We start from the raw sequence: 53,593 nt of genomic DNA on the forward strand, positions 1-53,593 counted from the left end.
GCCATGACTTCGTTTTCGAAGGCCCCGCCGAGCACAATGATGCAGGAAAGCGCTGTCGGCGGCGTCGGGCGCACAAATCGATCCTCAAGCGCTTGCAGGGCATAGGGGCCAGCGGTGGTGAACAGGCTGATGAAAAGAACCAGCGCGCCCAGGCTGCCGAGAACGGCGCCGATGCGTCGCCAGCCGATGGCCGTCGCAAGCAGCCCGGCGATGACGGCGAGCAGCGAGAACGACAGCGGCTGCACAATGAGCCAGAAGATTTTCGAGATCAGAAACATGGCATCAGCTTCTGCGTTCCGCTGCTTAACAAATCATGAATGCATGGCGCGCGGCCGGATGTTGCGCGCGAAACGGCTGTTCGCGTTCGCGCAAGGTAACGCATGCATCATGTTCATCCGAACGTTGCGTGGGCGGCCCCGGCCACCACTTTCATTTGAAGCCGAAAGGAGTATCATCCGCGAGATGACCACGATAGCCGGCTTCCGATCGCAGCTGTTTCGTGCCGCCAACGAGGTCCATGACCTCACCCCGGTGCAGGCACAGCGTTTGCTTGAAGGCGCAGTGGCGCTGATCCGCTGCATGCGCGAGCAGACGGGCATGGAACCGAACACCGAAGCGCCGGACGTGACCAACATCCTGCTGGACATTGCCGGGTCCATACCCAAACGGTCCGAGCGCGAAATCCGCAATGCTCTGCTCGAATCCGCCGACATCATCCGGTTGCTGACGATGATCCTGGATTCGCTGGACGAAATGGCCGCGAACGAAGGTCCCTGAGGACTGGGTACTGATCAATCGAAGGAAAGTTTTGGTGGAGCTAAGCGGGATCGAACCGCTGACCTCTTGCATGCCATGCAAGCGCTCTCCCAGCTGAGCTATAGCCCCATATCGGGTTCCGGCTAGGCCGGTCCGGGAAGTTCGTCGAGCTGTTGTGCTCGGCGAGTGGCGGCTTATTACTTCCCCTTTTTGAGGATGGCAAGCCGAAAAATGCGTGGCCTGTGGATTTATTTTTTGTCCGGGCCGTTTTTCTCCCGTCCGGGCCACTTTGGCCGAGGACGGGAGCATTTCTTTGTCATTTGAAGCGCTTAGACGTCTTCTTCGTCGTCCGACACGCCGATGAGGTCGCTCATGTCGTCGTCATCGTCTTCGTCGTCGGTCTGCAGGAAGGTGTCGTCATCGTCGTCGCCGTCGATTTCGACGTCGTCGTCGCCGAGATCCGGCAGGTCGTCGCCGCCCGCTGCCTCATCATCGGCATCCTCGAGCGAAACGAGTTCGACTTCGGTGTTCTCTGCGTCGACTTCCGTTACCTCTTCTTCTTCTTCCTTCTCGAGCACCTTGGCGACCGAGGTTTCTTCGAAGAAGGACAGCGGATAGGACTTGCCGGTGTAAGGCGAAACGATCGGATCACTGTTCAGATCGTAGAATTTGCGCCCCGTTTCCGGGTCGATGCGCTTTGTTCCAAGTTCCGGTTTTGCCACAGTCAAAGCCTCTTGAATGGCCGGTCGAGCCGGCGCTTGCCGGAAAGCCGGCGGGTGGAAAGGGTATCAAGCTTATGATGATTAGCCGGTCCCCATAATCGTCTTGGCCGCATCTGTCAAAGACAAATCGCCAAAGCCCCGGCGTTGCTGGCTTTCCGGCTCTTGCCCGCCCCTTGTGGCGCTCCGCGAGCGGCCGCAATTTATGGAAACACGCAGCGAGGGTGTGATAGGAGTGCCGCGGTGCGGGCGCGGTTGTGCCCTTCGGTAAGAACGCCCTTTCGGGCCAGAGGATGCCGCATGTCTCATGGATCGGGCCCGAGACCCGCCACTGCCCGAAAGTCCGCCGATCTGCGCGGCTCGATCCGCATCCCCGGCGACAAGTCGATCTCGCACCGGGCGCTGATGCTGGGCGGGCTTGCTAGCGGCGAGACGCGCATTACCGGCCTGCTACAAGGCGCGGACGTGCTGGCCACCGGCCGCGCGATGCAGGCGATGGGGGCCCGCATTCGTAAGGAGGCCGATACCTTTATCGTCGATGGTGTCGGCAACGGTGCACTGCTTGCGCCGGAAGCGCCGCTCGATTTCGGCAATGCTGGCACAGGCTGCCGTCTGGCGATGGGGTTGGCGGGCGTCTACGACTTCGAAACGACATTCCTTGGCGATGCTTCGCTCAGCCGCCGGCCGATGGCGCGGGTTCTCGAGCCCTTGCGCGAAATGGGCGCGCAGGTGAGGGCCGCCGCAGGCGATCGCCTGCCTGTGACCCTACGCGGACCGAAGACGCCTGCCCCGATCACCTATCGCGTGCCCGTCGCCTCCGCACAGGTGAAGTCGGCGGTGCTGCTTGCCGGTCTCAACGCGCCCGGGATCACCACTGTCATCGAACCGGTCATGACGCGCGATCATACGGAACGGATGCTGGAGGCATTTGGCGCCGCGCTCACTGTCGAGACCGACGTCAGCGGCGTCCGTACGATCCGCCTTGATGGTCGCGGCAAGCTTACCGGCCAGGAGATCGACGTGCCCGGCGATCCCTCGTCCGCGGCTTTCCCGCTGGTCGCAGCCCTGATCGTCCCAGGCTCCGACATCACGATCACCAACGTGCTGATGAACCCGACGCGCACGGGCCTGATCCTGACGCTTAAGGAGATGGGAGGGGATATCGAGGTGATCGGCAGCAGACAGGTTGGCGGGGAGGACGTGGGGGATCTGCGCGTACGGCACTCGGAACTCAGCGGTGTCACCGTTCCCGAAGAGCGCGCCGCCTCGATGATCGACGAGTACCCGGCTCTCGCCATCGCCGCCGCCTTCGCCGAGGGGAATACCGTCATGGCCGGGCTCGACGAACTGCGTGTGAAGGAGTCCGATCGCTTCGCCGCCATCGCCGGGGGCCTGAAGCGCAATGGCGTCGATTGCGAGGAGGGCGCCTCGTCGCTGGTCGTGCGCGGCCGTCGCGACGGTAAGGGGCTCGGAAGCGCTGCCGGCGCGACCGTAAACACCCATCTCGATCACCGCATCGCCATGAGCTTCCTTATTTTCGGGCTTGCATCCGAACACCCGGTCACCGTCGACGACGTGTCGATGGTCGCGACAAGCTTTCCTGAATTCATGGACCTCATGACCAGCCTCGGCGCGAGGATCGCGTGAGACCCACGATTCCGGCGGTAACAATGAGATGGCTGCTGACACTCGCGGTCGTGGTTCTTCTGACGTTGCTGACGCAGATCGGTGGCGCCGTCTGGATCGTCACTCTTGGGCTCCTGCGTCGAAGGAGAGCCGGCGTTGCCGTATTTCTGGCGCTCTTTCTCGGCCTCTATGCGGCAGGGACCGCGCTCAGCTATGCCATTGCGCCGATCTTCGGCCGCGTTCCTCTGCCCTGTTTCGACGACGGCACGTCGCGGCTGAAAATGCAGTCGCCGCTCTTCTGTGTCCTGAACCGCCAATATGTCGTTCCGGAACTGAAGGAAGCGGCCGCTGCCCTGTCACGCCATGTGGATCAGGTATTCCCCGGAACGACCACCTTGGCGCTCGACGCCAACTTTCCGTTCTTCGACGGTTTTCCGCTCTTCCCGCATTTGTCCCATTCGGACGGTCGGAAGCTCGATGTCGCGTTCTTCTATCAGGATGCCGAGGGCGATTATGAGGATCAGGCGACCCGCTCGCCGATCGGCTATTTTGCCTTCGAGCAGCCGGGACCGGACAGCATTCTCCCATGCCGGGATCGCGAAGACCTCTTGACCTTGCGCTGGGACTTGGACTTCTTGCAATCGCTGTGGCGGCCCTTGCCGCTGGAAGAAGGCCGGACCGCAGAGGCGCTCCGCTGGCTCTCGGCCGAGGGGGGCGGTTTCGGCATCGAGAAGATTTTCGTGGAGCCGCATCTGGCGCAGAGACTTGGCGTCGAAGCGGGGTCCATTCGGTTTCAGGGTTGCCGGGCCGCCAGGCACGACGACCACATACATATGCAGGTTGGAAAATGACGTTCACCATCGCTATCGACGGACCGGCCGCAGCCGGCAAGGGCACGCTCTCGCGCCGCATCGCCGAGGAATACGGCTTCCATCATCTCGATACCGGCCTCACCTACCGCGCCACCGCCAAGGCGCTGCTCGATGGCGGCTTGCCGCTCGACGACGAGGCGGTCGCCGAGAAGGTGGCGCGCGAGGTTGAACTGGCCGGGCTCGATCGCTCGGTGCTTTCCGCCCACGCGATCGGCGAGGCCGCCTCGAAGATCGCGGTCATGCCGGCCGTGCGCCGGGCGCTGGTCGAGGCGCAGCAGGTTTTTTCGCTGCGCGAGCCCGGCACGGTGCTCGACGGCCGCGACATCGGCACGGTCGTATGCCCGGATGCTCCGGTGAAGCTCTATGTCACAGCATCGCCGGAAGTGCGGGCGCAGCGCCGCTATGACGAGATCATCGGCAATGGTCAGCCGGCCGACTACCAGACGATTTTCGAGGATGTGAAGAAGCGCGACGAGCGTGATATGGGCCGCGCCGACAGTCCTTTGCGCCCGGCCGACGACGCGCACTTGCTTGATACGTCTGAAATGAGTATAGAGGCGGCGTTTCAGGCCGCGAAGTCTTTGATCGATGCGGCCCTGATCAAGAAGATCTGAAGAAGGGCCCATCCCGGACACTGTCAGGATCGCTCTTCTTGCATAAGCCTGAAATTCCGTCCACGCGCCGGATTGTCCCTTCGATGGGGCGGACTGGGTTCAGGCCTGTTCAACACCAGCCCCCGGCGCATATGCGTCTCCCCCGTGAGATGCATGCAGGAGATTCCATGTCTGCTACCAACCCAACCCGTGACGATTTCGCAGCGCTTCTCGAAGAATCCTTCGCGAAGACCGATCTCGCCGAAGGCTATGTTGCCAAGGGCATTGTCACGGCCATCGAAAAGGACGTCGCCGTTGTCGACGTCGGTCTGAAGGTCGAAGGCCGCATCGCTCTGAAGGAATTCGGCGCGAAGGCGAAGGACGGCTCGCTCAAGGTCGGCGACGAAGTCGAAGTCTACGTTGAGCGCATCGAAAACGCGCTCGGCGAAGCTGTTCTGTCGCGCGAAAAGGCTCGCCGCGAAGAAAGCTGGATGCGCCTGGAAGTGAAGTTCGAAGCCGGCGAACGCGTCGAAGGCATCATCTTCAACCAGGTCAAGGGTGGCTTCACCGTCGATCTCGACGGCGCCGTTGCCTTCCTTCCGCGCTCGCAGGTCGACATCCGTCCGATCCGCGACGTCACCCCGCTGATGCACAACCCGCAGCCCTTCGAAATCCTCAAGATGGACAAGCGCCGCGGCAACATCGTCGTATCGCGTCGTACGGTTCTCGAAGAGTCCCGTGCCGAGCAGCGTTCTGAAATCGTTCAGAACCTTGAAGAAGGCCAGGTTGTCGAAGGTGTCGTCAAGAACATCACCGACTACGGTGCGTTCGTCGACCTCGGCGGCATCGACGGTCTGCTCCATGTCACCGACATGGCATGGCGCCGTGTGAACCATCCGTCGGAGATCCTGAACATCGGCCAGCAGGTCAAGGTTCAGATCATCCGCATCAACCAGGAAACCCACCGCATCTCGCTCGGCATGAAGCAGCTCGAGTCGGATCCGTGGGATGGCATCGGTGCGAAGTACCCGGTCGGCAAGAAGATCTCCGGTACCGTCACGAACATCACCGACTACGGTGCGTTCGTCGAGCTGGAGCCGGGCATCGAAGGCCTGATCCACATCTCCGAAATGTCCTGGACCAAGAAGAACGTACACCCCGGCAAGATCCTGTCCACGAGCCAGGAAGTCGACGTTGTCGTTCTCGAAGTCGATCCGACCAAGCGTCGTATCTCGCTCGGCCTCAAGCAGACGCTCGAGAACCCGTGGCAGGCATTCGCGCATAGCCATCCGGCTGGCACCGAAGTCGAAGGCGAAGTCAAGAACAAGACCGAATTCGGCCTGTTCATCGGCCTCGACGGCGACGTTGACGGCATGGTTCACCTTTCCGACCTCGACTGGAACCGTCCGGGCGAGCAGGTCATCGAAGAGTTCAACAAGGGCGACGTCGTTCGCGCTGTTGTTCTTGACGTCGACGTCGAGAAGGAGCGCATCTCGCTCGGCATCAAGCAGCTCGGCAAGGATGCAGTCGGCGACGCCGCTGCTTCGGGCGAACTGCGCAAGAACGCCGTTGTTTCGGCCGAGATCATCGCGATCAACGATGGCGGCATCGAAGTGAAGCTCGTCAACCACGAAGACATCACCTCGTTCATCCGCCGCGCTGACCTGTCGCGTGATCGTGACGAACAGCGTCCGGAGCGTTTCTCGGTTGGTCAGGTTGTCGACGCTCGCGTCACCAACTTCTCCAAGAAGGACCGAAAGATCCAGCTGTCGATCAAGGCTCTGGAAATCGCTGAAGAGAAGGAAGCCGTTGCTCAGTTCGGTTCGTCCGACTCGGGCGCTTCGCTCGGCGACATCCTCGGCGCCGCTCTGAAGAACCGCCAGAACAACGAGTAATCGTTGCCTGGCGTTTGAATTGGAAAACCCGCGGAGAGCGATCTCCGCGGGTTTTTCTTTCCAACCAAGTCCGAATTGTGAAATCGGCCCCCAGCCCTGGATGGGGCTAGGCCCGAGCTTAAGGCTGAACCGGCGTCTTAGCCGAGACCGCCGAGCCTGCGGTAAAGATCGTAGGCGTCGGGCGGTTCCGGTGCCTCGCCCTCCGGCATGGCTTCGCCGGTCGGCTCTCCGTCTTCCGGATTTCCGTCGCTTCCCTCTTGTGTCGTTTCGTCCTCACCCGCTGCATCTTCGCCCGAGCCTCCGGGCATGCCGCGCGAATGGTCTTCGCCTTCCACCTCGCCGGCGGCCACTGGATAGGGGATCATCGCGAAGGGGATGGCCTCGCGCGGCAGGCCGTTTTCCACCAGTCTGGCGATCATCTGCTGCACCGTCTGCTCGTCCGTGGCGCGTTGCGGGCGAATGTCCGCGGGTCCGCGCGGTGGTGCAGCGGTCTCCTCGGAGCGATCGTCGAGCAGCGACGGCAAGGTCGTGCCGGCGTCCGTTACGGCGCGCTGGCGGGCGGCGGCATCAGCGACGCGCATGCCAGCTTCCTTGGCGGCGGGCTGGGGCTGCGTAGCCGGCTCGTCCGTCTGCTGCGCCGCCGATCCCGGATCGCCATCGGCCGCGCCCGCAGGCAAGGCCACGCTGTCGCGGATGAGCGTCTTGATGGGCTCGGAGAGCACGCGTGCCGAGCGCACCTCCGGATCGTTGCGACCGGCAGCGGTGGTCCTGTGGCCGTCTTCTTCGTCGGCATCGGGCAGCGGGCCGTAGGTGCCGTCGGGATCCTCGCCTTCGATCGTGTCGGCAGCCTCCATTTCATCGGCGCCATGCGCTTCAAGCGGTGTTGCGGCACTTTCTCTGGCGGGCGCTTCCGTCTCGCCGTGTCCGACTTCGCCGGATTGCAGGTCCTGCTCGGCCTCGGCGATGGGGCCAGACAGCGATGCCGGTTCCGCGATCTCGCCTTCGCCCGCAAGCAGCGAGGCAGCGCTCCCGATCGGCGTGTCGCCCGATGAAGCGCTCTTCGCGGCGTTCGCGCGCGCCTCACCCCGCTCTGTGGGCTTTTCGCTTCCGCTCTTTGATGGCGCTTCGGTTCCGGCCGCGTCCAGATCCTCGCCCTGCGGCTCGGTCACATCGTTGCCGACGCCAAAGGTCTTGCGCAGCACAGCCTGTAGAAGTGCGACTTCACCACCGAGCGGCGTGCGTGCCGCGGTCTGGCTGAACGGCAGCGCAGGCTGGAGCGAGGGGTTGCGCAGGATGAGGTCGCGCGCCTGCGCCGGCATGGGTGTCGCGGTGCCGCCCGGCGCGCTCGTGCCGTTGCGGATCGCCGGCAGGTCCGCTAGCAGGCCGACGCGGATTGAAAGATTGCGCCCGCCAAGCTGACGCTCCAGAAGCAGCCGGTCGGACGTCGGCATCGATTCGAGGAAGGCCACCAACCGCCGGACGAAATCGCGCCCCCCCTCCTGCGGGAGTGGCGGGAACTTCAGGATGCGCGCGAGATCCTCCATCAGCCGCACCAGCGCGTCCTTCGAAAGGATCTCACGACCGGAAAGATGCCGCGTCAGCGCATCGAGGATCTTCTGTATGGCTTCGCCACGCTGGCTGGCGGTCAATGGTGCTGCAGGCTGCAGCGTCCTTGCGCTCGTCTCTTCCGTGGGGGCCGCGGTTCGAGCCTGGATGGGTATCAGCATTCTGGTCTCCATCTCGCTTGACCTCGGTTTGACCATTCGTCGTGGAACGACGAAACGCGCTCGGGCGCGGTCCGATTTTTCGGCTTGCGCGCGACTTTCTGTTCATGACTTGCGGGTTGGCGCCTCATGCGCGTCGTGGCGAATGGCCAGACAGCCGCGGCTCGGCCGCGGATAGGAGAATCGGCATGATGGTTTGAGGTTAGGGCAAAGAGGTTTATGAATTCTTAACCATGTTTCGGCTTCCGGCATGTCGCGACCCAGCTTGCGGACGGGTCTGCAAGGCCTATCTTTAAGGGAGCCGCTCTGCAGGCTCGAATGGTGTCTGTGCCAGGAGTTTCGGATGACAGTCCGTCCCCCAAAAGCCCTAAGCCCGAACTTCTCGACGGCCGGCGCCTTCAACGTGCTCGAATACGAATTGATGTCCGAGCGCGCCGATGCGCTTGGCCGGCATGGCCTCAAGGTCGAAAAGGCGCTTGCAGCGCTTGCGGCATTGAAGGGAGATGTGGCGAGGGATCTACGCGAGCGGGTGCTCGACGAGGCGGCCGATGCCGTATGGGCCTTCCTCATTCAGCGGGAGATTTGCGGCCTGCGTGACAGCCGCGATGTGGTTCGCCGCTATGGCATACCCAAGGAGGTCATGGCGCGGCTCGGCATCGTGCGCCGAAAGCCGTCAGAGGCTTAGCGCAGCGAGCCTATAGAGGCCGTTGTCGTCGAAGCGCAGAAAGGGGCCGGCTGCCGTGCGTTGGTCGGCGATATCTTCCATCTCGTCCTTGAGCTGGAGCGCCCGCAGATGCTGCTCCTCTTCGTCGAGCGACAGCTTGTCGGTTCTGCGCGTCGGGTCACCGCGCAGGCTGTTGAGCTGGGCTTCCTCGGTCGACGCAGGCTCCGTCGCGCTCTTCAGGCGGTCGACGGCATTTGCGGCTTGTGCAACGCTTTGAGGTCCCTTGTCGCTCGTTTCGCCGAGCGCAACCTTCAGTGCGTCGTTTTCCGGGCCGCCGGGGTTCTTGAGCGCCTCGACCAGCTCCGTAAGCGATAGTCCGAGCTTGTCGAGCCCCAGTTCTTCCTCGATTTTCGCAATGGCGGGCGATTCCAGCTGCTTCAGCTGGTTCTCGATTTCCCTTGCAAAGGCGGAATCGGACTTGAACGTTTCGCGCTCGATGTCGAAAAATTTTCCGACCTCACGGATGAGCACGGCGCGGTTGTTGTTGGCGTCGTTGCGAGCATGATCGAAGAAGTAGCCGTTGATCTTCTCGTTGGCGGCCTTTTGAGCGCCATCGGGCTCGACCTGCGCCCTAAGGAGCCGGTCGTCCTTTGTGCTCTTGGCCTTTTCTTCTTCCTCCGTCTGCCGCTTTTCGATGTCCTTGAGGATCGAGCCGACCAGATTGGTCGTCGCGGTGGCGGCAGATTGCTGGGTCGGAAGCAGCATGATTCATCCTGGCAGCACAGTGGATCGTTTTGAAACGGTAGGCTCTTGCAGTTAATGCCGGTTTAACTGGCGCTGCCGAGATGTTGGGGCACGCAAGCGCCGGTGATGGCGCGCAAAACTTCCAACTCCCGCTAATGCGGGGCGGAGAGAAGGTGCGCAGGCGGTACGGCCAGGCCGCGCCCCAATCAGGGCGCTAGAGCGTTTCTCGTGCGTTCATGCGGACGCGCCGCGCTCTAGCGATAGGGCGAATAGCAGACCTTGTAAGCGCCGCCGTAGCTCAAGAACCGGTTGGTTGCCGGATTGTAGGAACGGTAGCGCGACAGGCACCAGCTGACATGGGCGTTGCCGCCACCGACATACCGATCGCGATAGTAGTAGTTGCCGCCGTAGTAACGGCGGGGATAATAGCCGCGATTGTAGCCGTAGCGGGGATAGTAGCCGTAGCGGGGGTAGTATCCGCCGCCATAGTAACCGCCGCCGTAGTATCCGCCCGAGCCGAAGTAGAGGGTCAGGCCGGAGCCGCCATAGTAGGGGCTACCCCATCCGCGTCTGTAATAGGGGCCTCCCCAACCGCCTCGCCAGCCGTATCCGCCATATCCGCCGTAACGGCGGTGGTAATACTGCACATTCTGGACGTCGCCTTGTGCCTTGATCTGAAGGTCGGGCGCCTGAAGCGGCATCGCCTGCACAGGTCCGACGGGGGTGATCAGGGAGGCGGCGGCCAAGCTGCAGCCGATAACGAAATTGCGAAATCCCGTCATTTTGTCCTCGCTTTCGGAAAGCACTGCCTTCCGGTTGTGTCCCTGCCTGTATTACGTTTGCATTTCTTGGTTTATTCATGGCAATGGGCAGGGAGCGTGCAGAAGGGAGCCTCGGAGCTCCGGCCTTTGGCCAACTTGCCCGGAAAGCGCTTGTCCCGCGTGCGCGCCGTTTTGTTTTTGTCCCTTTTTCGCCCGGCAACGGGCAGCGGAGAATGCGATGCAGTTGAAGTTTGGTACCAGCGGCCTGCGTGGCCTTTCAGAGGAACTGAAGGGTGAGCCTTCGGCCCGCTACGCGACCGCGTTTGCGCGCTATCTTCTGACGTCCGGGCGCAGCCAGCCGGGTGACCCGATCGTGATCGCCCGCGACTTTCGCGATTCGAGCCCGGAAATCGCGGCAGTCTGTGCCTCGGCACTCGCGCGCGAAGGACTGCGCGTCTTCGATTGCGGCACGGTGCCGACGCCGGCGCTTGCGCTTTATGGCCGCGAATGCGGAGCGGCCGGTCTGATGATCACCGGCTCCCATATCCCGGCTGATCGGAACGGCATCAAGTTTTATCGGCCGGATGGCGAAATCGACAAGGAAGATGAAGTCGCCATCAGCCGGATTGCCGATGAAATCGCCGGGCAGATCGAGCCGGTCGCCAATCAGGGCATTGGTGAGGACCATGCGTCCCGCGCATCCTCGCTCTTCATCGAGCGAAACCGGCAGTTGTTGCCCGCCGGCGCGCTCGCCGGCCTCAAGGTCGGCGTCTACCAGCACAGCACCGCCGCGCGGGATCTTCTCGCCGATCTGATCGCCTTCTTTGGCGCCGAGGTCGTCGCCCTCGGACGTTCGGAACACTTTATCCCCGTCGATACCGAAGCGGTGTCCACCGACACGATCGAACGCCTTCAGGAATGGGCCCGCGAACACCGGTTCGATGCGATTGTATCGGCGGACGGCGACGGCGACCGGCCGCTGGTCGCGGACGAGAACGGCTTGCCGCTGCGCGGCGATCTCCTCGGGCTGATTGCCTGCGGCTTCCTCGGTGCTACGCTTGTCGTCACGCCGGTCACCTCGAATTCGGGCCTGGAGCGCAGGGAAGGGCTCTCCGTGCTGCGCACCCGCGTCGGGTCGCCCTTCGTGATCGCCGGAATGCAGGAGGCCCTGGACGAGGGGTCGACCAAGGTCGCCGGCTTCGAGGCCAATGGCGGCACGCTGACGGCCAGCCCCTTCGTCGTCAACGACGCAACCCTCCAGCCGCTGCCCACCCGCGACTGCGTCCTGCCGATCGTCGCCGCACTGGCTGCGGCGGCAGAGGCCAAACTCTCGCTGTCGGTGCTGGCCGCCTCCTATCGGCTTCCTGTGGCGCTCAGCGACCGGCTCGAAAATTTCCCGGTCGAAACCAGCGCCCGGCTGATGGCCTATTTGCGCGGCGGCAACGAAAATCTCGCGGCATTCCTGGCGCCGATCGGCCGGCCGGTCGCCGTCAGCGATATCGACGGGCTGCGGGTGACGCTTGACGACGGTCGCATCGTTCACTTCCGCCCCTCCGGAAATGCACCGGAGATGCGTTGCTATGTCGAGGCGGACACGGCCGAGGCGGCCGAGGGACTGCTGTCGAGCGGCCTATCCACAATCCGGCATTGGGCAAAAACCGCCTCGAACTGAGTTTTTTGTCCTCCGACACGAAAACTTCAAAAAGCCTGTTGACACTTCGACTCGAGCCTTTTACACACCCGCTCGTCGCCCAGATGGCGGAATTGGTAGACGCGCCAGCTTCAGGTGCTGGTACTCGAAAGGGTGTGGAGGTTCGAGTCCTCTTCTGGGCACCAAATTCCCAAACCAAATCTTTGATTTGGTTTTGAAAAACCCCGGTTCGCCGGGGTTTTTTCGTTTCTGGCGTTTGGCCGGATTCCGTGGCGATTTCCTGCCTTCCGACCCTCGCTCTTCGACCAGGATGGTTGCATGCCCAGGATATTTTCGCGTGGTGCGCCTTGAAGCTTGGGCCGGCAGCATTGATATTCTATCGGCTATGAAGGGCAGGCTTTCCGCGTGAGGGCGGTCCCATGTTATCGTCCGCCGGGGCGGCGGCTTTGAGAAGGACGAAGCGATGTCTGAGACACGTCGCAAGCTGACGACCATATTCTCTGCGGACGTCCAGGACTACACGCGGCTGATGCGCGCCGACGAGGAGGGCACGCTCGCCACGTTGAAGCGCCATCGCGATGCCATGGGAAGGCTCATCGAGGCGCATGAGGGCCGTGTCGTCAACACCTGGGGTGATGGACTGATCGCCGAGTTTCCGAGCGTCGTGGAAGCGCTGCGCACCGCGATCGACGTGCAGAACGAACTCGCCGGCTGCAACGAGAAATGCGCGGCCGACGAGCAGATGCTGTTTCGCATCGGCATCAATCTCGGCGACGTGATCGCCGAGGGCGACGATCTCTACGGCGACGGCGTCAATGTTGCAGCCAGGCTGCAGGCGTCCGCGCCGGCTGGCGGCATCGTCATCTCCAATACCGTGTACGACCAGGTGCGCAACAAGGTCGCCGTCGGTTTCGATTTTCTGGGGCCTCTTGAGGTCAAGAACATCGATGGCGGTGTGCCGAGCTATGCCGTGCGCATCGGCGCGGACGATCCCCGTCCGACCTTTGCCGCAGAGACCTTCGGCCGCCGTGCTGAAGCAGCCGCTGCCGAGGCGGCCAAGCCGCGTCCGGAGCCGGTGGGCGTGATTGCGGCAATCAGGAGCGGATCGCTCCCGGTTCTCTACATCGTTGCCGCTGGCTTGGTCGCTCTCAACCTGTTGACCTGGAACGGAACCTTCTGGTCCGTCTGGCCGCTGCTTGGCCTCGCCATCCTTGCCGGCCTTGCCTGGATCAAGACCAACCCGTGGGTGGACCGCAGCATCGGCATACTGGTGCTCTCGGGATTGGTGCTTCTCACCATCAATCTCTTGACCTGGCGCGGCGTCTTCTGGGCCGTCTGGCCACTGCTCGCCTTCGCCGTGGTCGGCGGCATTCGCTGGGTCACCCGGCAGAACCGCCGCCTCGGCTCCTGACGTCTATTCGCGGCTTTCGGAGCCGGCCGACAAGTTGTCGTGTGTCTTCGGGCCGTCATCGAGGGCTTCCGGCTCTTTCGGCTCCGCGCCCAGCACTTCGTAAATCTCCAGGGTCGAGGCCCGGCCCTTGGCCTGCGCTGTGCCGAGCGGCCGGAAGTGGATCGTGCCACCCGTATGGGCAACGACCGCGCCGCTCGCCATGATCATCGTGCCGTAGTTCTTGTTCATGCCCTCGAGGCGCGAGGCGACGTTCACCGTGTCGCCCATGGCGGTATATTGCAGCCGCTCCTTGGCGCCGACATTGCCGACGACGGCGGTGCCGGTGTGAATGCCGAAGCGTGTGCGGAACTCCGGCAGTCCTTTCTTGCGCTGTGCTTCGTTGAAGATGCTGAGGCGCTGCTGGACCGCGAGCGCGCACCGACAGGCATTCTCGGCGTGTTTGTCGTCCGGTGCCGGGGCGTTCCACATGGCAAAGACCGAATCGCCGAGGAACTGGATGATCGTGCCGTCGTGCTCGCCGACCGTCTCGCTGAAGATATCGAAATACTCCGACAGCATCGCCACCACCTCCTCGGGCGAATGCCGTTCGCTGAGCGTGGTGAAATCGTAGATGTCGGTGAAGAGCGCGGTGACTTCCTGACGCCAGGCGGAGCGGCCGCTGAAATGGCCGGATTCGATGCCCTTGCGCACCAGTTCCTTCGGCACATAGAGCGCAAAGGTGAAGATTGCATCGCGGGCCCGGTTCATGGCGCCGCCGAGGGTCGAGATTTCGCTGACATGCGAGGAAACATCGATCGGGGTGGTGAAGTCGAGGTCCTGCAGCCGGTTGGCGCTGGCGGTCAGCTGGTTGAGCCCCTTGGTAATCAGATGCGCCAGCACCAGCGAGGCGAGTACCGCCAAGGCTACCACGGCCCCGGAAATCGCCAGCCCCTGAACGAGCGTCTTGTTGGCGTCCGCCATCAATTCGTCGAGCGGTGCGGCCACCACGGCGCGGTTGCCGGAGAGAAGCAGCGCGGATTCGAGCGGCGTTACCATGACGAGGTAGGTGCGGTCCCCGACTTGGACGAAGTCGGCCTTGCCGGGCGCTGGTGGATGTTGGCGGATGCTCTGGATCAGCGGGTCGCTGTCGGCCTGCACGATCGGGGCGTCCTTATCCTTGGCAGCCATGATGCGTCGCATCATCACCCGGTCGGAATGGATGATCGGCCGGCCGACGGCATCGAGGATGAAGGACACCGAACCAGCAGTCAGCCGTTCGCGGGCGAGGAAGTCGGTGATCGTATCGAGCACGACATCGGCGCCGATGACGATCTGCGGATTGCCGCGATGCGCCTGCGAGATGGTCATGCCCAGTGTTTCGGTGGTGGCGCTTTCATAGGGTCCAGTCGAGACCGCGGCCTTGCCGTTGACGGCCGCGCGATACCAGGGTCGCGTGCGCGGGTCGAAGCTCGATGGCGGTAGCCGCCGTTCGGAGAATTGCGTGCCGTCCTTGTCGACGAAGAGAACGCGCTGGAGCGGCTTGCCGTTTGAGTCCCTTTCCATCGAGCGCACCGCAATGGCGGCGCCACGGGGCGCGTCGAGCGCCATGCGCCAGGCAACCTGCTTGAGGTCGACGACCTGAAAGAAGGCGCCGTTGGGGTAGCCGACATAGACCCCATCGATGTGCGGCGAGCGGGTGATGCCTTCACGAAGCACCGCCACCTTGTCGTTCATGCGCTCAGGCGGGGGCACGAGGAAGGAATTGGCGACGGAGGAGACGAGATTGACGAGGGCGGAAGTGTCGCCCGAGAGCACGCCCAGCCGGTCGACAAGGCGGTTCATGAAGCCGCGCATGTTGGCCTCGGCATCAGCGATCGCGGCGTTGCGCGAGCGATGGTAGTCGAGCCCGACAAGCGTCGCGGAAACGACGATCAGCATGGCGACCATGACGAGGCTGAACAGCGATCGCAGCGAACTGTTCCAGCCATCGCGTGCTTTGCCTTGTCGAGCGCCGGGCGCCGTGTCTACCATCGCGTTTCTCTGATTCCGTAACGATGCCTCGGCGACGACCTTAACGTGCAAGGTTGATCGCATGTGCAAGAAAAGTTAAATGCGAATCCCATAAAACACGTTAATCGGCGGGATGCACGATCCCGCCGAGATCCGCAGCGAAAAATGTCTCAGTTCACCGTTACCGGCTTCGAGCGCATGCGCGCGACGGTTTCGCGCTCGGCACGCTTGCAGCGCATCGGTGGCAGGCCGCGATCCATCAGGTCCATGTCTTCGAGCACCATGTCGCCCATCTTCTTGAAGGCGCTGTCGAGCGCGCCGGCGCGGTGCGCCGAACGCAGGAAGCCCGGCATGCGGCGAACGGGATGGTCGAGCGGCAGGGGCTCCTCCGGAAAGACGTCGCTCGCCGCCACGATATGGCCGCTTGCGACCGCGGCCATCAGCGCCTCGAAATCGACGACGCCGGCGCGACTGAGGAGAATGAAGGCGGCACCCGGACGCATGCGGGCAAACGCCTTCTCGCCAAGGAAGCCTTCGTTCTCGCTGGTAACGGAAGCAACGACGAAGACGAAGTCGCTTTCGCCCAGCACGGTCTCGAGCGAAGCCGGTTCAACGCCATTGTCCCGCAGGATCGAGGCCGGCATCCAGGGGTCGAAGACGCGGATTTTCGCCCGGAAGCCGGAGAGCAAGCGGTTCAGGGCCTTGCCGAGATCGCCGAAGCCGATGATGCCGATCTCGGAGCCGGAAAGCAGGCGCGCCGAACGGTTGCCATCGCCACCCCAGAGTTCGCGGCCTTCACGGAAGGAAAGGTCGGCGTCGACGACGCCGCGGGCGATGTTGAGCGCCATGGCGAGGCCGAGTTCCGCCACCGGCTCGGCAAAGACCTGCCCGGTGGTCACCACATGGATGCCGCGCTCGAACAGCACCTCATAGGGCATGTTGTTGATCAGGTTGCTTTCGACGTTGAGGATCGCTTTCAGCTGGCTCATGCGCCTGAGGGTGGCGTGGTCGAGCGGGGGCTGGCCGATGATGTAGTGGGCGTTGCCGAGCACGTCGTCGCCAAGGCCGGCGATATCCTCCGGGTCCGCTTCGACGATGCGGTAGCGGCGATGCAGGTCCTTGAGGGTTTCCGGTGTGAAGATGAGATCGAGCGTGCGTGGTGCGGGTGCACTGATGGCAAGCGGCCGGTTGTCGGGCATGGTTCCTCCCACTGCAGGTTTCCTTTGATCGGGTCGATCGAAGGATAAAAACATGCAGCACCTCAAAGCGCTACCGTGACCTTTGCGCGGCGCTGAGACGGAGGACGCCCATGCTCTGGCCGTGAGGCTAGGAACCGTTCCGCCGCTTGCCAAGCGGCGTGGCGGTCCCGATGCTGTCTTCGCACGAGGATTGCTTGTCGTGTTTTTGCTTAGTAGCCGAGACCACGCTTCTGCCGATAGAGCGAAGGCGGCAGGTCGCTGCCCTGGAAGACCGGCCCGTCGCCACGGCGGCAGTTGTAGATCGTGTCGTAGATGGGGCCGCCGCGGGCCGACGATTCGAACGGATAGTTTCGGTCGACAAAGGTCTGCTCGCATACGGTTTGGTCGCCACCACCATTCAACGGATCCATCTGGCGCACGCCCGGCAGGTCCCGATAGGTCTGCGCCGGTGCCGGCATGGCCGTCAGCCCGATCGCCAGCGCGAGCGTGGAGAGAGCGAGGGCGGGTTGAAAAGACGTCATCGTCAGGACTTTCAAAGGGCAGCCGGCGGGCGGAACGTGACTACGGTATCGCCGACGCCAAACTTGCGCTATAGGCCACACCACTTCGTTTGATCTGGGGATTTTCGATGGCGAATGCAATACGGTTCCATGAAGGCGATATCTCCGCAACCGACGCCGACCGTTATCGAGGCGCAATCGCGATCGACACGGAAACGCTCGGCCTCATCCCCCGCCGTGATCGCCTTTGCGTGGTGCAGCTGTCTCCGGGCGACGGTACGGCCGACGTGATCCGCATCGCAGCCGGCCAGAAGCAAGCGCCGAACCTCGTCGCCATGCTTGCCGATCCGGCCCGCCAGAAGATCTTCCATTTCGGCCGCTTCGATATCGCCGTCCTCTTCCATACCTTCGGGGTGACGACGACGCCGGTCTTCTGCACCAAGATCGCCTCGCGGCTGACCCGCACTTACACCGATCGCCACGGCCTCAAGGACAACCTCAAGGAAATGCTCGACGTCGACATTTCCAAGCAGCAGCAGTCGTCCGACTGGGCAGCAGAGACCCTGTCGCAGGCGCAGCTCGAATATGCCGCCTCCGACGTGCTGCACCTGCATGCGCTGCGCGACAAGCTGACGGCGCGCCTCATCCGCGATGGTCGCATCGAGCATGCCGAAGCCTGCTTCGCCTTCCTGCCGACGCGCTCCAAGCTTGACCTGCTTGGCTGGGACGAGACGGATATCTTCGCGCACAGCTGAGTTGTGCGGGGCTGTTATGGCGTCAGGTAAAGGACGACCGCATAACGTGCGGCCTTGCCGATGGTGACGAACAGCAGGAACAGCAGCAGCTTCATGCGCAGCAATCCGGCGACCAGCGTCAGTGGGTCGCCGATGACCGGCAGCCAGGAAAGAAGCAGCACCGGCTGGCCGTAGCGGGCAAAGAGCGCCTCTGCCTTTTGCCGATTGGTGGGCGAAACTGGAAACCACCGGCGCCCCTCGAAGCGGATCAGAAAACGCCCGAGCGCAAAATTGACGACGGCGCCGAGCACGTTGCCTGATGTCGCGGCGATGAAGAGGGCAGGGCGGCTCGTTTCGCCGTGCAGGGCGGCGGCCACGATCGCAGCTTCCGACATGCCGAAAAGCAACGTCGCCGACAGGAAGGCCGCGGAAAAGACGCCGGCAAGAATTCCGAAATCCAGGATCAGCTCCTGTCCGTATGACCGAGATCGCGCTCCGGCTCGATGATGTCGCGGATGCGCTGCTTCAGTTCCTTCGGCCCGGGGAAACCGCCGTCCCGCTTGCGCTCCCAGATGAGCGCGTCATCGACGCGGATCTCGAAATTGCCGCCGGTGCCGGGAATGAGCGCCACTTCGCCGAGCGACTGCCCGAACGTCTGCAGCAGTTCCTGCGCCATCCAGCCGGCGCGAAGCAGCCAGCTGCACTGGGTGCAGTAAAGGATGGTGATGCGCGGCTTCTGGTCCATCGGGTGTCTCGGATGTGCTTCGGGCGGCGACCATAGCGGTCGCCTCAGTTGGAAACAACTGCGTTCCGGGGCTCATGCTCACGCTGCGCTCACACGATTGTCAACCAATTTAGTCATGTTTTTATCGGCGGATAGCTTGCTTTGCGCTGTCGTCGCGGCGAGACAATGCGGCATTGCACAAATTGTCGCACCCAACCGCCGGAGAGGCCCCTTAATGACCGACGTCACCGTTTCCAGTTCCCGCCCGCGCGCCATCCTGCCGGCGCTGGAAAAGATCTATCTGCCGCTCAATACATCCGCCGAAACGCTGTTGCGTGTGCTCGCCGGCGCTCTGCTTGCGGTTCACGGTTTTGGCAAGATCACCAATCCCTTCGGCGCGATCGGCATGGTCGAGGGCCTCGGCTTCTATCCCGGCGTCTTCTGGTCGCCGCTGCTCGCCGCGACCGAATTCTTCGGCGGCATTTTGATCGCGATCGGTTTGTTGACGCGCCCGGCTGCCTTTGCCGGCATGATCGTTCTGCTCGTCACCGTCTACTTCCATGGCATCGTGCAGGGTGAGGGCCTCTTCGGCGCGGAGAAGTCGATCCTCTGGGCAGCGATCCTGTTCTTCTTCGCCATCCGCGGCGCCAACAGCCAGTCTGTCGACGCCAAGCTCGGCAAGCAGTTCTGATCGAATGAACGACGCTTAGAAGAACGGGGAGGCGGTGAAAACCGGCCTCCCCGTTTTCGTCTTGCAGCTGGTGAGGCTTTCGCCGTCGCGACCTCTCAGGCGCTTTCCTTCGCCGTCACGCTGCGAATGGTCATCCGGTGGACCTTGCCCGACCGGTCCTGCCAGTCGATCGACTGGCCGACGGAGAGCCCGATCAGCGCCGCGCCGACAGGGGTCAGCACAGAGATGCGGCCGGCCTCGATATCGGCCTCGCCGGGATAGACGAGCGTCACCTGCTTGGCAAAACCATTGTCGGCCTCGAAGGCGACGGTGGAGCCCATCTGCACGCTGTTGGCGGGCAGCGCGTCGGGCGCGCCGACCCGGGCGCGGTCGAGTTCAAAGAGCAGTGCCTCGGCCACATCAGGCACGCGCTCGAGCGCGGAGGAGGCGAGCGCCGTCAGCCGCTTGTGGTCTTCGGCATTGATGATGATCGGGGGAAGTTTCTTGCGGGTTGCCGCCATGATGGGACCTGACACGTTCAATCGAAGCGCACGACAGGGCGCAATCGAATAGGTTTTCTGGAGATTAGGCGCTCGTTCAGCCGCGCTCGGAAATTTCTTCTGCCGACGCGAAAGGCTCCCCTGACCCGGAGAGCGCAAGCGTCCGGGCTGGGGTCAGGTTCCTGCGATCGGGCACACCCGGAAGCAGCAATGAGAAGAAATCGTCGGCATCATCATGCCCCAAGGGTCGGAAAGTTCGCTCACGAAGTCAAGGCCCGCATGAACCCGTCCGCATCATCGCATCGCTATGTGACCTCTTGAACAGTGGCCGCGCTCGTGGTCAATCTCCACGGTCGATGCGAAGGGAATGCGATGATGCGGGTGCTGGTGGTTGAAAACATGGCGAAGACCGAGCTCGGCCAGGTCGGCACGGCGCTTCGCGAGGCAAAGGCCGAGATCGAGATCCGCCGCGCCTATCTCGGCGAGGCCGTTCCTGAAACACCGGAAGGATACGACGCACTGGTGGTGCTTGGCGGCGAGCAGAGCGCGCTCGACGATGCCGCCTATCCCTATCTGCCTGATCTTGTCGCGCTGATGCGCCGCTTCGGTGACAGCGGCCGTTCCGTGCTCGGCATCTGCCTCGGCAGCCAGCTTCTCGCCCGCGCCTATGGGGGCCGGAACCTGCTGGGCGAGGCCAAGGAGTTCGGTTGGTGCGAGGTGCAGGTGCGCGGCGAAGGCGCCGAGGACCCGGTCCTTTCCAGCGTCGGTGAGAGCTTCCCGATCTTCCAGTGGCACGGAGACACTTTCACGCTGCCTGAGGGGGCTGTCCATCTCGCCGAAAACGCCGTCACCCGACATCAGGCCTTCCGCGTCGGCCGCGCCGCCTACGGCACCCAATTCCACTTCGAGGCCGACACACACCTGGTCGAAGACTGGAACCGCGCTTTCCCGGACACCATCAAGCGGCTCGATCCCACTTGGCTTGCGCGCTATCGCGAACACGCCGCGCGCCACGGCCGCCAGGCGGATGCCGCGGGCCTGTCTCTTGCTCGCGCCTGGGTCGCGACGATCGTTCGCCATCAGGGCGGCGCGGTGAATGAGGAACCGGCGTTGGAGGAGGTTACCGGATGAGCGAGGCATTAAACGGCGGCTGCTTCTGCGGCAGGATCCGCTATCGGCTGAAGGCGGCGCCGATGTTCGTCAACTGCTGCCATTGCAGCGATTGCCAGCGCCAGGTCGGTAGCGCCTTCGTCGTCAACGGCGTGATCGAGCGCGACAATATCGAACTCATTGAGGGCGAGCCGGTCGTCGTGACGCTTCCGACGGACAGCGGCCGTTCGCATGATGTCTACCGCTGTGCCGAATGCCAGACGGCCCTCTGGAGCGACTACGGCCGGCGCGGCTGGCTTTCCTTCGTCCGGATCGCAAGCCTTGACCGCCCGTCGGACTTCCCGCCGGATGCGCATATCTTCACCCGCTCCAAGGTTGCTTGGCTGTCGCTCGAGGGCGGCGCACCGGCTTTCGAGATTTATTACGACATGAAGACGATGTGGCCGCCGGAAAGCCTGGCACGGCGCGAAGCCGCGGAAGCGAAAGCAAAAGCGTGACAGCCAGCGAACGCGACAAGATGGCAGCCGGAGAATGGTACTCCTGCCTCGTCGACGAACTCGAGGCACTTCGGATGACGGCACGCGTTGCTGTCCATCAGCACAACACCATGGCGCCGATCGAGCGTGGAAACATGGCGTCGGCGCTGCGGGTGCTGTTCGGTGCGGTCGCTGACGACGTCTTCATCGAGGCGCCGTTCCATTGCTCCTACGGCATCAACATCCACCTTGGCGCCCGCGTCTATCTCAATGCCAGCTGCACGATCCTCGACAGCGGCCGCGTGGCGATCGGGGCGGGGACGATGCTGGGGCCGAACGTGCAGATCTATTGCGCCGAGCACCACAGGGATGCCGTGCTTCGCGGCCAAGGCCTCGAAGTCGCCAAGCCGGTGACGATTGGTGCCGATGTCTGGATCGGCGGCGGCGCGATCATTCTCGGCGGTGTCACGATCGGGGATGGCGCGATCGTCGGTGCGGGCTCGGTGGTGACGAAGGACGTGGCGGCCGGCGCCGTGGTCGCCGGCAACCCGGCGCGGCCGCTCCGCCGCGCGTCGACGTAAGACGATTGGAGAAGGACGATTTTTGATGACGATTGAGATGAAGACGATCCACGTGCGCCCGGCGCGGCCAGAAGATGCACCTGCGTTGTGCGCTTTCCTCAACGAGATCATCGCGATCGGTGGCACCACGGCCCATCAGACGCCGTTCACGCCTGAGAGCTTCGTGGCGCACTATCTCGCCGGCCCGGGCTTCGTCAGCTGCTTCGTCGCCGAGGACGATGCGGGTGAGCCTTGCGCCTTCCAGGCGCTCGACCAGTGGGACGGCATACCGCAGGATTGGGCCGACATCGGCACGTTCTCGCGCCCCGACAACAAGGTGCCCGGCGCCGGCACGGCGCTCTTTAATGCCACTTGCGACTTCGCCCGCTCGATCGGCCTGAAAGCCCTCAACGCCACCATCCGTGCGGACAATGTCAGCGGGCTCAGCTATTACGGCAAGATGGGTTTCGTCGACTACAAGGTCGACAAGGCGGTGCCGCTGAAGGACGGGCAGTTGGTGGATCGCATTTCGAAGCGGTACGTGCTTGAGGACGGATGAGGCGAGCACTGCCGCTCTGGCAGCGCCACCCTCCCGGTCTTCATCCCCGGGCCCGAAGTTCAGTCCCGGGAGGCAGCTGACACCATAGGCTGGATCGGTCTTGCGGAGATCGGCCCCACGCCTTGGCGAGAGGCGTCGGCGATAAAAGAGCGCCGACGCTCGCAAAGGGCATCTCTTGAAAGCGTGCCGCTCTAACGGCCGCTTCTGTTCACCATGGCAATGATCGTCTCGTAAAGCTCGTCCTGAGCCTCGTCGGCGGTGATTTCGCCCGTCGCTGCAGCGTGGGACAAGCCATCGGCTGCGCCGAGCATTGCCCAGAAACCGGCCTGTGCGATGCCCCTCTGCCCGATGAACGGGCCCAGCACCTTTCGGCACTTTTCGATATAGACCAGCTGATAGTCCCGTTTGACGGCCGCAAGCTCGGGCGAGCCGGCGAGAGCCGCCAGCACGCCGGGCATCTCGCGACCCTGCGTGAGCACGCAGTCGACATAGGAGGCGGCAATCGTCCTGACTGTCGCTTCCAGCGTTGGGTCGCTCGCGGCGATGGCAGCGTCCATCACCACCGTCTGGCGCACATCAAAATCCTGGTAGAGCGCGGCGAGCAGTCCGTTGCGTGTTCCGAAATGATCATAGACGACCGGCTTGGCGACGGCCGCTTCCTCGGCCAGGCGCGGCAGCGTCAGCACATCGGTCCCTTCCTCGCGAACGAGCCTCCATGCGACGTCCAGCAGCTGGCGTAGCCGCTGCTCGCGGGTGAGGCGAACGCGTTTTGCGGTGACCGTGTCTCTTTCCATGGTGCTTGACATCACTATATACCAAAAGTAACTTACCTTAAGTATATAGAAGATATCACCCAACCGCAACCACCCGCCTGCCTGACGGCCGGCGGCCGAAGCGGCATGCCGACGCATGCCGTTTGCAAAGGATCCGTGCCCAATGACTGACGTCTCACTCCCTCACTCCCAAGGCCGAAGCGCATGGCTCGGCCTCATCGCCGTGCTGCCACTGGTCCTCATCGTGGCCATGGATGGCTCCATCCTCTATCTCGCCATGCCGCGCGTGACCTCGGCTCTCTTGCCCACCGCCGACCAGGCGCTCTGGATCCTCGATATCTACGGTTTCGTCGTCGGTTCGCTGCTGATTGCCTTCGGCAATATCGGCGATCGCTACGGGCGGTTGAAGCTGATCATGATCGGCGCGGTGATCTTCGGTGCAGGATCGCTCGGTGCGGCCTATGCGCAGTCGCCCATGGCGTTGATTGCTTCCCGGGCGCTGATGGGGCTCGGCGGCGCGACATTGCTGCCCTCGGGGCTGGCAATCGTCAGCGCGCTGTTTCCGGATCCGCGACTGCGGGCGCAGGCGATCGGCATCTTCGCCGCCACCTTTGCAGCCGGTTTCGCCATCGGTCCGGTTATCGGCGGCATCCTGTTGCAGCGGCTCGAGTGGGGCGTGGTGTTCCTGATCAACGTTCCCGTCGTGCTTGGCTTCCTGGTCGCTGCACCCATTCTGCTTCGCGAGGTGCGCTCCACGACCTATGGCCGCATTGACCTGCCAAGCCTTGTCCTGTCCTTTGCCGGTATCCTGCTCACCACCTATTCGCTGAAGACCGCGGCCGCCTACGGCTTCACGCCGCTGCAGACGCTCTCCGGGATCGTCGGCGTCCTCGCCATCGCGTTGTTTCTTCGCAGGCAAACGCGGATCGCCTATCCGCTGCTCGACCTCGGCCTGTTCCGGGACCGCATCTTTTCCATCGCCATTCTCACCGGCCTCCTGCCGCTGGTCGTCTGGTCCGCCGTCGGTTACCTCTCGGGCATCTATCTGCAATCGGTCCTCGGCTTCGATGTTTTTACCGCAGCACTTTTGACCTTGCCCGGCGCCGTCGTGCTGATGGCGACTTGTGTCGGGACAGCGCGCATCGTCGATGTGGTCGGCCGCAAGACGGCGCTTGTTGCGACGCATTTCCTGATCGCAGCCGGCCTCTTTCTGCTGCTCCTCACGAGCACCGAGGCGGGCGTGGCAGCGCTCATCGCCTCGACTGTGGTTGCGGGCATCGGCTACGGCCTCTCCTTCAGCCTCGTCGCCGAGATCGCCGTGTCGGCGGTGCCTGCCGAACGCGCCGGTGCCGCGGGCTCGATCGCCGAGACCAGCAACGAACTCGGAAATGCGCTCGGTATCACGCTTCTGGGTTCACTGGCGGCACTCAGCTTCCGGCTGCTCGGCCCCGGCGTGGCCGGCACGCTGAACGAAACCCTCGATCAGCCGGGCCTTGCTTCTGAAACGGTGCTGCAGGCCAAGGACGCCTTCCTCACCGGTCTTCACATCGCGGCCGGCGTCGGCGCACTGTCGCTGCTCGCATTGGGTATCATGGCCTGGCTCTGGCTGCCGAAGAAGCTGCCGGAGTAACCGTCGTGAGAGGTCACTGTGAGACGCCGTGGCCCAGAATAACGGAGTAGCTAGTCCGGGAAACCACGCCTGCGTGCGACCAATCTTGCTGCTCCAGCATCGCCTCACCTTCACAAACCAAAAAGGGCGACCCGAGGGCCGCCCTTTACAAACGTTGAAACATGCGGCGCTGCCGCTTACTCGTCGCCCATCTTGAGGGCGGCGATGAAGGCTTCCTGCGGGATCTCCACCTTGCCGAACTGGCGCATGCGCTTCTTGCCGGCCTTCTGCTTTTCGAGCAGCTTGCGCTTGCGGGTGGCGTCGCCGCCGTAGCACTTGGCGGTCACGTCCTTGCGCAGCGCCGAGATGGTTTCGCGGGCAATCACGTTGCCGCCGATGGCCGCCTGGATCGGGATCTTGAACATGTGCTTCGGGATCAGCTCCTTGAGCTTTTCGCACATTTCGCGGCCGCGCTTTTCGGCTGCCATCCGGTGCACCATCATCGACAGCGCATCGACCGGCTCGCCGTTGACGAGGATCGACATCTTCACAAGGTTGCCTTCCTTGTGCTCGGTGATCTGGTAGTCGAACGAGGCATAACCCTTGGAGATCGACTTCAGGCGGTCGTAGAAATCGAACACGACTTCGTTGAGCGGCAGGTCGTAGGTCAGCATCGCGCGGGTGCCGACATAGGTCAGCTCGATCTGGATGCCGCGGCGGTCCTGGCAGAGTTTGAGGATGCCGCCGAGATAGTCGTCGGGCGTCAGGATCGTCGCGCGGATCCACGGCTCGTGGATTTCTGCGATCTTGACGACGTCGGGCATGTCGGCCGGGTTGTGCAACTCGCGTTCCGAGCCGTCCGTCATGAACAGCTTGTAGACGACCGACGGGGCCGTCGCGATCAGGTCGAGGTCGAACTCGCGCTCGAGACGCTCCTGGATGATTTCGAGGTGCAGCAGACCGAGGAAGCCGCAACGGAAGCCGAAGCCGAGTGCTGCCGAGGATTCCATTTCGAACGAGAACGAGGCGTCGTTGAGGCGCAGCTTGCCCATCGCCGAGCGCAGGTCCTCGAAGTCGGCAGCATCGACCGGGAACAGGCCGCAGAAGACCACCGGCTGTGCCGGCTTGAAGCCCGGCAGCGCGGTTGCGGTCGGGCGCTTGTCCTCGGTGATGGTATCGCCGACGCGGGTGTCGGCCACTTCCTTGATCGAGGCGGTGATGAAACCGATCTCGCCGGGGCCGAGCGCATCCATCGCCACCATCTTCGGGGTCAGCACGCCGACACGTTCGATCGTGTACTTGGCGTCGGTGCCCATCATGCGGATGGTCATGCCCTTCTTGAGCGTGCCGTCGATGATGCGCACGAGAACCATGACGCCGAGATAGGTGTCGTACCAGCTGTCGACGAGCAGGGCCTTCAAGGGCGCCGCATCGCCGCCGTCGCTCTTCGGCGCCGGCAGCTTGGTGACGATCGCTTCGAGGACATCAGGGATGCCGAGGCCGGTCTTCGCCGAGATCAGCACGGCGTCGGACGCGTCGATGCCGATCACTTCCTCGATCTGCTCCTTGATGCGGTCCGGTTCGGCCGCCGGCAGGTCGATCTTGTTGAGCACGGTGACGAGTTCGTGGTTGTTGTCGATCGCCTGGTAGACGTTGGCGAGCGTCTGGGCTTCCACGCCCTGCGACGCGTCGACGACAAGCAGCGAGCCTTCGCAGGCCGAAAGCGAGCGCGAGACTTCGTAGGCGAAGTCGACGTGGCCGGGGGTGTCGATCAGGTTCAGCACATAGGTTTCGCCATCATTGGCCTTGTAGTGCAGGCGCACCGTCTGGGCCTTGATGGTGATGCCGCGCTCACGCTCGATATCCATGCTGTCGAGCACCTGCTCGGACATCTCGCGCTCGGCGAGGCCACCGGTGGACTGGATCAGCCGGTCAGCAAGCGTCGACTTGCCGTGGTCGATGTGGGCCACGATCGAGAAGTTGCGGATATGCGAAAGGGGCGTCTTCGAAGATGTTGTGCTCATGGGCCGCATATAGCAGTGCCTTCAACCGCCGCAAAGCGGGAAATGAAGGCTTCGTTCACTATAAATCGGCCTATTCGGCCCCCGCTTCCGCATCGACGAGCGCGCCGGCATTGGGCACCTGCGCGCTCCTGATCTCGAAGCTCTCGCGCTCGGCCGCCGGCACCTCATCACGTTTGCGCAACCTGAGCAGCACGAAGAAGGCATAAAGCGCGGCAACGGCCATCGCCGCATAGATGAACGTGCGCTGCCCGAACACCGGTGTCAGCAGCGTCACCAGCATCGGCACGACGGTCGCAGCAATCGACCAGGCGACCAGCATGGTGCTGGCAAGCGGTACGAAATCGGCGGGATCCGTGCGGTCGTTGGCATGCGCATTGGCGATCGAATAGACGGTCTCGACAGCACCTGCAAAGAGCGCGAAGACCAGCATCAGAAGGAGCAGATTGCTGAACGACGCCGAAAGCGCGAAGAAGCCGGCAGCAAGGATCAACAGGCACGTGCCGATCAACACCAGGCGCCGGTCGATCCGGTCCGACAATGTTCCCATCGGATACTGGATGGCGATGAGGCCGAATTGCATGACGAACATCAGATTGGCGACGTCGCTTTGACTGACATTGTTGGCGGCCGCATAGATCGGCGTGAAGCCCTGCACCACCATCGAAAGGCCGCCGGCGGCAAGCACGCCGATGAAGGCGACGGGGGAATTGCGCCAGACCATCGGGATGTCGATGCTCACTTTGGCCGGCGGCGGTGGCGTCGGCAGCCGCGTCAGCCCGATCGGCAAGAGCGCGAGCGCTGTGAAGAAGATGGTGACGAGCGGCGGCAGGTTGCCGTCGGCCGGGATCTGTCCGAACAGCCAGGCGCCGGTGCCGAGCCCGATGACATAGGCCATGTAGAACAGCGCCATCGCCTTGCCGCGCCAGTGGTTTTCGCTCGCATGGTTGAGCCAGCTTTGGGCGATGATGAAATTGGTGTTGCCGGATGCGCCATAAAGCCCGCGGGCCAGTACCCACAAGAGCGGATGCATGCCGAGCGCGATCGTCAGCGCCGAGAGGATGACGAGCGCCATCGAGCAGGAGAAGGCGCGCGCATGGCCGACACGACGGATCATCGGTCCGGCGATGACGCAGCCGATCAGCCCGCCGAAGGCGATCATCGTGACCGCAGCCCCTGGCACCCAGTCCGGCGCGTCCGAGCGCGTCAGCGCGAAGGGCACATAGGCGAGCATCATGCCGTTGCCGATCGCCACCGCCGTCATCGAGGCGACGATACTGGCGATCGAGGTCAGCGAGGAGGGCTGCTTTGTCATGTCCAACCTGTCGATGAGGCCGCCCGTGCGGGTGCGCTGGCGTGATGGATGAGGGCTGTCTAAAGTATTGAAGTGAAAGCTTTTCTCGTTTCTGTGTCCGAAGCTGCCACCTTAGCCGAAATACCCTTGTTGCGCTGTCGCCAAAGCGGCATCGCATGCCTGTATTTTCGGTCTTTCGCAGTCTTGACTCCACTATATGAGAAATGCAATCTCAAATAATGGAAAACGTCACCGATCCCCTCGAACATGCCATCGGCGAGCGCATTCGCACGCTGCGGACGCAACAGAACCTGACGCTCGACGAGCTTGCTGCAAGTTCCGGTGTCAGCCGGGCGATGATTTCGCGCATCGAGCGCGGCGAGGCGAGCCCGACCGCCCAGCTTCTTGCCAAGCTCTGCAGCGCGCTCTCAACCACGCTTTCAGCACTCTTTGCCTTTGATGCCGAGGAGGCGTCACCGCTTGCCAGGCGCGCCGACCAGCGGCTCTGGCGCGATCCGGAATCCGGCTATCTGCGCCGCTCCGTCTCGCCGGATGGTCTTGGCTCGCCGATCGATATCGTCGAGGTCGAGTTTCCGCCCGGTGCCCGTGTCGTCTTCGAGAGGCAACCCTCCGATCGCGGCATTACACAGCACCTCTGGCTCTTTTCCGGGCGGCTCGAAATGACGACCGAATCCGGCTTCCATTCGCTCGAGCCAGGCGATTGCCTGTTCATGGGGCTGGAGGCGGGACACATCTTTTACAACCCCCACGATGAGCCGGCTCACTACGCCGTCATCCTCTGCCGCACCAAGGTTTGACCATGTCCGATATTCAGATCCGCCTGCTGTCTGCGAATGAAGCGCTGGCCGCCGTCCCTGCGCTCGCCGACGTGCTGTCCGATTGCGTCGAGGGTGGCGCCTCGGTCGGCTTCATGCAGCCCTATCCGCCCGAGAGCGCGCTTGCCTACTGGCGCGGCGTCGCCGAGGCGGTTGCGGGCGGCGAGACGTTGCTGATGGTGGCCGAGGTTGCAGGCCGCATCCTCGGCACCGTGCAGGTCGGTGTCGCGCAGATGCCGAACCAGCCGCACCGCGGCGATCTGAAGAAGCTGCTGGTGCATCGCGACGCCCGCGGCAAAGGGCTGGCACGCCGGCTGATGGACGCGGTCGAGCGCGAGGCGGCAGCCCGCGGCAAGACGCTGCTGGTGCTCGACACCGCGACCGGCAGCGAGGCCGAGGCGATCTATCCGCGCCTGGGCTGGGAGCGCGTCGGCGTCATCCCCGACTATGCGATGTGGCCGGAAGGCGGCCTCTGCGCCACGACATTCTTCTACAAGCGGATTGCGGCCTAGCGAATGGTCTTCGATCGGCGCAATCGCCCCTCACCCTAACCCTCTCCCCGCAGGCGCGGAGAGGGGCGTGCCCTTAGCGACGCTGCCGAGCGGAGCTTTGGCCCTTCAGAGGTGCTGTTGTCGAGGCGAGCGGGTGCCGCGCGTCTCCGTCGCCCCGCTTGCGGGGAGAAGGTGGCCGGCAGGCCGGATGAGGGGCAACTTGCCAAGCCTGAAACCGCGGGTAGGGTACCGGCACCCATCTGTTGCCCCTTCAGGATACCCCCATGCGCATCTACTACTCCGAAGACCACAAGCTCCGCGACGCCAAGACCGAACTTTTCGGCGGCGAACTCGTGCCGCCTTTCGAGGCGCCGTTCCGCGCCGAATGGATCCTGGCGGCGGTGAAGGAAGCGGGTTTCCTTGATGTCGTAGCACCCGAGCGTCACGGTCTCGATGTCGCTCTCAAGCTGCACGCGCCCGATTACCTCGACTTCCTCGAAACCGCCTGGTCGCGCTGGGTCGCCGATGGCTACAGGGGGGAGGCGATCCCGGCCTGCTTCCCGGCGCGGCGCATGCGCCAGCATCCGCCGAGGGATATCGACGGCGCGCTCGGTTACTATTCCTTCGCGGCGGAAACGGCGATCACTGAGGGTACCTACGCCGCCGCCCGCGCGGCGATGGATTGCGCCATCTCGGCGGCCGACCACATCCACGCCGGGAGCCGTGCCGCCTTCGCGCTCTGCCGCCCGCCCGGCCATCATGCGGCGATCGATCTCTATGGCGGCTATTCCTTCATCAACAATGCTGCGTGCGCCGCCCAGCGCCTAAGGGACTATGGTGCCCAGAAGGTCGCCGTGCTCGATGTCGATTTCCACCATGGCAACGGCACTCAGGATATTTTCTACGAACGCGGCGACGTTTACTTCGCCTCGCTGCATGGCGACCCGGTCGAGGCCTTCCCGCATTTCCTCGGCTTTGCCGACGAGGAGGGTGCCGGTGCCGGGCTCGGCACGACGAAAAACTATCCGCTGCCGCGGGGCACCCTGTTTGATGCCTGGTCGGGCGCCATGGCCGACGCGCTCTCGCGCATCGAGGCCTTCGGTGCCGAAGCCCTGGTCGTCTCGCTCGGCGTCGATACCTTCGAGCGCGACCCGATCTCGTTCTTCGAGCTGAAGTCCGAAGACTACCTGCGCATGGGCGAGGCGTTGCGGCGCACCGGCCTGCCGGTCGTCGTCTGCATGGAGGGGGGCTACGGCGTGCCGGAAATCGGCCTCAACGTCGCCAACGTGCTGAGAGGTATTTCCGGCTAGGATTCCGTCATCGGAAAAGCGTTTTGCCACTATTGACCTCAACTATACTTGAGGTCGTACGACTGCTCTCGTTCAAAAAGAGATGAGAGGAAAAGAGCTATGAGCAGTCAATCAAATAGCGTGGCGCCGCTTTACCGCATCAACAAATACACCGTGCCGGCGGAAGCGCGGCCGCAGTTCGTCGAGCTGGTCGACAAGACGCTGGCCGTCATCCGCAAGCAGGATGGATATGTGAAGGACCTGTTCCTGGAGCAGCACGCCGGTCCTGGCCAGTTTGACTTCATCACCATGATCGAATTCGCCAATGCTGACGTCGCGCCGAAGGTCGCAGCCGCGCTTGTCGAGTTCGACCGCCAGCTCGGCCTCGATCGCGAGGCGCTGATGAAGATGCTCGGCATCCGCACCGACTTTGCCAGCTACCGGGCTTTCGGCGGTCTGGCTGCCTAGAGCAATTCCAGGAAACGTGTACAGCGGTTTCGGTCCGGAATTGCGTGCCACAGATGGTCAGAACGAAAAGGCCCGGCAGTTGGCCGGGCCGATCCACACGCCTGATGAGGTGTCAGGAGACGAAGAACGACGACAGGCCCTGACCGGCGGCAAAGGCCATATAGGCAAGCACGGTGAAGTAGACCGTGGTCGCGATCAGGAAGAGATAGCCCCCGGCCACCATCAGTCCGTCGCGCTGGATGATACCGAGCGAGAGTAAGAGGATCGCGATCCCCGGCAGCGTGTTCGACAGCGGGATCAGGCCGAGCGGGAACATCAGGAGAATGCCGCCGGCCATGATCATCAGGCCGTTGAAGCGGTTCATCAGCGCGCCCTTCGTCAGGAAGCCGAGACGCGGACGGACGTAACGATCCAGCTTGGAAACGAGATCCGCGCCTTTCTGCAGCGTCGGCACCAGCTTCTCGGTTTCGATCCGGCGATCGAGAATGCGCTGCGGCATCCACGGCAGGCGATTGAGCGTGACCGATACGGAAATCAGGATGATCGCTGCGCCGAAGACGGTGCTGACGCCCGGGATCGATACCGGCAGCAGAAACGGCAGTGTCAGCAGGGCGCACAGCAGCAGGAAGCCCTGTTCGCCGATTTCCGTCATCAGCTCGCGTAGCGTGATCGTCTCGCCGCGGATCGAGGCAATCATGCCGTTGAGCGTGTCGCTGAGACTGCGTTGCGTGTCGCCGAACTCGATTGCCATTGGAGCTTGCCTCTCTTTTCTTTGGTGCCCGTCCTATCAAGAGCGTGTGAAGGATCGGTTATTGTGTGCCCTGATGGCCACGCCAGCCGCTGGCGAAGCTGGATTTGCCGGTAAACCTTGGCGTGAATGGGACGCCTCTTCATCTTCCTGCCGCAATCGCTAGTATGAAGCAACTTCGAGCACCAATGGGGACAACTGATTCCATGATCAAGAAATGCGCCATTCTGGCTGTCGCGGCCATCTATCTTTCGGGATGCACCACCACCGATCCCTATACGGGCGAGCAGAAGATGTCGAACACGGCCGGTGGCGCGCTGATCGGCGCAGGCCTCGGCGCGGCGACCGGTCTGCTGGTTGGCGGCAGTGCCGCAGGACGGCGTGACTCCGCACTCGTCGGCGCCGCAATCGGCGGTCTCGGCGGCGGCCTGATCGGCAACTACATGGACAACCAGGAAGCCGAACTGCGCGCCCAGCTGCAGGGCACCGGCGTATCGGTCACGCGCGCCGGCGACCGCATCATCCTCAACATGCCGTCCAACATCACGTTCGCGACCGACCGCGACCAGGTGATCCCGGCCTTCTACGACACGCTGAACTCGGTGGCGATCGTGCTGCGCAAGTTCAACAAGACGATGATCGACGTCGATGGCCACACGGACGCGACCGGCAGCGCCTCCTACAACCAGGGCCTCTCCGAGCGCCGCGCCGCTTCGGTCGCCAACTACCTGGCGGGCCAGGGCGTCGACCAGCGCCGTATGTCGGCCATGGGCTACGGCAAGGAGCGTCCGATCGCCTCCAACGGAAGCGAAGCCGGCCGCGCGCAGAACCGCCGCGTCGAAATCTCGATCGCGCCGATCAAGGCCTGATCGGCCGAAAGCGACCGCTTGCAATCGAAGGGGCTGCGCCGCAAGGCGCGGCCCTTTTCATGCCTTGCCGGGCTAGAAACGGTAGCGCAACAGGCGGCCCATCCGGCGCAGCATCGGCAGGGCGCTGACGACATGCGCCGCTATCCGCGCCATCGGCGACAGGCGTGCGACCTGGCCTGAATCATACTCGCTGATCTCGTCGAGCAACGTCAGCCCGGGCACGTCGCGTTCCAGCGTTTGCGCGTTTTCCAGCCCCCAGCGAAGCTCCGCCCCCGTTGCCCGCAGCGATGGGCTCAGCCGCAAAAGCTCGATACCGAGATGGCTGTAGGCGTCGAAGACGATTTCCCCGCCGGCAAGACAGGAGGTCAGCCGTCGCAAGACGTCGCGGACCTCGTGTTCTGAGAGATAGGGAAACACGCCCTCGGCGACGACGATCGCCGGGCGGTCCGCCGGAACGAGGTCGATCCACTCACGCTCCGTTATCGAGGAGGCGATCGTCGTGCAGCCGACGCGCGCCGGGAAAAGCTGTCGCCGCAAGGCGATCACATCGGGAAAGTCGACATCGAACCAGCCGATGGACGCGGGCGGATCGAGCCGCAATATACGTGTGTCGAGACCGCAGCCGAGGTTGAGCACGATTGCGTCCGGGTGGCGCCCGATAAAGGCGCGCGCCCAGCGGTCGAGCATATGGGCGCGCACGGCAATGCCGATGGTCATGTCGTGGCCGGCATCGGGCGGTTTCGGCCTGCCGGCGAGCCGCCGCATGAGATCGGCGGCAAAGTGATCGTTGAGCAGGGAATCCGGGAACGCGCTCTCTGCGGCTTTGGCCTGGAGCGTGACCAGCAAGGTCTCCCGTACGCCGTGAAGGCCGATCTCCTCGGCTTCCATCCTCTCCTCCCAAGGGCGTGATGCACCCCGCCGCACAGCTTGCATTTTGCAGGCCCTCCACCCCGGGGAAGGCCCGCAAAGGCGCCTATTTCGCCGTTCGGCGCGCCCGCCAGACACGTCCGGCTGTCAGAACGGCCAGCGCCGGCATCAGCGCAAACAGCCAGAAGAGCCAGCGTGTCGCCATCGCCACGCCTTCCGTCGACGGCGTTTCGATGCCGGCGAGATTGGCGGTAAGCCCGGCCAGCGCCGCGCCGAGTGCTGCGGCGAAGAGCTGGACCGTGGTAATCGAGCTCGACGCCTTCTCCGCTTCGCCTTCCGGCGCAAATTCATAGACGGCCGTCACGATGTGCGGCCAGGCAAAGCCCATGCCGAAGCCGACCGCCATGATGCCGACGCTGAGCGGCGCGGCGATCACCATGAATTCCGATCCTGCCATCGGCATGAACAGCGCAATCAGTGCCAGGCCGACAAAGCCGAAGGCCGGGCCGGCAAAGATCGTCTGCTTTGCCCTTTCCCCATGCCAGTGGGCGCTTGTCATCGACCCGGCGGTCCAGCCGATCGACATCAGCGCCGCAATGTAGCCGGCTACCAGCGGCGACAATCCGTGCAGCTCCTGCAGGAGGTACGGCACATAGATTTCCGGCTGCAGGCCGACCATCAGCAGGGTGATCGTAGCATAAAGGGCTGCCAGCGGGGAGGTCGGGGTGAAACTGCCGGAGGGGAGCAGCTTGCCTGTCGCCCGTTTCTCGACGACGAGCAGTGCCAGGAACATGAGGATCGCCGCGCCGACGCAGCCTACCTGCTCCACCGCCGTGGTCAGCGTGCTGGCGATGGAAAGCGCAAGCACGATGGCGACGAGCAGCGCCAGTTGCACCAAGGGAAGCGGCGTGCGTGCGCCTTCGCCGGCAGCCTTGCGCGGCAAGGTCGAGAAGGCGAGGGTCGCCAGCAGCGCCGTCAGCGGCAAGAGCGACCAGAAGGCGACGCGCCAGGTGGAAAACTCCGCGAACATACCGCCGATCGCCGGGCCGACCAGCGTCGCCGTACCCCAGGTGGCCGAAATCAGGCCGATGGCGCGGGTCCAGAGCTCTGGCCGGAAGACCTCACGGATCACGCCATAGGCAAGCGCATAGAGCAGCCCGCCGCCAAAACCCTGGATCGCGCGGCCGGCGAGCAGCATCGCCATCGAGGGGGCCGCAGCGCAGAGGAGTGTGCCCAGCCCGAAGACCAGCGCACCGATCGCATAAGCGCCGCCGGCGCCGACGGCACCAAGCAGCCGGGCCGACAGGGCCGCGCCGAGGATCGAGGCGGCGACGAAGACGGTCGTGCTCCAGGCGTAATATTCGAGCCCGCCGATCTCGCGCACGATCGAAGGCATGATCGTCGTTACGACGTAGATGTTGAGCGCGTGCAGCGCGACGCCGCCGCTGAGCACCAGCGAATGCACGGCGTTTCCGCCGGTCAAAAGCGCGCGCCAGCCGGTTTCCTGGTGGGCTGCGGATGTTTTTTCGAGCATGTCAGTACCTCATGCAGCGGTATTGCCGAAAACGTGCGGCCGGCCCGGCCGGTGGGGAGGATCACGTTTGCAAGGGCGATGCCGCCATTATCAGTGGAGCGCAGCCTCGCCGAAATGCGTGAGCTTGTCCGGGTTGCGCATGATGAAGATGTCGTTGACGTTTCCGTCGCCGTCATAGCCGAAGGCGACGGTTGCCGCGATCTCGTTTTTCGCTTCGTCTCGAAGCACGATGCCGCGGCCGCCGTTGATGTCGCCGATTTCCCAGACGTAATGCGACCAGTATTCGGTAAGCCGATCGATGATAAAGGCGAGCACCGTCTCCTTGCCCGAGAGCACTCCGAGCACGGTCGCCACCTTGCCGCCGCCGTCGGCTGTCAGCTTCACATCGGCCGAAAGCAGGGCCGAGAGGCTAGCGACATTGCCGCCGTGGATTGCCTGGTGGAAGGCCGAAAGCAGTTCGTCCTGTCGCTCACGCGGCGTCTGGTGCCGGGCTTTTTCGAGCCCGATATTGGTCTTGGCGCGCGACACCAGCTTGCGGGCGGCGGTTTCCTGCATGTCGAGCGTTTCGGCCACTTCCTCATAGGGCTGGCCGAAGATCTCGTGCAGCAGATAGGCGGCGCGCTCCTTCGGTGTGAGCCGTTCGAGCATCAGCAGGAAGGCCGTCGTCAGTGAGGATGTCAGCGCAAGCTTCTCCTCGGCATTGTCATCGCTCGCCGTATGGATCGGCTCCGGTAGCCATGCGCCGACATAATCGATGCGCTTGCGGTGCGCCGCCTTCAGGAGGTCGAGGCAGCGCCGCGTGCAGGCGGTCGTCAGCCACGCCGCCGGCGTTTCGATCGTTGTCCGGTCGACCTCCTGCCATTTCAGGAACGTATCCTGCACCGCATCTTCCGCATCGGCACGCGAGCCGAGGATGCGGTAGGCAAGGCCGAGAAGGCGCGGGCGCGCCTCCTCGAAGATCTGCATGTGCTGCCGGTCGTTCATGTCAGTGCCTCGAGATCTGGATGCGGTTCCAAAGGTTGATCATCGCCACCGTCGCGGTGATGACGCTGATCTCCTTTTCGCTGAAATGCTGGCGCAGCTCGGCGCGAAGCGGCGCAAAGTCGGTGCGCGGCTCGAGTTCGGTCAGAGCTTCGGTCCAGGCAAGCGCTGCCTTCTCGCGCGGCGTGAAATCATTGACCTGGTCCCAGACGATGATGCGGTCGAGCCGCTCGTTGCTCTCGCCCTCGGTGCGGGATTCCTTGGTGTGCATCTTCACGCAGAAGCCGCAGCGGTTGATCTGCGAGGCGCGCAGCTGCACGAGATTGTGGATCGTGCGGTCGAGCCCGTGCAGGTCCATGGTCTTGTGCACGTCGGCGAGCGCGCCGAGCACGTCGGAGATTTCCTGTTCGTAGCGGACGGCCTTGGTATCGGTCATGGTCTCAACTCCATCGTTGTCGTGTTGCTTATGACCAATTGACGATCGACGCCGGACAGCTGTGACGCGGGCTCGATGATTTTTCTCGCAGGACGCGAAGAAAAATGCATGAGCTGATTATTTTGAAGAAGTTTCAATAATTTGGAGAGTCGCGATTTCTCGCCGTGCATCAGGCTTTCGGTGGATAGCTGTGCTCGCTGCCGCGAAAATCCGTGACGGTGTAGCAGCCGCCGCCCTCGTCCGCGATCGAGGCAGCGCTGATCACCGCCTTGCCGTGCCCGCCAGGAATGTCGAGGATATAGGTCGGCTGGCAGAGGCCGGAGACGCGGCCGCGCAGGGCGGCAACCAGCGCCTGGCCTTCCTCGATCGTCAGGCGAAAATGGCTGGTGCCGGGGGCGAGATCCGGGTGGTGCAGGTAGTAGGGCTTGATCCGCGTTTCGACGAAGGCGCGCATCAGGCTGGCAAGCACCTCGGCATCGTCGTTGACGCCCCTCAAGAGCACCGATTGGCTGATCATGACGATGCCGGCATCGATCAGGCGGGCAGAGGCGGCACGTGCCTCGTCCGTCAGCTCGCGCGGGTGGTTGGCATGCAGCGCCACATAGGTCGCCTTGCCGCTGGCTTTGAGTGCCGCGATCAGGTCGGCGTCGATGCGTGCCGGCTCGACCACGGGCACGCGGGTGTGGAGGCGGACGATCTTCACATGGGGGATCGGCTTCAGCCGTTCCATGAGTTCGGCGAGCCGCCGCGGGGACAGTACCAGCGGATCGCCGCCGGTGAGGATCACCTCCCAGATTTCCTTGTGTTCGGCGATGTAGGCGATCGCCGCATCGAGTTCGGCTGGTGTCAGCGTGCCGAGCCCCTGGGGTCCGACCATTTCGCGGCGGAAGCAGAAGCGGCAATAGACCGGGCAGACATGCACGGCCTTCAGGAGCACTCGGTCGGGATAACGGTGGACGATGCCGGTCACGGGACTGTGCGGCTTGTCGCCGATCGGGTCCTCGCGCTCTTCGGGCAGCAGGGTCAACTCGGCGGCATCCGGCACGAACTGCCGTGCAATCGGGTCATTGGGGTCGTTGGGATCGATGAGACCGGCGATGGCGGGGCTGATCGCAACGGCATAACGCTCGGCAACGGCGGCAACCGCCGCCTCCTTGGCGCTGTCGATGAGGCCAGTTTCGACCAGCTCGCGTGCGGTCTTGATCGGGCGGTGGACGTTCATGCCCGTGTCTCCGCCACCGGCGCCCAGAGCACCTGGTCGATGCGTGAGGCTCCGGTTGCGAGCATCACCAGCCGGTCGAAGCCGAGCGCGATGCCGCTTGCCTCGGGCATGATCGCGAGCGCTGCAAGAAAATCCTCGTCGAGTGGATAGGTCTCGCCGTAGACGCGGGCCTTCTCCGCCATCTCCATCTCGAAGCGACGCCGTTGTTCCGGCGCATCCGTCAGCTCGCCGAAGGCATTGGCAAGCTCAACGCCGCAGGCATAGAGCTCGAAGCGTTCGGCAACGCGAGGGTCGCGTGCGGCAGGACGCGCCAGTGCCGCCTCGGCCGTCGGATATTCGTCGAGGATCGTCGCGCGGCCGAAGCCGAGGTGCGGCTCGACCTTTTCGACGAGCACCCGGCTGAAAAGATCGGCCCAGGTGTCGTCATGGGCGACCCGAAGGCCGGCTGCGGCCATCGTGGCAGCCAGATGGTCGCGGTCGGTTTCGCCGTTGGCGGCGATCGATGCCAGCAGGTCGATGCCGGCAAAGCGCTCGAAGGCGTCCGCCACGCTGAGGCGCTCCGGAGCGGCGAAGGGATCGCAGGCCTGCCCCTGGAAAATAAACTGCTTGGTGCCGGTGGTTTCCGCCGCAAGCGCCAGGATCTCGGCGCAGTCGCGCATCAGCGCCTCGTAGCTTTCGCCGGCGCGGTACCATTCGAGCATGGTGAACTCGGGGTGATGAAGCGGCCCGCGCTCGCGATTGCGGTAGACATGGGCAAAGCAGGCGATGCGCTCTTCGCCGGCGGCCAGCAGCTTCTTGCAGGCAAATTCCGGCGAGGTGTGCAGATAGAGCGGATGGCCGGTTCCGTCGTGGTTGAGCGCCTCGGTCGCGAAGGCATGCAGGTGCGCCTCGTTGCCGGGCGAGACCTGCAGGGTCGCGGTGTCGACCTCGATGAAGTCGCGTGTCTCGAAGAACCGGCGCAATACCGATTGGATCCGGTTGCGGCCGAGAAGAAACGGGCGCCGGTCGGCATGGACATCGGGTGTCCACCAGGGTGAGGCATGCGACATGATCGGTTCAGTCCAGGCTTTCTTCGTGCAGATACCGGCTCAGGCTGGCTATTTGCGCGAAATTAGGGTAGTGGCGGCGCGAAATCCTTCTTTCCGCGTCCTTCAGGGCCCGTGTTTCCGGCCCGCGGTGTCGCGCATACCTCTGTTACAAGGAAGACTAATGGTCAAGGTCATCGCTTCATCTGTCCGTAAGGGCAACGTTCTCGACGTCGACGGCAAGCTCTATGTCGTGCTTACCGCCCAGAACTTCCACCCGGGCAAGGGCACGCCGGTCACCCAGGTCGACATGCGCCGCATTTCCGACGGCGTGAAGGTCTCCGAACGCTACCGCACGACCGAACAGGTCGAGCGCGCCTTCGTCGAAGACCGCGAGCACACCTTCCTCTATGAAGATGCCGAAGGCTTCCACTTCATGAACCCGGAAAGCTATGACCAGCTGGTCATGACCACCGAGGACATCGGCGATCTCAAGGCCTACCTGCAGGAAGGCATGGCCGTCATTCTTTCGATCCACGAAGGCCTGGCGATCGCCATCGACCTGCCGCGCCACGTGACGCTCGAAATCACCGAGACCGAGCCGGTCGTCAAGGGCCAGACGGCTTCGTCGTCCTACAAGCCGGCCATTCTGTCGAACGGCGTCCGCACGCTGGTTCCGCCGCATATCCAGGCCGGCACCCGCGTCATCATCGCGACGGAAGACGGCTCCTACGTCGAGCGCGCCAAGGACTGAGGCATCGACCAGGTCAATTTGGACGGGGACGGCAGCGAAGGTTGCCGTCCCCGTTTTCGTTTCGGGCAGGCCGCATGAGCAACCAGAAATTTAAGGGGCGCATTTCGAAAAACGGGTGCTAGGATGCGGCGCCGATACGACGTGTCACGAGAGGGCCTGCATGTTCCCATTGTCGCATATGATGAAGTCGTTCATTCGCAAGGGTCGCCTGACGGTGATCGATGCCGATGGCAAGAGGCACGTTTATTCCGGGACGCCAGGACCGGAAGTGACGATGCGTCTCACCGACAAGAAGCTTTATCGCAGCCTCGTCTTCAATGCCGAACTGGCCGCCGGCGAAGCCTATATGGACGGCACCATGCGCTTCGAGGAGGGCTCCACCCTCCGCGATTTCCTGACGCTGTTTTCGATCAACCGCCTGTCGCTCGGCTCCTACCCGATCCAGAAGTTGCTGCGCGCGGTAAAAATGCGCTTCCGCAAGCGTCAGCAGGCCAACCCCAAGGGCAAGGCCCAGCAGAACGTCGCGCATCACTACGATCTCGGCAACGAGTTCTACAAGCTGTTCCTCGACGAGAACATGCTCTACTCCTGCGCCTACTTCCGCGAGCCCAACGAGACGCTCGAGACGGCGCAGCGCAACAAGCTGAGGTTGCTTGCCTCCAAGCTTTGCCTGGAGCCCGGCATGAAGGTGCTGGATATTGGCTGCGGCTGGGGCGATCTCGCGATGTACTTGGCGCAGCTGGCGGATGTTCAGGTGCTCGGCGTCACGCTTTCCAAGGAGCAGCAGGCGCTTGCCACCGAACGGGCGCGCAAGGCGGGCCTGTCGGACCGGGTGCGCTTCGAGCTCAAGGACTATCGCGATGTGCAGGGGCCGTTCGACCGCATCGTCTCGGTCGGGATGTTCGAACATGTCGGCGTCCATCACTATGACGAGTTCTTCAAGAAGCTGAACGCGCTGATGCCGGACGACGGCCTGGCGGTGCTGCATTCGATCGGCCACATGAGCCCGCCCGGCATGGCGAGCTCGTGGCTTCGCAAGTACATCTTCCCGGGCGCCTATTCGCCGGCACTGTCGGAGGTCTTCGAGGTCGTCGAGCGCAACAGCCTCTGGGTCAGCGATCTCGAATTCCTGCGGGTGCACTACGCGACGACGCTTGCCCATTGGGGCGCGCGCTTCGACGCGAACCGCGACAAGGTGATCGCCCTGTACGACGAGCGCTTTGCCCGCATGTGGGAGTTCTATCTGATCAGTGCCGAGATGATGTTCCGCACCGGCAGCCAGCTTGTCTTCCACATGCAGCTGTCGCGCTCGCGTGATGCGGCGCCGATCGTTCGCGATTACATCACCGACCGCCAGCGCGATTACATGGCCCGCGAACAGGCGCTCGCTCTCAACCTTTGAACGGGTGTTCTCCGTCACCTTGCCAGCGTAATCGCTTGTAGTCGAAGCCGAACTCCAGCGTCGGCTTGACGATCGCGAAGAACGGCGAGAGGTCGAAATCCCTGGGCGTGTAGAGCGAATGATGGCGGATATGCAGGATCTCCTCGCGTGAATAGGTCGAGGTCGCGGACGCCCGTCCGGGCGCGCGGGTAACCTCGGGCAGGATCGGATAGCGGATCTGCTCGAAGGCGGCCGCAATCAGCGTCGAGCAGATCGCGCGCGTCGGGTCGCCGGAACCGAAGGCAAGCAGGCGCCGCCGCCAGCGCACCGGAACCGGCGGCGTCGGCATGAAATAGCGCAGCATGTCCAAAATGTTCTTCAGGTCGTATTTCATCCCGAGCCTCGAGATCATGAAGCCGACGAGTGCTGTGCGATCATCCGGCGTCAGCGCGATAGGCCGGCAGATGCGGGTGTTGAACGAGGCGTATTTCTTCAACGGCACGGCAACGCAGCCCTCGCCGATGTTTACCTCGATCAGTTGCGGCCGCTCGATGACGGGTAGTGTCGCCTGATCGAGCGTCAGCGGCATCTGGTCACCGGCAAAGAAGGCGGCATGCGACCAGGTCGATTGCGTCAGATACTTGATCGCTGCCGAAACCTTCTGGTTGCCTTCGATCAGGAGAATGTCGCCCGGGCGCAGCGTGCGCGCCAGCGTTTCCTGATCGGATGGCGTGTAGGGCTCGTAGCCCGACGTCTGCGCCTGCAGGCGGGCGGCGAGCCTGGCGCCGACACGATCGAGCAGCGTGTCCTTGCTTTCGGAAAGTGGATAGATGGTCCTCATCGAGGCGATCGCTCCGGGGAGGGGATAGGGATTCGAAACTGGCGGGCATGGTGGCCGAGCCGCGACACTCTGTCGAGCGATTGTTACATGATTGCATAGCTTTGGGCTTGACGGTGCGATCCTGCATTTCTATTTTAGAATTATTCTAAAGAAGGTTTCCTCCCAATGTTTTCCCGTCTCTTCTCCCGTTCCAAACGCCCGTTTTTGTCTCTCAGCGAACAGGAAATCCTGGCGCTCGCCATCTCCTCCGAGGAGGACGACGGGCGCATCTATCTCGCATATGCGGATGCGCTTCGGGCGCAGTACCCCCACTCGGCAAAAGTGTTCGAGGAGATGGCGGAGGAGGAAAGCCACCACAGGCAATGGTTGATCGATCTGCACGTCCAGCGCTTCGGCAACCGCATCCCGCTGATCCGGCGCGAACATGTGCGCGACTTCCCCGAGCGCAAGCCTGACTGGCTGATTGCCGAAATGCCGATCGAAAAGGCACGCGAGGAGGCCGAAGCGATGGAGGAGGCGGCGCACCGCTTCTATGTCGAGGCCGCCACCAGAACCCAGGATGCCGCCACCCGCAAACTGCTCGGCGATCTCGCGATCGCCGAAAAGTCGCATGAATCGCTCGCCCGTCGGCTTGGCGAAGAGCATACGCCTGAGGACGTGCGCGCCGAGGAGGACCAGACCGCGCGCCGCCAGTTCATCCTCACTTACGTTCAGCCCGGTCTCGCCGGCCTGATGGACGGCTCGGTCTCGACGCTGGCCCCGATCTTCGCCGCTGCGTTTGCCACCCAGGATACCTGGCAGACCTTCCTTGTCGGTCTCTCGGCCTCCGTCGGCGCCGGCATCTCCATGGGCTTCACCGAAGCCGCCCATGATGACGGCAAGCTTTCCGGTCGCGGCTCACCGATCAAGCGCGGCCTTGCCTCCGGCATCATGACCGCGCTCGGCGGTCTCGGCCATGCGCTGCCCTATCTGATCCCGCATTTCTGGACGGCGACCGCGACTGCAGCGGTAATCGTCTTCGTCGAGCTTTGGGCGATCGCCTTCATCCAGAACCGCTACATGGAAACGCCGTTCCTCAGGGCCGCATTCCAGGTGGTGCTCGGCGGCGGTCTGGTGCTCGCGGCCGGCATCCTGATCGGCAACGCCTGACGGGCGAGCGGGAGATACGAAAAAGGGCCGGTTCGACCGGCCCTTTTTTGAAACTCTTCGTGTTGTCTTGAGGTCAGTTGCCGACCGAGCCAACGAGGACTTCCGCGCCGTTCTGGATGGTGACCCAGCGGCCGCTGTGGTTCGACGCCTGGCGCTTCAGGTAGCGGTAGGGCGTGTTGGTCCAGAGCTTGACGCCGTTTTCGAGGTTATCGAGGATGAAGTCGCCCTGCGAGGTGCGAACGGTCAGAACCGCATGGCCTTCGCCGTCAGGCTTGCGCACCACGGTGATCAACAGGTCGCTTGCCGAGAAGCCCCTGCTCATCAGGCGCTTGCGCTTTTCGAGCACGAAGTCTTCGCAGTCGCCGGCGCCGTCCGGATAGGACCAGACTTCGTCCCGGCCGTGCAGTTCCAGGTCGGTCATCGGCGTGATCTCGCGGTTGACCGCCGCGTTCACCTGCCGGATCGTTGCCCAGCCTCGTTCGGTCACACGCGCAGCGACGGTTCCCTTGGAGCGTACGTTGCACTCGCTCTTGTACTTCTGGCAGAATTCGTAGTGGCCGATCGGCTGCGAGGTCGCGGAGCCGGTCTGCATCCAGGGAGGCGATCCCGCCTGTGCGGGGATTGCCGTGTTTGCTGAAATGAAAAGTGCGCAGAACGCCGCGATACTTCCCTTAACCCCAGTCCAAGACGCCATACAAGTCCCCTGCGGCGCGGTATGCCGGACGCTCTTTGTCCGGACGCATTCGCGCAATCCTGAGTTGAAGGCAGCTTGTTTAGGTTCGTCCCCGGCGCTGCTCTAATCGTTAATAAAGAGTTAATAACGTCGGGGCTGCGGAGTCAATCTCCGGAATCGGGGCATCGGACTTTATGGTTAAAACCGGAGCGGGGTGCACGCGAACCGTTGCGCCGCAGGGGATCTGCGGCACGGGACGGGTTTTGTCCTTGAGGTTCCGTCGAAAAGGAAGGGCTATTGCGGCATGGGCTCAGGCGAGCATCGTGCCGATCGCCTGTTTCATTTTAGCAATGTCTTCTTCACGCGAGAGGCGATGGTCGCCGTCGCGAATGAGCGTCATGACGACGTCGTCGGCGGGTAGGTGCTCCATCAGCCGCAGGGCGTGGGAGTAGGGGACATCGGGGTCGCGCATGCCCTGCAGGATGTGCACCGGGCAGCCGGTGGAGATCGTGCTGTCGAGCACCCGGTTGGCCCGGCCGTCCTCGATGAGCGCGCGGGTAAAGATGTTCGGCTCGGGGCTGTATTCGGAAGGCTCCTCGAAATAGCCGCTTTCTAAAAGCGAGGCCCGCTCGGCATCCGTCAGGTTGGGCTCGATCAGTTCGGCGGTAAAGTCGGGTGCCGGCGCGATCAGGACGAGACCGGCGAGCCGGTTTCCGTCGCCCCGGCGCCTGAGCTCCTGGATGACCCGCAAGGCAATCCAGCCGCCCATCGACGAACCGATCAGCACCACGCGCCCCGGTGCCGCCTGATCGATGACGGCGAGGCTTTCTTCCAACCAGCGCGAGATCGTGCCGTCGGTGAAGGCGCCGCCGGAGGAGCCATGGCCGGAATAATCGAAGCGCACGCAGCTAGCCCCCCGTTCCATGGCATAGCGCTCGACTTCGACCGCCTTGGTGCCGGTCATGTCCGAGCGGTAGCCGCCGAGCCAGACCAGCGTCGGCTGCGCATCCGCCGGTTTGTCGGCGTGCCGCACGCGCATCGCGATCTTGCGCGCGGCCTCCGCTGCGCCGACCTCGATGAAGCTGATTTCCGTCTCGGCTGGCGTATCCTGCATGCAAATTCTCTCCAAGGGCCCGTTTCGCTGGCGATTTTCTTTCTAAAACAGATTCGTCTTGCTATCGACAGGTGGTGATTTTCCTTGCAAGCCGTGCTATTGACTCTCCCGTCGCAATTCACACATTGCCGTCGGTGACAGATTCAGGCGCTTCGTTTGGGATCGCGCCGGCGAACGAATTAAACAACATTTTTCGAAATAGCTCGAGGAGAGTACGACCATTCGCAGACCGTTCAAAGCGGACGCCCCCGTCAAGGAGGGGCCGCGCTCAAACAAGGAAATCCGGGTGCCCCGGGTTCAGCTTATCGACGCCGAAGGCCAGAACATCGGCGCCGTCCCGATCGACCAGGCGCTCCGTATGGCGGAGGAAGCCGGTCTTGATCTGGTGGAAATCGCGCCGAACTCCGAACCGCCGGTGTGCAAGATCCTCGATCTTGGCAAGCTGAAGTTCGCCAACCAGAAGAAGGCGGCCGAAGCGCGCAAGAAGCAGAAGATCGTCGAAATCAAAGAAATCAAGATGCGTCCCAACATCGACACGCACGATTATGACGTGAAGATGCGGGCGATGAACCGGTTCTTCGAGGACGGCGACAAGGTCAAGGTCACGCTGAAGTTCCGCGGTCGCGAAATGGCCCACCAGGAACTCGGCATGAAGCTTCTGCTGCAGGTCAAGGACGACACCCAGGCGATTGCCAAGGTGGAAGCCGAGCCGAAGCTCGAAGGCCGCCAGATGATGATGGTTCTCGCGCCGCGCTAAGCGCGTGCCGCCCATCCGTCGAGATGACGAAAGCCGCCTCCGGGCGGCTTTTTTCGTTTGCGGGATCCTTCGGGCTTTGCTGACAGAATGCTGACAATCGCCCTCAGCGAGCTGTCAGGCGTCCCGTGCCATTCTCTCCGCATCGCATCGGGAGAAGGAGCCGAGATCATGACTTCAGTACTGCGCAAGGCCTTGCTCGTTTCTACGGTCGCCGTCTGCGGCCTCGTTTCGGCGCCGATTGGCGCTTCCCTCGTTGCCACCGGAGCGTCGAATCCCTTCTCGACCACGGCGCTCGCCGACGATGACGATGACGGCGACGATAACGGCGGTCGTGGTGGCGGCAATGACGACCGCGACGACGATCGGGACGACGGTCGTCACAACGATCGAGACGATGACGATGATCGTGGCCCCGGTCATCGCGACGACGATGATGATGATGATGACCGCTTCGACGACATCGACGACGACTTCGATGATGCCCGAGATGATCATGAGATTGAACTGCGGGTGACCGACGAAAATCTCCGGGGCCTGCGCAATGGTTCGCTGGTTGCCGTCGACAATCTCGGCCGTGTGCTCGAGGTCGAGGTGGAATACGAACATGGCGTTCGCGTCGTGACGGTCGAGCCGCACGACAGCGATATCCGCCGCAATCCGGGACCGGTCGGCAGCGTCTCCATCCGGCCGGCATTCTGATCAGGTCACAATTTGCCCGGCGCATTCGCCCCACACCATGCGCCGGAGCGATGGTCGGCCGTCACCAGCCCGCCCGGCGGCCCGACCCGGCAAGCGCATGCCCCCTGTGCCCGAAACGGCGCCGGGGGCATGCGCGTCGCTGGCGTTCTCGCCAAGGCTGGCATAGGCTCGCCCCGAACGATGCCCGCGGCGTCGCCGCAGACGAAGCACCTGGCGGATGCTTGCGCAAGCGCATTTGGAAGGACCCGACGCTGAGGAGCAGTTGCGACAGGATGAAGCCATGGCGATGACACGACGAGACCTGATCGCGCTCTTCTGCTGCTCGCTCCTGCTTTCGCTCGCGCCGCAGCCCGGCGGCATGGCGGCTCTCGCCAAGGATGACGACGACGATGATGACGGTGGCTCGCATGGCGGCGGCGGGCACGGCAACGACGATGACGACGATGATGACGAAGACGAAGACGATGATGATGATGATGACGACGAAGACCTAGGGCCGGATGGTGCCGGCGGTATCCGTCGAAGCGATCAGGAGCGGGCGCGCGACGGCGTCGAAAAGGGCGACATCCTGCCGCTGAAGGAGGTTCTCCGGCTGGTCGACGAAGACAGATACGGCCAGGTCATTGCGGTCGATCTCAAGCGATCGGGTGGCAGCGAGATTTACCGGCTCCGCACCCGCGACGAGCAGGGCACGATCCGCAACCTGCGCATCAATGCTCGAACCGGCAAGTTCGTGAACATTTTCGGGTTCTAGAGGAACGACATGCGGATTCTTCTGGCGGAGGACGATCCCAACATCGCGGCCCATGTGGCAAGCCGGCTGGAGGCGGAAGGCTACGGCGTCGATACGCTCACCCATGGCCCGGATGTCTGGGAGCAAGGGGAGAGCGGTAACTACGCCCTGGTCATCCTCGATCTCGGCCTGCCGGGCATGGACGGGCTGTCGATCCTGAAGCGTTGGCGGCAGGCGGGGCTGGAGACGCCGGTTCTGGTTCTGACGGCGCGCGGCTCCTGGATGGAGCGCGTCGACGGTTTCGATGCCGGGGCGGACGACTATCTGCCGAAACCCTTTCGGGCCGAGGAGCTTCTGGCGCGGCTGCGCGCCCTTCTGCGGCGCGCCGGTCCGCGTGTTGGGTCGGTGCGTGCTGCCGGACGCTTCACCCTCGACGAGGCGGGGCGCCGGGTGACCTTCGACGGGCTGCCGCTCGACCTCAGCCCGCTCGAATACCGCATGCTTGCACTGTTCGTGGAGCGCAAGGGGCAGGTTGTCACGCCGCTCGAGCTGGCAAGCCACGTTCAGGGCCGCGACGACGATGCCGCCAAGAATGCGGTGGAAGCGATGATTGCCCGTCTGCGCAAAAAGACGGAGAGCGGTGCGATCGAAACGCGGCGCGGATTTGGCTATGTCCTGCCGGACGGTGGCGCATGATCCGCTCGTTGCGGCTGAGGCTGGCAATCGGCGCATCGGTCGCCATCTGCCTGGTTCTGCTGGTGGTCTGGCTCTCCTTGAGCCGGCTTTTTACCGACTACGTTGCCGGGCGCTACCGCGCCGAAATGGCAACGCTCGTCGATACGGTTGCCGCCCAGGTGCGGGTGCGCAACGGTGAATTGGTGCTGCCGCGCGCGCCGGCCGATCCGCGCCTGAGCCTGCCGGCCGGCGGCCGCTACTGGCAGCTCGACCGCGACGGCGGCACTCCTCTGCGTTCGCGCTCCCTGTGGGACACGGTAATCGATGCCGATCGCCCGTCGGCGCCGCACCACCTGGGCTTCCTCGAAGCGGAGGGGCCGGATGGCGCGCCGATCCTTGTCTACCGCCAGGCCCTGACGCTTGGCGAAGGCGCGGATGCCAGGCAGTTCGCGGTTACTGCCGGCTTTGCGCGCAGCGAACTCGATGACGCTCTTTCCGCCTTTCACGGCCGTATCCGGCTGATGCTGCTGGCGACGGCCGTCGTGCTTGCCGGCGCCGCATTCCTGCAGGGTGCCCTCGGCCTTCTGCCACTGGTGCGGCTGCGGGAGCGAGCCGCCCGCGTCCGGTCCGGCGAGGAGAAGGATTTTGGCCTGGCCGGGCCAAGTGAGGTGCAGCCGCTCGTCAGCGAAATCAATCTTCTGCTTGCGGAGCGCGCGACGGCGCTGGCGCAGGCCCGGGCGCGCGCCAGCGACCTCGCCCACGGGCTGAAGACGCCGCTGACGGTGCTGGCGCAACTCGCCGAAGGCCTGCCGAAACACCAGCGCGACATCGCGCTCGAACAGGTCGACCTCGTACGCCAGCGCGCCGACCGCCAGCTTCAGGCGGCCCGCATGGGCGTCGAGCGCATGGCAACGACCTTACTCGCCGATCTCGGCAACAAGCTGGTCAGCGTCCTGCGTCCCGTGACCGCGGAGCGCGACGTCGTCTGGGAGGTCGACATCGATCCGTCGATTTCACTCGACGTCGACCCGGCCGACCTTGCCGAATGTCTCGGCAATCTGCTCGACAATGCCGCCAAATGGGCGCGGGCGCGGATCCGGCTATCGGCCGAGGTGGTCGACGGGCGCGTGCGGATCACGGTCGGTGACGATGGGCCGGGGGTTGCCGAGGGCGACCGCGAGCAGGCGATGCGCCGCGGGGGGCATAGTGCCAATGCAGCGCCGGGCCACGCCTCCGGCAATGGCCTGGGGCTGGCGATCAGCGCCGATATAGCGGAGGCCTATGGCGCGACCATGTCGCTCGGGCAGTCGGCCCTGGGCGGTCTCGAGGTCGCGCTGATCTTCGACGTCGGCGGCGGCAGCCGGCGTCCGCGCGATCCGACCTGAGGCGCAATGCGTCGTCGCAAAAAAAAGGCGGCATGCGCAGGCGGCGAAGGCACTGGATCGCCGCTTGCAGCCCGCTCTTTCGATTCCCCAGTTGCGCTTTTCGGGATGTGCGGTTATAAGCCCCCGTCCGAACGGTCCGGCAGGGCATGCCGTGGCCGTTCTTAACGCTGGAAATGGACCTCGTCTGTCCGTTTCGATTCTTAAGAACAATGGAGTAGCAAAATGCCCAAGATGAAGACGAAATCGTCTGCCAAGAAGCGGTTCAAGATCACCGCGACCGGCAAGGTTCGTGCAGCAGCTGCTGGCAAGCGCCACGGCATGATCAAGCGTTCCAACAAGTTCATCCGCGACGCACGTGGAACCATGGTTCTCGCGGAGCCTGATGGCAAGAAGGTCATCAAGAACTACCTGCCCAACGGTCTCTAAGACTTTCAGGCATATTGGACACGTTAAGGAGATCATGACATGGCACGTGTAAAACGCGGCGTAACCGCTCACGCCAAGCACAAGAAGACGCTCAAGGCAGCCAAGGGCTTCTATGGCCGTCGCAAGAACACCATCCGCGCCGCCAAGGCAGCGGTTGACCGTTCGAAGCAGTTCGCTTACCGCGACCGCAAGGTCAACAAGCGCAACTTCCGCGCTCTCTGGATCCAGCGTATCAACGCTGCCGTCCGCGAATTCGGCCTGACCTACGGCCGCTTCATCGACGGCCTGAACAAGGCTGGCATCGAAGTTGACCGCAAGGTTCTGTCCGACATGGCTATCCATGAGCCGGCAGCATTCGGCGCCCTCGTCGAAGCTTCCAAGAAGGCGCTCGCCTATCTCAAGGAAGCCGGCACGGCAAACGAGTTTGAAAGCGCTGTTCGTTAAGCCAGCGTTTTCCCAAAATCGTTTTTGAAATTAGTTGGGAAACCCGCGCTGGCAGGGCTGGCGCGGGTTTTTCTTGTTTTACGGGACGAAAGTGTACCACGATCGAAGGGGACCATGCGCGGTCCCGGAGCTTGATGACGACGATATGACGTCTCTGCTGGCAGCGCTTGCAGCCGGCCGGGAGCGCGTTGAGCGCTGCGAGCTCAAGGATCGTATGGTCTGGATCAAGCGCTATCGTCGTCAGGGCCCTCGTCTTTGGCTGCGCACGCAAGCCTTCGTCGCGCGGGTCTGTGGCCTTCCGGTGCTGTTGCCGTCCCCGCTTCTCGACGTCGAGGGCATGATCGAGCGCGAAGTTCGCCAGATCGCGACCTTCTCCGCGGCCGGTTTCATGACGCCCGAGGTCGTCTACCGTGGGCCCAAGGTGCTGGTTCTCTCCCATCTTGGTCTGCCGGTCAGCAAGCATATGGGGCCGCTGCGCAACAGCGACGCCGCCGCGCACGATCAGCTGCTGGTGCGCTGCGCTGCGGAACTCGGGCGCCTGCACCGCGCAGGTCTCTGCCACGGACGTCCGCATCCGCGCGATTTCATCATCGACAACGGCGAATTCGGCTTCCTCGATTTCGAGGAGGTGCCTGCGAGCGTCATGCCGCTGGCGACCGCCCAGGCGCGCGACCTTTGGCTCCTGTTCCTGCAGGTGGCGAGCCGGGCCGTGCAGCCGGAAACCCCGGCCGCGGCCTTTGCCGCCTGGAGGCGCGCAGCGCCGGCGGAAGCCAGCCGGGCGCTCACCGAAATCATGCCGCTCTTCATCCGCTTCCTGCCGCTGGCGCGCTTCGTCCTGCGCTTCCGCAAGGGCAACGATATCATCCGTTTCATCGCTGCGACGGACTATCTGGCGGGTGCAACGCGATCACATTCCTGAAGACAAGAACCGATATAGAACCGAACCCATTCCCGCATCGAGGCAGGACAGAATGAGCGAACTGGAAACACTGGAACGGACACTCCTGGCGGACATCGACGCCGCCGGCGACGAAGGATCGATCGAGGCGGTGCGCGTCAACGCGCTCGGCAAGAAGGGCTCGATCTCCGAGCTCCTGAAGACGCTCGGCACCATGACGCCGGAAGAGCGCCAGACCCGCGGCGCGCAGATCAACGCGCTGAAGAACACGGTCGCCGAAGCGATTGCCGCCCGCAAGTCGGCGCTGAAGGACCAGGCGATTGCCGAGCGCCTGGCGCGCGAGACCGTCGATATCAGCCTGCCGGTCCGCTCCTCGCCGGCCGAGCGCGGCCGCATCCACCCGATCAGCCAGATCGTCGACGAGATCACCGCGATCTTCGGCGACATGGGCTTCTCGATCGCCGAAGGTCCCGATATCGAGACCGACTACTACAACTTCACGGCGCTGAACTTCCCCGAAGGTCATCCGGCCCGCGAGATGCACGACACGTTCTTCTTCAACCCGGATGAGAACGGCGATCGCAAGGTGCTGCGCACGCACACCTCGCCGGTGCAGATCCGCACGATGGAAGCGCAGAAGCCGCCGATCCGCATCATCATTCCCGGCAAGACCTACCGCCAGGATTCGGACGCGACCCACTCGCCGATGTTCCATCAGGTCGAAGGCCTGGTCATCGACAAGGCGGCCAACGTCGCCAATATGCGCTGGGTGCTGGAAGAATTCTGCAAGGCCTTCTTCGAGGTGGACCAGGTGACGATGCGCTTCCGCCCGTCCTTCTTCCCCTTCACCGAGCCGTCCTTCGAGGTCGACATCCAGTGCGACCGCTCCGGCCCGATCGTGAAGTTCGGCGAAGGCACCGACTGGATGGAGATCCTCGGCTGCGGCATGGTGCACCCGAACGTGCTGCGCTCCGGAGGGCTTGATCCGGACGAGTACCAGGGCTTTGCCTGGGGCATGGGCCTCGATCGCATCGCCATGCTGAAATACGGCATGCCGGACCTGCGCGACTTCTTCAACGCCGACGTTCGCTGGATGACCCATTACGGCTTCCGCCCGCTGGACATGCCGACGCTGTTCGGCGGTCTCTCGGCCTGATCGCGCGTAGATATTTAGGACACAGGTGAAATCATGAAATTCACGCTTTCCTGGCTCAAGGACCACCTTGAAACCGACGCTTCGCTGGAAGACATCTGCGCGCGCCTGACGATGATCGGGCTCGAAGTGGAAGACGTCGACGACAAGGCCGCCTTCAAGCCCTTCGTCATCGCCAAGGTCGTTTCGGCCGAGCAGCATCCGAACGCCGACAAGCTGCGGGTACTGATGGTCGACACCGGCGCCGGCGCTCCGATCCAGGTCGTCTGCGGCGCACCGAATGCGCGCGCCGGCTTGGTCGGCGCCTTTGCAGCCCCCGGTACCTATGTTCCCGGCATCGACGTGACGCTCGCCGTCGGCACCATCCGTGGCGTCGAAAGCCGCGGCATGATGTGCTCGGAAAAGGAACTGCAGATCTCCGAGGACCACAACGGCATCATCGACCTTCCGGCCGACGCACCCGTTGGCACGAGCTATGCGACCTATGCCGGCCTCGACGATCCGATGATCGAGATCAACCTCACGCCGAACCGGCCGGATTGCACCAGCGTCTACGGCATTGCCCGTGACCTCGCCGCTTCCGGCCTCGGCACCTTGAAGGCGCGCAAGGCGCCGGCCTTCAAGGTGGAAGGCGACACGCCCACCAAGCTGACGCTCGATCTCGGCGAAGATAGGCATCTCTGCCCGGGCTTCTCGCTGCGCCTGGTGCGCGGCGTCAAGAACGGCCCGTCGCCGAAGTGGATGCAGCAGCGCCTGCTGGCAATTGGCCTCCGCCCGATCAATGCGCTGGTCGACATCACCAACTACATGACCTTCGACCAGGGCCGGCCGATGCACGTCTTCGACGCCGCCAAGGTCAAGGGCAACCTGACGGTCCGCCGCGCCAAGGACGGCGAGACGGTGCTGGCGCTCGACCAGCGCGAATATAAGCTCGGTCCCAACAACGTGGTCATCGCCGACGAAAAGGCGATCGAGTCGATCGGCGGCGTCATGGGCGGCGAACATTCCGGCTGCGACGAGAACACCACCGACGTCCTGATCGAATCGGCTCTCTGGGACCCGATGAACATCGCCAAGACCGGCCGCACGCTCGGCATCATCACCGATGCGCGCTACCGCTTCGAGCGTGGCGTCGACCCGGAATATATGGTGCCCGGTCTCGAGCGCACCACAGAACTGGTGCTCGCGCTTTGCGGTGGCACCGCCGCCAAGGCGGAAGTGGTCGGTTATGCCGGCCATGAGCCGAAGATCGTCGACTTCCCGGTTTCCGAAGTGAAGCGCCTGACGGGCCTTGAGGTTTCCTCCGAGGAAAGCGTCTCGATCCTGAAAAAGCTCGGCTTCGGCGTCGAAGGTTCTGGCGACCGCTTCAAGGTGTCGGTTCCTTCCTGGCGTCCCGATGTCGACGGCAAGGCCGATCTCGTCGAAGAGGTCATGCGCATCCACGGCGTCGACAACATCGTTGCAGCCCCCTTGCCGAGCCATGGTACCGTCAACGGCAAGATCCTGACGACGCTGCAGATCCGCACGCGCCTTGCCAAGCGCGCGCTTGCCAGCCGCGGCATGCTCGAAGCCGTTACCTGGTCGTTCATCTCCGAAGAGCAGGCAAAGCTC

General features: G+C 63.5%; 58 protein-coding genes and 2 tRNA genes (2 of these 60 only partly in view). 34 read left to right on the forward strand and 26 right to left on the reverse strand.

Annotated features, from left to right (window positions below; all coding sequences use genetic code 11):
• On the reverse strand, positions 1-278 hold the 5' portion of the coding sequence (locus tag AC3WVQ_RS19400) for a YdcF family protein (protein ID WP_110818569.1). Its footprint begins 508 nt before the window's first position; the window shows 278 of its 786 coding nt (coding positions 1-278); its start codon is at positions 276-278; its stop codon lies beyond the left edge, outside the window.
• On the opposite strand from AC3WVQ_RS19400, the gene AC3WVQ_RS19405 reads away from it, so the two are divergent.
• Positions 247-777, forward strand: a complete 531-nt coding sequence (locus AC3WVQ_RS19405) for a hypothetical protein (RefSeq protein ID WP_146242987.1) — start codon at positions 247-249, stop codon at positions 775-777. The two genes, AC3WVQ_RS19400 and AC3WVQ_RS19405, sit on opposite strands and share 32 nt — an antisense overlap.
• 32 nt (positions 778-809) lie before the next feature.
• Here the strand turns inward: AC3WVQ_RS19405 and AC3WVQ_RS19410 are convergent.
• Together AC3WVQ_RS19410 and AC3WVQ_RS19415 are read right to left on the reverse strand one after the other, a co-directional pair.
• Positions 810-885 (reverse strand) — tRNA-Ala (locus tag AC3WVQ_RS19410).
• 200 nt (positions 886-1,085) lie between these two features.
• On the reverse strand, positions 1,086-1,478 hold the full coding sequence (locus tag AC3WVQ_RS19415; RefSeq protein ID WP_029742385.1) for a TIGR02300 family protein: 393 nt from the start codon (positions 1,476-1,478) through the stop codon (positions 1,086-1,088).
• A gap of 297 nt (positions 1,479-1,775) precedes the next feature.
• Here AC3WVQ_RS19415 and aroA point away from each other — a divergent pair, with 297 nt between their 5' ends.
• The 4 genes from aroA to rpsA all read left to right on the forward strand — a co-directional run bounded on the left by aroA (position 1,776) and on the right by rpsA (position 6,461).
• Positions 1,776-3,122, forward strand: coding sequence for a 3-phosphoshikimate 1-carboxyvinyltransferase (gene aroA / locus AC3WVQ_RS19420; RefSeq protein WP_110818568.1), 1,347 nt, complete (start codon positions 1,776-1,778; stop codon positions 3,120-3,122).
• Positions 3,123-3,145: 23 nt separating this feature from the next.
• A complete protein-coding gene (locus tag AC3WVQ_RS19425) occupies positions 3,146-3,952 on the forward strand; it encodes a hypothetical protein (protein WP_110818567.1) in 807 nt (268 codons plus the stop codon).
• Entirely contained in the window at positions 3,949-4,587 is a 639-nt protein-coding gene (gene cmk / locus AC3WVQ_RS19430) for a (d)CMP kinase (protein WP_110818566.1), read from the forward strand. Before AC3WVQ_RS19425 ends, cmk begins: the two co-directional genes overlap by 4 nt.
• Before the next feature lie 149 nt (positions 4,588-4,736).
• Positions 4,737-6,461, forward strand: coding sequence for a 30S ribosomal protein S1 (gene rpsA, locus AC3WVQ_RS19435; RefSeq protein ID WP_082005877.1), 1,725 nt, complete (start codon positions 4,737-4,739; stop codon positions 6,459-6,461).
• Between the two features lie 137 nt (positions 6,462-6,598).
• On the opposite strand, the gene AC3WVQ_RS19440 is transcribed toward rpsA, so the two are convergent.
• On the reverse strand, positions 6,599-8,188 hold the full coding sequence (locus tag AC3WVQ_RS19440; RefSeq protein WP_146242986.1) for an ICP22 family protein: 1,590 nt from the start codon (positions 8,186-8,188) through the stop codon (positions 6,599-6,601).
• A gap of 340 nt (positions 8,189-8,528) precedes the next feature.
• Here AC3WVQ_RS19440 and AC3WVQ_RS19445 point away from each other — a divergent pair, with 340 nt between their 5' ends.
• Positions 8,529-8,870: a DUF6665 family protein gene (locus tag AC3WVQ_RS19445; protein ID WP_060608536.1), complete on the forward strand. Its 342-nt coding sequence runs from the start codon at positions 8,529-8,531 to the stop codon at positions 8,868-8,870.
• On the opposite strand, the gene AC3WVQ_RS19450 is transcribed toward AC3WVQ_RS19445, so the two are convergent.
• A complete protein-coding gene (locus tag AC3WVQ_RS19450; RefSeq protein ID WP_110818564.1) occupies positions 8,859-9,614 on the reverse strand; it encodes a hypothetical protein in 756 nt (251 codons plus the stop codon). The genes AC3WVQ_RS19445 and AC3WVQ_RS19450 overlap by 12 nt on opposite strands.
• Positions 9,615-9,847: 233 nt before the next feature.
• A complete protein-coding gene (locus tag AC3WVQ_RS19455; RefSeq protein ID WP_034805252.1) occupies positions 9,848-10,375 on the reverse strand; it encodes a BA14K family protein in 528 nt (175 codons plus the stop codon).
• A gap of 223 nt (positions 10,376-10,598) precedes the next feature.
• Between AC3WVQ_RS19455 and AC3WVQ_RS19460 the strand changes: the two genes are divergently transcribed.
• From AC3WVQ_RS19460 to AC3WVQ_RS19470, 3 genes are all read left to right on the forward strand, one after another.
• A complete protein-coding gene (locus AC3WVQ_RS19460) occupies positions 10,599-12,026 on the forward strand; it encodes a phosphomannomutase (RefSeq protein WP_492382931.1) in 1,428 nt (475 codons plus the stop codon).
• A gap of 77 nt (positions 12,027-12,103) precedes the next feature.
• Positions 12,104-12,190, forward strand: a tRNA-Leu gene (locus AC3WVQ_RS19465).
• A 278-nt stretch (positions 12,191-12,468) separates the two neighbouring features.
• Positions 12,469-13,416, forward strand: a complete 948-nt coding sequence (locus tag AC3WVQ_RS19470; protein ID WP_029742396.1) for an adenylate/guanylate cyclase domain-containing protein — start codon at positions 12,469-12,471, stop codon at positions 13,414-13,416.
• A 3-nt stretch (positions 13,417-13,419) separates the two neighbouring features.
• Here AC3WVQ_RS19470 and AC3WVQ_RS19475 read toward each other — a convergent pair whose 3' ends face one another.
• The 3 genes from AC3WVQ_RS19475 to AC3WVQ_RS19485 form a co-directional block, all read right to left on the reverse strand.
• Positions 13,420-15,426, reverse strand: a complete 2,007-nt coding sequence (locus AC3WVQ_RS19475) for an adenylate/guanylate cyclase domain-containing protein (RefSeq protein WP_110818563.1) — start codon at positions 15,424-15,426, stop codon at positions 13,420-13,422.
• Positions 15,427-15,575: 149 nt separating this feature from the next.
• Positions 15,576-16,604, reverse strand: coding sequence for a hydroxyacid dehydrogenase (locus AC3WVQ_RS19480; RefSeq protein ID WP_090296233.1), 1,029 nt, complete (start codon positions 16,602-16,604; stop codon positions 15,576-15,578).
• Positions 16,605-16,813: 209 nt separating this feature from the next.
• Entirely contained in the window at positions 16,814-17,125 is a 312-nt protein-coding gene (locus AC3WVQ_RS19485) for a hypothetical protein (protein ID WP_029742399.1), read from the reverse strand.
• Positions 17,126-17,232: 107 nt separating this feature from the next.
• Here AC3WVQ_RS19485 and AC3WVQ_RS19490 point away from each other — a divergent pair, with 107 nt between their 5' ends.
• The gene (locus AC3WVQ_RS19490) at positions 17,233-17,859 is read left to right on the forward strand and encodes a ribonuclease D (RefSeq protein WP_090296238.1); all 627 of its coding nucleotides are present in this window, start codon (positions 17,233-17,235) and stop codon (positions 17,857-17,859) included.
• A 14-nt stretch (positions 17,860-17,873) separates the two neighbouring features.
• On the opposite strand, the gene AC3WVQ_RS19495 is transcribed toward AC3WVQ_RS19490, so the two are convergent.
• The gene (locus AC3WVQ_RS19495) at positions 17,874-18,218 is read right to left on the reverse strand and encodes a YqaA family protein (RefSeq protein ID WP_090296415.1); all 345 of its coding nucleotides are present in this window, start codon (positions 18,216-18,218) and stop codon (positions 17,874-17,876) included.
• Between the two features lie 83 nt (positions 18,219-18,301).
• Positions 18,302-18,583: an Rdx family protein gene (locus tag AC3WVQ_RS19500; protein ID WP_090296241.1), complete on the reverse strand. Its 282-nt coding sequence runs from the start codon at positions 18,581-18,583 to the stop codon at positions 18,302-18,304.
• Positions 18,584-18,797: 214 nt separating this feature from the next.
• Between AC3WVQ_RS19500 and AC3WVQ_RS19505 the strand changes: the two genes are divergently transcribed.
• Positions 18,798-19,253 carry a DoxX family protein gene (locus AC3WVQ_RS19505; RefSeq protein WP_029742404.1) on the forward strand — a complete coding sequence of 152 codons (456 nt, stop codon included), beginning with the start codon at positions 18,798-18,800 and terminating at the stop codon, positions 19,251-19,253.
• Between the two features lie 95 nt (positions 19,254-19,348).
• On the opposite strand, the gene rnk is transcribed toward AC3WVQ_RS19505, so the two are convergent.
• On the reverse strand, positions 19,349-19,753 hold the full coding sequence (gene rnk, locus AC3WVQ_RS19510) for a nucleoside diphosphate kinase regulator (protein WP_090296243.1): 405 nt from the start codon (positions 19,751-19,753) through the stop codon (positions 19,349-19,351).
• A gap of 354 nt (positions 19,754-20,107) precedes the next feature.
• Here rnk and AC3WVQ_RS19515 point away from each other — a divergent pair, with 354 nt between their 5' ends.
• Genes AC3WVQ_RS19515 through AC3WVQ_RS19530 form a run of 4 tightly spaced genes read left to right on the forward strand, consistent with a single transcriptional unit; the run spans position 20,108 to position 22,437 of the window.
• Positions 20,108-20,863 carry a type 1 glutamine amidotransferase gene (locus AC3WVQ_RS19515; protein ID WP_090296418.1) on the forward strand — a complete coding sequence of 252 codons (756 nt, stop codon included), beginning with the start codon at positions 20,108-20,110 and terminating at the stop codon, positions 20,861-20,863.
• Positions 20,860-21,339, forward strand: coding sequence for a GFA family protein (locus AC3WVQ_RS19520; protein ID WP_090296246.1), 480 nt, complete (start codon positions 20,860-20,862; stop codon positions 21,337-21,339). The genes AC3WVQ_RS19515 and AC3WVQ_RS19520 overlap by 4 nt, the downstream gene beginning before the upstream one ends.
• Positions 21,336-21,899, forward strand: a complete 564-nt coding sequence (locus AC3WVQ_RS19525) for a sugar O-acetyltransferase (protein WP_060580583.1) — start codon at positions 21,336-21,338, stop codon at positions 21,897-21,899. The genes AC3WVQ_RS19520 and AC3WVQ_RS19525 overlap by 4 nt, the downstream gene beginning before the upstream one ends.
• A gap of 25 nt (positions 21,900-21,924) precedes the next feature.
• On the forward strand, positions 21,925-22,437 hold the full coding sequence (locus AC3WVQ_RS19530; RefSeq protein WP_234824394.1) for a GNAT family N-acetyltransferase: 513 nt from the start codon (positions 21,925-21,927) through the stop codon (positions 22,435-22,437).
• 191 nt (positions 22,438-22,628) lie between these two features.
• On the opposite strand, the gene AC3WVQ_RS19535 is transcribed toward AC3WVQ_RS19530, so the two are convergent.
• Positions 22,629-23,231 (reverse strand): TetR/AcrR family transcriptional regulator, encoded by a 603-nt coding sequence (locus AC3WVQ_RS19535; protein WP_250806169.1) that lies wholly within the window; start codon positions 23,229-23,231, stop codon positions 22,629-22,631.
• 142 nt (positions 23,232-23,373) lie between these two features.
• On the opposite strand from AC3WVQ_RS19535, the gene AC3WVQ_RS19540 reads away from it, so the two are divergent.
• On the forward strand, positions 23,374-24,840 hold the full coding sequence (locus tag AC3WVQ_RS19540) for an MFS transporter (RefSeq protein ID WP_110818562.1): 1,467 nt from the start codon (positions 23,374-23,376) through the stop codon (positions 24,838-24,840).
• A gap of 176 nt (positions 24,841-25,016) precedes the next feature.
• Here AC3WVQ_RS19540 and lepA read toward each other — a convergent pair whose 3' ends face one another.
• Both lepA and AC3WVQ_RS19550 read right to left on the reverse strand, forming a co-directional pair.
• Positions 25,017-26,843, reverse strand: a complete 1,827-nt coding sequence (lepA, locus tag AC3WVQ_RS19545; RefSeq protein ID WP_370689543.1) for a translation elongation factor 4 — start codon at positions 26,841-26,843, stop codon at positions 25,017-25,019.
• Positions 26,844-26,913: 70 nt separating this feature from the next.
• The gene (locus AC3WVQ_RS19550; RefSeq protein WP_029742415.1) at positions 26,914-28,155 is read right to left on the reverse strand and encodes an MFS transporter; all 1,242 of its coding nucleotides are present in this window, start codon (positions 28,153-28,155) and stop codon (positions 26,914-26,916) included.
• Positions 28,156-28,373: 218 nt separating this feature from the next.
• Here AC3WVQ_RS19550 and AC3WVQ_RS19555 point away from each other — a divergent pair, with 218 nt between their 5' ends.
• The 4 genes from AC3WVQ_RS19555 (at position 28,374) to AC3WVQ_RS19570 (ending at position 31,218) form a co-directional block, all read left to right on the forward strand.
• Positions 28,374-28,952 (forward strand): helix-turn-helix domain-containing protein, encoded by a 579-nt coding sequence (locus AC3WVQ_RS19555; protein ID WP_162731789.1) that lies wholly within the window; start codon positions 28,374-28,376, stop codon positions 28,950-28,952.
• Positions 28,953-28,954: 2 nt separating this feature from the next.
• Complete coding sequence (locus AC3WVQ_RS19560; RefSeq protein WP_110818561.1) at positions 28,955-29,482, forward strand: GNAT family N-acetyltransferase; 528 nt, start codon at positions 28,955-28,957, stop codon at positions 29,480-29,482.
• 263 nt (positions 29,483-29,745) lie between these two features.
• Positions 29,746-30,771 carry a histone deacetylase family protein gene (locus tag AC3WVQ_RS19565; RefSeq protein ID WP_090296256.1) on the forward strand — a complete coding sequence of 342 codons (1,026 nt, stop codon included), beginning with the start codon at positions 29,746-29,748 and terminating at the stop codon, positions 30,769-30,771.
• Between the two features lie 99 nt (positions 30,772-30,870).
• On the forward strand, positions 30,871-31,218 hold the full coding sequence (locus tag AC3WVQ_RS19570; protein ID WP_029742419.1) for a hypothetical protein: 348 nt from the start codon (positions 30,871-30,873) through the stop codon (positions 31,216-31,218).
• Between the two features lie 112 nt (positions 31,219-31,330).
• Here the strand turns inward: AC3WVQ_RS19570 and AC3WVQ_RS19575 are convergent, their stop codons facing one another.
• Positions 31,331-31,969, reverse strand: coding sequence for an exopolysaccharide biosynthesis protein (locus AC3WVQ_RS19575; protein WP_060608499.1), 639 nt, complete (start codon positions 31,967-31,969; stop codon positions 31,331-31,333).
• A gap of 203 nt (positions 31,970-32,172) precedes the next feature.
• Between AC3WVQ_RS19575 and AC3WVQ_RS19580 the strand changes: the two genes are divergently transcribed.
• Positions 32,173-32,835 (forward strand): YiaD family glycine zipper/OmpA-like lipoprotein, encoded by a 663-nt coding sequence (locus tag AC3WVQ_RS19580; RefSeq protein WP_029742421.1) that lies wholly within the window; start codon positions 32,173-32,175, stop codon positions 32,833-32,835.
• 72 nt (positions 32,836-32,907) lie between these two features.
• Here the strand turns inward: AC3WVQ_RS19580 and AC3WVQ_RS19585 are convergent, their stop codons facing one another.
• The 6 genes from AC3WVQ_RS19585 to epmA form a co-directional block, all read right to left on the reverse strand.
• Positions 32,908-33,723 carry a class I SAM-dependent methyltransferase gene (locus tag AC3WVQ_RS19585; RefSeq protein WP_089043119.1) on the reverse strand — a complete coding sequence of 272 codons (816 nt, stop codon included), beginning with the start codon at positions 33,721-33,723 and terminating at the stop codon, positions 32,908-32,910.
• Positions 33,724-33,808: 85 nt separating this feature from the next.
• Complete coding sequence (locus AC3WVQ_RS19590) at positions 33,809-35,236, reverse strand: MFS transporter (protein ID WP_090296260.1); 1,428 nt, start codon at positions 35,234-35,236, stop codon at positions 33,809-33,811.
• 90 nt (positions 35,237-35,326) lie between these two features.
• The gene (sigJ, locus tag AC3WVQ_RS19595) at positions 35,327-36,220 is read right to left on the reverse strand and encodes an RNA polymerase sigma factor SigJ (RefSeq protein ID WP_034804673.1); all 894 of its coding nucleotides are present in this window, start codon (positions 36,218-36,220) and stop codon (positions 35,327-35,329) included.
• A 1-nt stretch (position 36,221) separates the two neighbouring features.
• Positions 36,222-36,653, reverse strand: coding sequence for a carboxymuconolactone decarboxylase family protein (locus AC3WVQ_RS19600; protein WP_034804671.1), 432 nt, complete (start codon positions 36,651-36,653; stop codon positions 36,222-36,224).
• Positions 36,654-36,822: 169 nt separating this feature from the next.
• Entirely contained in the window at positions 36,823-37,875 is a 1,053-nt protein-coding gene (locus tag AC3WVQ_RS19605; protein ID WP_090296265.1) for a lysine-2,3-aminomutase-like protein, read from the reverse strand.
• Positions 37,872-38,924: an EF-P lysine aminoacylase EpmA gene (gene epmA, locus AC3WVQ_RS19610; RefSeq protein WP_090296268.1), complete on the reverse strand. Its 1,053-nt coding sequence runs from the start codon at positions 38,922-38,924 to the stop codon at positions 37,872-37,874. The genes AC3WVQ_RS19605 and epmA overlap by 4 nt, the downstream gene beginning before the upstream one ends.
• 160 nt (positions 38,925-39,084) lie before the next feature.
• Between epmA and efp the strand changes: the two genes are divergently transcribed.
• Positions 39,085-39,654 carry an elongation factor P gene (efp, locus tag AC3WVQ_RS19615; RefSeq protein WP_029742428.1) on the forward strand — a complete coding sequence of 190 codons (570 nt, stop codon included), beginning with the start codon at positions 39,085-39,087 and terminating at the stop codon, positions 39,652-39,654.
• A 160-nt stretch (positions 39,655-39,814) separates the two neighbouring features.
• A complete protein-coding gene (locus AC3WVQ_RS19620) occupies positions 39,815-41,056 on the forward strand; it encodes an SAM-dependent methyltransferase (protein WP_029742429.1) in 1,242 nt (413 codons plus the stop codon).
• On the opposite strand, the gene AC3WVQ_RS19625 is transcribed toward AC3WVQ_RS19620, so the two are convergent.
• On the reverse strand, positions 41,046-41,876 hold the full coding sequence (locus AC3WVQ_RS19625) for a C40 family peptidase (RefSeq protein ID WP_060519573.1): 831 nt from the start codon (positions 41,874-41,876) through the stop codon (positions 41,046-41,048). The genes AC3WVQ_RS19620 and AC3WVQ_RS19625 overlap by 11 nt on opposite strands.
• A 165-nt stretch (positions 41,877-42,041) precedes the next feature.
• Here AC3WVQ_RS19625 and mbfA point away from each other — a divergent pair, with 165 nt between their 5' ends.
• Positions 42,042-43,025, forward strand: coding sequence for an iron exporter MbfA (gene mbfA, locus AC3WVQ_RS19630; protein ID WP_029742431.1), 984 nt, complete (start codon positions 42,042-42,044; stop codon positions 43,023-43,025).
• 73 nt (positions 43,026-43,098) lie between these two features.
• On the opposite strand, the gene AC3WVQ_RS19635 is transcribed toward mbfA, so the two are convergent.
• Positions 43,099-43,719 (reverse strand): transglutaminase-like cysteine peptidase, encoded by a 621-nt coding sequence (locus tag AC3WVQ_RS19635; RefSeq protein WP_029742432.1) that lies wholly within the window; start codon positions 43,717-43,719, stop codon positions 43,099-43,101.
• A 289-nt stretch (positions 43,720-44,008) separates the two neighbouring features.
• Complete coding sequence (locus AC3WVQ_RS19640; protein WP_090296269.1) at positions 44,009-44,812, reverse strand: alpha/beta hydrolase; 804 nt, start codon at positions 44,810-44,812, stop codon at positions 44,009-44,011.
• Between the two features lie 220 nt (positions 44,813-45,032).
• Here AC3WVQ_RS19640 and infC point away from each other — a divergent pair, with 220 nt between their 5' ends.
• Entirely contained in the window at positions 45,033-45,569 is a 537-nt protein-coding gene (gene infC / locus AC3WVQ_RS19645) for a translation initiation factor IF-3 (RefSeq protein WP_034804663.1), read from the forward strand.
• 174 nt (positions 45,570-45,743) lie between these two features.
• Here infC and AC3WVQ_RS19650 read toward each other — a convergent pair whose 3' ends face one another.
• On the reverse strand, positions 45,744-46,064 hold the full coding sequence (locus tag AC3WVQ_RS19650) for a hypothetical protein (RefSeq protein ID WP_090296272.1): 321 nt from the start codon (positions 46,062-46,064) through the stop codon (positions 45,744-45,746).
• Between the two features lie 15 nt (positions 46,065-46,079).
• Between AC3WVQ_RS19650 and AC3WVQ_RS19655 the strand changes: the two genes are divergently transcribed.
• The 9 genes from AC3WVQ_RS19655 to pheT form a co-directional block, all read left to right on the forward strand.
• A complete protein-coding gene (locus AC3WVQ_RS19655) occupies positions 46,080-46,268 on the forward strand; it encodes a hypothetical protein (protein WP_029742436.1) in 189 nt (62 codons plus the stop codon).
• A 280-nt stretch (positions 46,269-46,548) separates the two neighbouring features.
• Positions 46,549-47,022 (forward strand): PepSY domain-containing protein, encoded by a 474-nt coding sequence (locus tag AC3WVQ_RS19660; protein WP_060580595.1) that lies wholly within the window; start codon positions 46,549-46,551, stop codon positions 47,020-47,022.
• A 9-nt stretch (positions 47,023-47,031) separates the two neighbouring features.
• Entirely contained in the window at positions 47,032-47,697 is a 666-nt protein-coding gene (locus AC3WVQ_RS19665) for a response regulator transcription factor (protein WP_029742438.1), read from the forward strand.
• On the forward strand, positions 47,694-49,061 hold the full coding sequence (locus tag AC3WVQ_RS19670) for a sensor histidine kinase (RefSeq protein ID WP_060580596.1): 1,368 nt from the start codon (positions 47,694-47,696) through the stop codon (positions 49,059-49,061). Before AC3WVQ_RS19665 ends, AC3WVQ_RS19670 begins: the two co-directional genes overlap by 4 nt.
• 222 nt (positions 49,062-49,283) lie before the next feature.
• The gene (gene rpmI, locus AC3WVQ_RS19675; protein WP_025425550.1) at positions 49,284-49,487 is read left to right on the forward strand and encodes a 50S ribosomal protein L35; all 204 of its coding nucleotides are present in this window, start codon (positions 49,284-49,286) and stop codon (positions 49,485-49,487) included.
• 39 nt (positions 49,488-49,526) lie between these two features.
• Positions 49,527-49,931, forward strand: coding sequence for a 50S ribosomal protein L20 (gene rplT / locus AC3WVQ_RS19680; RefSeq protein WP_029742440.1), 405 nt, complete (start codon positions 49,527-49,529; stop codon positions 49,929-49,931).
• 145 nt (positions 49,932-50,076) lie between these two features.
• Positions 50,077-50,850: a BUD32 family EKC/KEOPS complex subunit gene (locus AC3WVQ_RS19685; protein ID WP_049810925.1), complete on the forward strand. Its 774-nt coding sequence runs from the start codon at positions 50,077-50,079 to the stop codon at positions 50,848-50,850.
• Positions 50,851-50,902: 52 nt separating this feature from the next.
• Entirely contained in the window at positions 50,903-51,985 is a 1,083-nt protein-coding gene (gene pheS / locus AC3WVQ_RS19690; protein WP_029742442.1) for a phenylalanine--tRNA ligase subunit alpha, read from the forward strand.
• A gap of 33 nt (positions 51,986-52,018) precedes the next feature.
• Positions 52,019-53,593 carry the 5' portion of a phenylalanine--tRNA ligase subunit beta gene (gene pheT, locus AC3WVQ_RS19695; RefSeq protein ID WP_492382912.1) on the forward strand. It continues 852 nt past the right edge of the window, so the window shows 1,575 of its 2,427 coding nt (coding positions 1-1,575); it begins with the start codon at positions 52,019-52,021; its stop codon lies beyond the right edge, outside the window.

Source organism: Ensifer sp. EB106-05-01-XG146 (assembly GCF_058791875.1).

What these genes read in the sequence shown, in the direction of transcription:
- AC3WVQ_RS19405 (WP_146242987.1), top strand. Translation starts at nt 247, where the DNA reads ATGAGCCAGAAGATTTTCGAGATCAGAAACATGGCATCAGCTTCTGCG.
- aroA (WP_110818568.1), top strand. Translation starts at nt 1,776, where the DNA reads ATGTCTCATGGATCGGGCCCGAGACCCGCCACTGCCCGAAAGTCCGCC.
- AC3WVQ_RS19425 (WP_110818567.1), top strand. Translation starts at nt 3,146, where the DNA reads ATGAGATGGCTGCTGACACTCGCGGTCGTGGTTCTTCTGACGTTGCTG.
- cmk (WP_110818566.1), top strand. Translation starts at nt 3,949, where the DNA reads ATGACGTTCACCATCGCTATCGACGGACCGGCCGCAGCCGGCAAGGGC.
- rpsA (WP_082005877.1), top strand. Translation starts at nt 4,737, where the DNA reads ATGCATGCAGGAGATTCCATGTCTGCTACCAACCCAACCCGTGACGAT.
- AC3WVQ_RS19440 (WP_146242986.1), bottom strand. Translation starts at nt 8,188, where the DNA reads ATGCTGATACCCATCCAGGCTCGAACCGCGGCCCCCACGGAAGAGACG.
- AC3WVQ_RS19445 (WP_060608536.1), top strand. Translation starts at nt 8,529, where the DNA reads ATGACAGTCCGTCCCCCAAAAGCCCTAAGCCCGAACTTCTCGACGGCC.
- AC3WVQ_RS19450 (WP_110818564.1), bottom strand. Translation starts at nt 9,614, where the DNA reads ATGCTGCTTCCGACCCAGCAATCTGCCGCCACCGCGACGACCAATCTG.
- AC3WVQ_RS19455 (WP_034805252.1), bottom strand. Translation starts at nt 10,375, where the DNA reads ATGACGGGATTTCGCAATTTCGTTATCGGCTGCAGCTTGGCCGCCGCC.
- AC3WVQ_RS19470 (WP_029742396.1), top strand. Translation starts at nt 12,469, where the DNA reads ATGTCTGAGACACGTCGCAAGCTGACGACCATATTCTCTGCGGACGTC.
- AC3WVQ_RS19475 (WP_110818563.1), bottom strand. Translation starts at nt 15,426, where the DNA reads ATGGTAGACACGGCGCCCGGCGCTCGACAAGGCAAAGCACGCGATGGC.
- AC3WVQ_RS19480 (WP_090296233.1), bottom strand. Translation starts at nt 16,604, where the DNA reads ATGCCCGACAACCGGCCGCTTGCCATCAGTGCACCCGCACCACGCACG.
- AC3WVQ_RS19485 (WP_029742399.1), bottom strand. Translation starts at nt 17,125, where the DNA reads ATGACGTCTTTTCAACCCGCCCTCGCTCTCTCCACGCTCGCGCTGGCG.
- AC3WVQ_RS19490 (WP_090296238.1), top strand. Translation starts at nt 17,233, where the DNA reads ATGGCGAATGCAATACGGTTCCATGAAGGCGATATCTCCGCAACCGAC.
- AC3WVQ_RS19500 (WP_090296241.1), bottom strand. Translation starts at nt 18,583, where the DNA reads ATGGACCAGAAGCCGCGCATCACCATCCTTTACTGCACCCAGTGCAGC.
- AC3WVQ_RS19505 (WP_029742404.1), top strand. Translation starts at nt 18,798, where the DNA reads ATGACCGACGTCACCGTTTCCAGTTCCCGCCCGCGCGCCATCCTGCCG.
- rnk (WP_090296243.1), bottom strand. Translation starts at nt 19,753, where the DNA reads ATGGCGGCAACCCGCAAGAAACTTCCCCCGATCATCATCAATGCCGAA.
- AC3WVQ_RS19515 (WP_090296418.1), top strand. Translation starts at nt 20,108, where the DNA reads ATGCGGGTGCTGGTGGTTGAAAACATGGCGAAGACCGAGCTCGGCCAG.
- AC3WVQ_RS19520 (WP_090296246.1), top strand. Translation starts at nt 20,860, where the DNA reads ATGAGCGAGGCATTAAACGGCGGCTGCTTCTGCGGCAGGATCCGCTAT.
- AC3WVQ_RS19530 (WP_234824394.1), top strand. Translation starts at nt 21,925, where the DNA reads ATGACGATTGAGATGAAGACGATCCACGTGCGCCCGGCGCGGCCAGAA.
- AC3WVQ_RS19535 (WP_250806169.1), bottom strand. Translation starts at nt 23,231, where the DNA reads ATGGAAAGAGACACGGTCACCGCAAAACGCGTTCGCCTCACCCGCGAG.
- AC3WVQ_RS19540 (WP_110818562.1), top strand. Translation starts at nt 23,374, where the DNA reads ATGACTGACGTCTCACTCCCTCACTCCCAAGGCCGAAGCGCATGGCTC.
- lepA (WP_370689543.1), bottom strand. Translation starts at nt 26,843, where the DNA reads ATGAGCACAACATCTTCGAAGACGCCCCTTTCGCATATCCGCAACTTC.
- AC3WVQ_RS19550 (WP_029742415.1), bottom strand. Translation starts at nt 28,155, where the DNA reads ATGACAAAGCAGCCCTCCTCGCTGACCTCGATCGCCAGTATCGTCGCC.
- AC3WVQ_RS19555 (WP_162731789.1), top strand. Translation starts at nt 28,374, where the DNA reads ATGGAAAACGTCACCGATCCCCTCGAACATGCCATCGGCGAGCGCATT.
- AC3WVQ_RS19560 (WP_110818561.1), top strand. Translation starts at nt 28,955, where the DNA reads ATGTCCGATATTCAGATCCGCCTGCTGTCTGCGAATGAAGCGCTGGCC.
- AC3WVQ_RS19565 (WP_090296256.1), top strand. Translation starts at nt 29,746, where the DNA reads ATGCGCATCTACTACTCCGAAGACCACAAGCTCCGCGACGCCAAGACC.
- AC3WVQ_RS19570 (WP_029742419.1), top strand. Translation starts at nt 30,871, where the DNA reads ATGAGCAGTCAATCAAATAGCGTGGCGCCGCTTTACCGCATCAACAAA.
- AC3WVQ_RS19575 (WP_060608499.1), bottom strand. Translation starts at nt 31,969, where the DNA reads ATGGCAATCGAGTTCGGCGACACGCAACGCAGTCTCAGCGACACGCTC.
- AC3WVQ_RS19580 (WP_029742421.1), top strand. Translation starts at nt 32,173, where the DNA reads ATGATCAAGAAATGCGCCATTCTGGCTGTCGCGGCCATCTATCTTTCG.
- AC3WVQ_RS19585 (WP_089043119.1), bottom strand. Translation starts at nt 33,723, where the DNA reads ATGGAAGCCGAGGAGATCGGCCTTCACGGCGTACGGGAGACCTTGCTG.
- AC3WVQ_RS19590 (WP_090296260.1), bottom strand. Translation starts at nt 35,236, where the DNA reads ATGCTCGAAAAAACATCCGCAGCCCACCAGGAAACCGGCTGGCGCGCG.
- sigJ (WP_034804673.1), bottom strand. Translation starts at nt 36,220, where the DNA reads ATGAACGACCGGCAGCACATGCAGATCTTCGAGGAGGCGCGCCCGCGC.
- AC3WVQ_RS19600 (WP_034804671.1), bottom strand. Translation starts at nt 36,653, where the DNA reads ATGACCGATACCAAGGCCGTCCGCTACGAACAGGAAATCTCCGACGTG.
- AC3WVQ_RS19605 (WP_090296265.1), bottom strand. Translation starts at nt 37,875, where the DNA reads ATGAACGTCCACCGCCCGATCAAGACCGCACGCGAGCTGGTCGAAACT.
- epmA (WP_090296268.1), bottom strand. Translation starts at nt 38,924, where the DNA reads ATGTCGCATGCCTCACCCTGGTGGACACCCGATGTCCATGCCGACCGG.
- efp (WP_029742428.1), top strand. Translation starts at nt 39,085, where the DNA reads ATGGTCAAGGTCATCGCTTCATCTGTCCGTAAGGGCAACGTTCTCGAC.
- AC3WVQ_RS19620 (WP_029742429.1), top strand. Translation starts at nt 39,815, where the DNA reads ATGTTCCCATTGTCGCATATGATGAAGTCGTTCATTCGCAAGGGTCGC.
- AC3WVQ_RS19625 (WP_060519573.1), bottom strand. Translation starts at nt 41,876, where the DNA reads ATGAGGACCATCTATCCACTTTCCGAAAGCAAGGACACGCTGCTCGAT.
- mbfA (WP_029742431.1), top strand. Translation starts at nt 42,042, where the DNA reads ATGTTTTCCCGTCTCTTCTCCCGTTCCAAACGCCCGTTTTTGTCTCTC.
- AC3WVQ_RS19635 (WP_029742432.1), bottom strand. Translation starts at nt 43,719, where the DNA reads ATGGCGTCTTGGACTGGGGTTAAGGGAAGTATCGCGGCGTTCTGCGCA.
- AC3WVQ_RS19640 (WP_090296269.1), bottom strand. Translation starts at nt 44,812, where the DNA reads ATGCAGGATACGCCAGCCGAGACGGAAATCAGCTTCATCGAGGTCGGC.
- AC3WVQ_RS19650 (WP_090296272.1), bottom strand. Translation starts at nt 46,064, where the DNA reads ATGATCATCTCGGGCATCATCGAAGTCGTCGTCGATGTCGTCGAAGCG.
- AC3WVQ_RS19660 (WP_060580595.1), top strand. Translation starts at nt 46,549, where the DNA reads ATGGCGATGACACGACGAGACCTGATCGCGCTCTTCTGCTGCTCGCTC.
- AC3WVQ_RS19665 (WP_029742438.1), top strand. Translation starts at nt 47,032, where the DNA reads ATGCGGATTCTTCTGGCGGAGGACGATCCCAACATCGCGGCCCATGTG.
- AC3WVQ_RS19670 (WP_060580596.1), top strand. Translation starts at nt 47,694, where the DNA reads ATGATCCGCTCGTTGCGGCTGAGGCTGGCAATCGGCGCATCGGTCGCC.
- rpmI (WP_025425550.1), top strand. Translation starts at nt 49,284, where the DNA reads ATGCCCAAGATGAAGACGAAATCGTCTGCCAAGAAGCGGTTCAAGATC.
- rplT (WP_029742440.1), top strand. Translation starts at nt 49,527, where the DNA reads ATGGCACGTGTAAAACGCGGCGTAACCGCTCACGCCAAGCACAAGAAG.
- AC3WVQ_RS19685 (WP_049810925.1), top strand. Translation starts at nt 50,077, where the DNA reads ATGACGTCTCTGCTGGCAGCGCTTGCAGCCGGCCGGGAGCGCGTTGAG.
- pheS (WP_029742442.1), top strand. Translation starts at nt 50,903, where the DNA reads ATGAGCGAACTGGAAACACTGGAACGGACACTCCTGGCGGACATCGAC.